This is a genomic window from Proteus alimentorum (genome assembly GCF_002607735.1).
GTDB lineage: Bacteria > Pseudomonadota > Gammaproteobacteria > Enterobacterales > Enterobacteriaceae > Proteus > Proteus alimentorum.
Window position 1 is genome coordinate 57,672 of the sequence record NZ_NBVR01000020.1, and the last position, 57,671, is coordinate 115,342.

Here is a 57,671-nt window from a genome sequence, read left to right on the forward strand (position 1 = left end):
TGAAACCATCTTCAGAAAAACGGCAAATATCACCTAGTACAGCACCGGCCTCAACAGAAGCAAGTTGGTCTTTATCACCTAAGAAAATAACATGACATTTTGATGGAAGTGCATCAATCAGGCGTGCCATCATAGGTAAATCAACCATTGAAGCTTCATCAACCACCAGAATATCAAGCTGTAATGGATTATCTTTATGGTAGCGCACTTGTTGACTTTCAGGTTGAGCACCTAATAAACGATGAATAGTTTGTGCCTGCTTTGGCATCCACTTATTTTCGTCTTCACTTAAATTAAGTTGTGCCAGAGCGTGGCCTAAAGATTCTGTTAATCTCGCAGCCGCTTTACCTGTAGGAGCCGCTAATTGAATAATCGGCTTTTCATTCGATGTGAGCATCACAAAAGCCGCTAAAATTTTAGCTACTGTTGTCGTTTTTCCCGTTCCGGGACCGCCAGAAATAATAGAGATCGGACTTGTGATAGCAACACTGGCAGCCACTTTTTGCCAATTTGTTTCTTGGCTTTCTTTCGTTGCTGGAAACAGCTGATTGAGTACCTTAATTAATTCATTTTCATCAATATCAACAATGGTATGCGCTTGCCTAAAAAATTGAGCCACTTTCTCTTCATAGCTCCACATTCTTTGTAGATAAAGAAGTTCATTATCTAAAATAATGGGGACGGAAAGATCATCACGGCTTTGATTAACGCAATGACAATGAGTCAACTCTTCGACAATTTTTTTAGCAGAAGGATTACCCATTTTTTGCCAAACTTCTTGTGCAAACTCTTTTTGCCTGCCATCAAACAGTTGATCTTTTTGAATAATATTCAATGGTAAACAAACATGACCCGCACCAGTTTGAGCACTCAAATAAGCAAATACAAACAGTAAAATAGGGTTTTCATCTTCAACCAGCATTTGTGCAAATCGAAGATCTAGCGGTCGTAATAAGTTGTGTGTAATCGCTTGTTTTAATAGTTTGATCATTTTTATTTCTCACCGACTACATCAGGTTTGCTACTTTTACCTGTAAAGAGTGAATCTAGCGCCAAAACAAAAGCTTCATCAGGCAAATGGGCATAAACGCCATTTCCGGGATGTGCTTTGTCTATACCACGTAAGAAGAGGTAATAAATTCCTCCAAAGTGGCTTTTGTAATCATAATCAGAGATGCGCTGCTGTAAAAAACGATGTAACGCTAAGGTATAGAGTTGATATTGCAAGTCGTAACGATGATCCATCATTGCATTCATCATCGCTTCTTGTGTGTAATCCTCACTCGATTCACCTAACCAATTCGATTTATAATCCACAACATAGTATTTACCTTCCCAAGAAAAGACTAAGTCAATAAAGCCTTTGAGCATCCCTTCTACTTGTTGAAATTGCAAAGCCGGACAACGTTTTGATAGAGGATCAAACTGACTAATCAATTGAGTCAGTTGAGCTGATGATATCTCTTTCTCAATAGGTAAATAGAATTGTAATTCATCAAGTTGTTGTGATTTTGGGATATCAGCAAGACACAATCCTTGAGAATTAAGCGGTGTATGAAACAGTGTTTCCATCCATGTGACTAAAAGGGGAGCCCACTTTTCATCAAAGCCTTGAGCGGTCAATTGTCCTTGTATCCAAAGTTCATCAATAGGTTGCGAAAAATCTAATACTTCCAACAAACTGTGTAAGAACGTTCCCGCTACTGCACCACGAGGGAAATGATGAATAGAATTTTCATCAATTTCACCTTGTTGCTTCTCTCCTTTAGCATCTGTATCAAGTCCCGGTGCGATAGATTGCACCAAAGCCTCAATATCACCTAAATCAAAATGATAGCTACGATTTGAATGCTGATAGGTTAATCCTGAATAGCTCGTTATACGCCAATTATCATGAATTTGACGTTTAAATATAGCCGCTTCAAGTTTTGTTTCCGTTACTAATTGAGGCTGATAACGATGTGCTGATATATTATCAAGCGTTGTTACACTGATATTATCATCTAATAAAGCGTGAATTGATTGATGCAATAATTCACTATTGCCTTCTTCGCCTTGCTGTAATAAATACCCTAAAGCATTTTTATGCAGATCGGTAAGACCTGATTTACGTTTGTTCCCTTTAACAAGAGGAGCAACACCAACATAACAGCTGAATTTAGATCGTGTTAATGCCACATAAAGTAAACGTAAATCTTCAGCTAAGCGCTCTTCATCCGCTAAGCGTAAACTTTCAGGTCGGCTAAAAATATCTAATTTTGCGTAAAATTTCTCTCTATCATGATAAAGTGCCCCTTTCTGTTCTTGGTAATTACAAGCAAAAGGTAAGCAAACAATAGGATATTCAAGACCTTTCGATTTATGGATAGTACAAATTCGCACAAGATTTCGGTCACTTTCCAAACGCATTTGTTGACTTTCAGATTGTGCATCAGGATGAGAAATCTGTTGTGCTAACCAACGAATAAGAGCGTGCTCACTATCAAGTTGTAATGATGTTTCTTGTAATAATTCACCTAGATGCATGATATCTGTAAGCCGGCGCTCACCATCAATACTTGCGAGTAAATTTTCCGCAATTTGATTGTCCATCATGATTTTACGCAACATCGGTAAAACACCACGCTTTTGCCATAGTGCGTAGTAATCAGCAAATTTCTCCACGTAACTATTCCAGCGTGGCTCACTGCCGTTCAGATCATCAATTTGCTTTGCGCTAAAACCAAATAATCGGCTGGCTAAAGATGCCCTTAATACACGTTCTTTCTCAGGTGTTACAACTGCTTGTAATAACCAAAGTAGATCTTTCGCTTCGTTGGTTTCAAATACACTTTCACGATTGGATAAAAATACAGATTGTATTGAAAGCAAATTCAGTGCATCACGGATCAGTATCGCTTCTCTACGACTACGCACCAGCACCATAATATCAGCAGACGTAACCGCTTTTTTTGTACCTTGTTCAATCAGCCAAGCCTGTTGCTGATCCCCTGCTGATAACCAGTCACGAATTTGTGCGGCACATTGCGCTGCCATGATTTGCTCATAATTTCCCGTAGAAACACTTTCACCCTCAGCAAGCCAAAAGTTAAAAGGTGGGATCGGTTTATCATGGTAAATAAAGGCCATGTCTTGGTTTTTTTCAGCCGAGGTGACTTCAATAAAAGGAATATGCTCAAATAAAAATGGCGCATTGGAACGCATAAAAAGCGAGTTAACTGCATTCACCATACCCGGCGCAGAGCGCCAGTTAGTATTTAATGTGTAGTGATGAGATGTCTGCTTTCGAGCTTGAATATAAGTAAAAATATCTGCACCACGGAAAGCATAAATTGCCTGTTTAGGATCACCGATAAACAACAATCCACTGTTTTCATACTCACCATAAATTGCATCAAAAATACGATATTGTTGGGGATCCGTATCTTGGAATTCATCGATCATTGCAACTGGGTAACGTTCACGAATCGCTTGCGCTAAAGCTTCACCACCTTCACGTTTCAATGCTCTATCTAAACGAGTTAATAAATCATCAAATCCCATTTCACCACGACGCACCTTTTCATTTTCAATGCCTTGGCGTATTTCAGGGATCGCGTTGACTAGAATGACATCACGCAGAGTCAGGCTTTGCTTTGTTAATTGTTCAATTTCAACAAAAAGAATATGCTCTGGTGCAAGACCTTTAGTGGTCTTCTCATTTAACGTTTCTTGAGAGAAACGCACTAAACAATCAGGTAATTGATAGCTTTTCGTTTCTAATGTTGACGCCCACAGCGTAATTTCTTCAATCCATTTAGGTAAGAAACGACTGCTATAACTACGTTTATCAACACCTGAAGCAGTTATCCATGCTTCAATTTCATGATGATGTTCATTCCAACGCGCTTTCACCTTGTTAATTGCTTCAATAACCGCTTTATGGCGCTCTTTGACGGATTCATTTTCACTGTCTAATGCCACACCTTCGATTTCAGGCATTTCACCTTGTAAATAAGGCTGTATCTCATAAAGCAGTTGTTCAGGGCCAGACCAAATCTGGCTTACTGCATGTGCAACATCATAAGAAAGTGGATAACAATGACGGCGCCAGAAGTCAGCACAGACCCGTTTTTTGAGCTCATATTCATCTTGGATCAAGACTTGTTCAAACAAGACTCCTGATTCAAATGCATTGTTTGCTAACATACGCTGACAAAAGCCATGAATGGTATAAATAGCCGCTTCATCCATTTGGCGTTCTGCTTCTAGCAACCACTGTGCAGCTAGCTCTTTATTAGGGATCTGTTTAAGTAACTCGAGGTAAGTATCATCGCTACTTTCAACATCATGACGGATACAGGCAAGTCTTAGTTCGTGGATATTTTTACGAATACGTGATCGTAATTCATCTGTCGCCGCATCCGTAAATGTCACAACTAAAATCTCTTCAACACTGAGAGGGCGGTAGAATGCAGACTCTCCGCCTAATCCAAGAAGCAACCGTAAATACAACAACCCTATGGTATACGTTTTCCCTGTTCCCGCTGACGCCTCAATCAGGCGTCTTTGGTACAAAGGAAGTGTATACGGGTTTAATGGCTGTGCCTGTATCACTTCACTCACTCTTTAATTTCCTCAATAGGTAAAGTTTTTTGCAATTCACTTACCGTAGCGTAACGTTTCCATTGTTTATTTTCGGCGTAATCAGCCTCTTTGCCATCTTTACCAATAATTTGAGAGACAAAAATAAATCCGTTCGGTTTTATAATTGCTTTTTCATAAAACTCAATAGCTTGTTTTAACGTTACTTTATTAAGTTCAGCTAAGAGTTTTTCACGTCCATCATATTTTACGTTATTACGATGGAAATCAGCTCGATAAAGAGAAACTTCTTCATAAAATGTTTGAGGTGGCTGTTTAACTTCGGTAATAATCGCCTGTTTATACTGATTAAAATCAGCCTCGTTCATTTTTTTCAAACGTTCGTAGGCTTGTTGATAAAATGCGTTATAGCGCTCATTTAAGTAGACAGGGGGTTTTGCATTACTTTGCAATAAGAAACCTAAGCCAGACTGTTCCCCCATAGTGCCTTGATAAGCAAATACCGCATAACCTAGTTGCTCTTCTGTTCGTAATTGATCATAGAACCAAGGTTTGATCACAGACGCTAACACAGAAGAGATAGCCTGACCTTCAAGGCGGCTATAACCGGTTGGGATATAAAGCTCACCTAATGCGTTATCTGTGCTCTTCGATTTATTTTGGAATTCAACAGCATCTAATTTATTGAATACTAATGTTTCACCGATCCAATATTCTGTGCCTTGATTACCTAATAATTCGTGTGCAGATTTAGCAATATTGCGGCTTTGCTCTGGCGTTAAGTTACCAATAATCAACGCTTGAAGTGCCGCGTTTTTAATGACTTCACGGCGATTATCAATAATATCTTGCAGTGTAATTGACTCTAATGCTTTGAGTTTGTCAGCTTCTTCATAATACGGAATAGTATTTAATCGGCGGGCTGGCAGCATAGCTGCTTCAAATGCTTTTAAGTTATGAGTCACTTCAAGTTGTTCACGATACCAAGATTTAGCTTGATCGAGTTCATCTTGAGTTGATTCAAAGCTCATATAGCTTTTCAGTGTCGCATTAACAAGTTCTGGTAAATGTTGTGTATAACCATTCATTGAAAAATCAATGCCTTGTCCTGATGTAGACGAGATATTCATTCCAGCAACAGAAGCTTGGTAAGATAATTCACTTAATGCTAAACCCGCAAGATAGTCAGTCAAAGTTTGAGTCACTTGTTGCTTAACGGTGATGTCTGATTTCTTATTGACTAAACTTAATGTCACACTGGCTTTAGGCTCATCAGAAAAATAGTGCGATGGCATATAAAACAAGCGAGCACTTTTATCTTGCCACAACAATTGTGGTTTGATGATTTTGCTGTCCGCATCAATCAGCGAAAGATTATCAGGGATATAAGGGTTAAGTGCTGGCAGTGATAATGAAATATTATCTGATAATGTTTGCCATGTTTTTAATTGCTTATCTGTGATTTTATCAACCTGATAAGGGGCATTAACAAAGTAGGCTTGTTTGTTCGAAGGTTCATTAGGGCTTATTACCCAAATGCGTGCTTTTTCTGGCGTAAGAGAATCAAGACGAGAAAGGATAGCTGAAGGTTCATAATTATCAGCAATATAGTCTGCATTTAGAATATTTTTGATCGGATAGCGTAGCATCATATCCGAAATGCCTTCTATGTAATTCATATCTCTTACAATAGAGCCATAACGAAATGAGAGATCTAATACATTCGCAATTTCATTAAAGTAACGCTGACTGATACCTTCTGTTTGAATTAAACGAATGTACGAAAAGATAGCGGAAATCACTTTGTCTTTTTGCGCCAAACCTTTATCTGTCAACGCGACATAAATCGTAAATGAACCTTGGTTACGGTCGATATAAGGCTCAGAAAATGCACTAATACTTTCAGCTAAGCCTTGATCTTGCAACCATGTTGCCAATGTACCTGCGCTACGATTACCAATTAAATAACCAATATATTCATCAGTTTTACTGCGAAAATCGGCGACGTTATTATCAATACCAAATTCAATCTGTAAGGTTTTCTGTGGTAAAGCAGGTACCAGATGGATCATTAACCCTTTTTCTTTATCGGTCATCGCAGGTACTGTGGTGACAGGCACATCTGCTTTTTTATTTGGGATACGAGCGAAAGTGTTTGCGGCTAATTTGGATAATTCATCAAGTGATTTATTACTATAAATCACCCCATTCATTAAGTTGCCAGAATAGTGTGTTTGATAGAATTTAATCAATTCATCTTGAAGTTTACTATTTGGTTTATCACTTAATGTCTCTAGATTTCCCCCCATAAAACGGGAACTTGGATGAGCTGGGTTTAAGGTTTCAGCCCTAACTTGCCAAAAACGCATGCCATCGCGCGCGCGCGCCATTGTTAACTCAGCATTAACGGCATTACGTTCACGATCAGCATTTTTAGGATCAAGTAAAGGTTCAGCTAAAGCATCAGCAAGGCGATCAACCGCTTCATTAATCGCGCTATTTTCCACTTCTAAATAGAATGCAGTACGATAAGTTGTTGTACTCGCATTATGAGAGCCGCCATTCTTTTGTAAGAATTCAGACATACTGCCTGATTGAGGATATTTCACCGATCCCATTAGCACCATATGTTCTAAATAGTGTGCAAGACCTTGCTGACTATCTGGATCTTCTAATGCGCCAACAGGTAATGCAACAGCCGTTAATGATTTTACTGCTTTTTCGTCAGAAACCAGTAATACGGTCATTTCATTAGGTAGTTTAATCGCTTGATATTGCCGAGGATCGCTCTCACTTTTTTCAATGCTATCAGGCAATACTTGCCAAAGTGGATCAGCAGCAAAACTGTTGATACTCACTAGCATCAATAGCAACATGATCCATAGTTGCGAGCAGTATTTTCTCATCTGATATGCGCTCCCTTATTTTTTCAGAAATGGAATTATTGGTTTAAATATTGTTAATGCTGTCTGTTTGACTGTTTGTAAAAAAGGCTCGTCTAATTGAGAGAAGGCACGCTGAACATACATATCACTCATTTCACCATCTCGATTATAGCTATCCGTTAAATGTTGCATCAGCACTAATTCTGCTTTTTCAAGTGTCTCTTCATCATCAAGTAAAAACGCTTGTGATTTTTTATCATAGCAAGCTTGTAACCAAGCCCAGCCACTTTTCGCAAATAGCGCTAATGGGCTATTTAACCCTTGTTTATAGTCACTGATTAGCTTGTCTAAGGTTGAATAGGCAAATTCAAGATCAACAGGTAATAAACACCACTGAGTCTCTTTTCTACCGTAAAACCGGCTCTCGCCTGTTCCCCCTTTCAAACAATAAACTAGATGCTCAATCCAAAGCTGCAATAAGTCATTAGCGGTTAAGCTGGCAGGTCGCCAACGTAATAAACCATCAGCTTGTACCTCATTTAAACGACCAATCAATGGCATTTCACTAAAACTTTGCTCTAATGTGACAGAATGTGTGACTAATCGTTCACTTTTGATCTTTTCAGCTAAAGGAAGTAACTCTTCTATTTGTTGCTCCCAATAAATTTGACCAAATGCGCTTGCGGGAAGTTGTCCTGCGGCTTTGATACGCTCAAACAAAGCTTCTGTTGAGGTTTGATCAATCAAGGCTTTTAATAACCATTGATTCAATAGATAACGTTGAAGCGCATTGATCACAAATGGCTCTTCTTCCGGTAATTCTGTTTCTTCAATAACAAAGTTTGTTTTTAATCTTTGTTGGAAGAACGCTCGAATAGGATGACGATAAAAACGTGCAAGCGCATCAACAGAGACTTTATCTATTGTGTCATCATCATTAAGTGGCTCAGTAAAACTTTGATGAGCCTCCCCTTGCCCACTGGCAGCAGGCAACCATTCAGAGGCATAAGAACGAAAGGCAGCACCTATTCGGAAATTTTCTTGAGCAAAAGGAACACGGCTATGTTGTGTTAATAAATGTTGGTTTATACGAGTTGCACTGTCATCGATATTGATTTCACTATCTTCTGGTAAACGAAAATTTTGCCCAATATAATCTTGTAACTCTTTGATTAAGACTGATGGATTACATTCTCGATCGTCACGTATCGATTTTCCGATATAACTGATATAAAGGTATTTTTCAGCTGAGCTAAGTGCTTCAAGGAATAAATAGCGGTCATCATCACGACGTTTTCTATCACCACGACGACGTTTTTCTGCCATTAAATCAAACCCTAACGGCTGAATATTACGAGGATAAATACCATCGTTCATGCCTAATAAACACACCGCTTTAAAGGGAATAGAACGCATAGGCATTAATGTACAAAAATTAATGCTACCAGCTAAAAAACGCTGACTGATTTTTTCATCATCGAACCGTACTGTTAATTCATCACGAATAAGAACTAGCGGAATTTCATTTTGATATTGCGCTTTCAATCCATTTTCAATCACTTTTTGCCATTGTTGGATAATAAGCGCTAAAACTAATTCCGTTTCCTCATCGGACTCAAAGAAGGCATCAACTAATTGTTGTCCAACTTCTAGCCATGCTTCTAATGAGCGGGTTTCGGTCAAACGTGTACGCCACTCACTTAATGTATAAAGAAAATCAGCGAGATGCCCTGCAAGCTCAGCAACTAATCCACTGGATTCATCGTAAGGAAGAACACCTTTCCAAGGGCCATTTTCACTTTCCATCGCATAACCAAGCAACATACGCAGTAAGCCGAATTCCCACGTATTTTTACCTGTGATGGGTAATAAAAATGAAGCCACATTCTCATCATCTAACCCCCAACGTATTCCTGACTCATCGACCCAACGACGTAGTAGTTTCAGCTCATTTTCAAAAATAGAAAAATGCCCTGCTAAAGCAGGAACTTCAAGCAGTGCCAGCACTTGCTCGGCGGTAAAACGACTTTGAGGAAGTTCTAACAATGTAATAAAAGCTTGTAATACAGGATGTGCTTGACGCGCTTTTCTATCTGAAATAGCAAAAGGAAGATAACGTTCTGAAAGCGCATTACCAAACACAGCTTGAATATAAGGTGTATAGCTATCAATATCCGCAACCATCACAATAATATCGCGCGGTAATAATTCAGGATCTTGTTCTAGTAAATGCAGTAATTGATCTTGTAACACTTCCACTTCACGCTGTGGGCTATGGCTGGCATGAAAAGTCAGTGAGTGATCATCTGGCGAAATCACACGTTTATTTTCGCTACACTCATAAGTTTCAAGTGTTGTACCTAATTGCGAAAAATCTTCTAAATCAAGGATATCCGCTTGCAATTGATGAAGTAAATTATCTCTTGGGATCTCAACAAATGCATCTAACACATTGGTATATTCAAGTTCAGAGAGGAAATAAAGATTATCTTTACCCAGTTTTCCCCATGACGCCAATAGCGGATTACCGATATTTTGCTCGCCCTCGTCATTAAATAACGAAGAAGCGTTTTTTTCGTCTTTAAACCAAGGCGATTCATGTAATTGCTTATAATGGCGAGGTTTTCTGCTATTAAGACGAGCCAGAAATTTAGGATCTTGAATATCTCCCCAATAGTAACGGCAAGGATTGGTAAAGAGTAAATAGATCTCGGTATGACGCCCTATCGCTTGTAATGCCTGCAAGTAAACTTGAGGTAGCGCTGAAATCCCACAAATAAAAATACGGGGTGGGAAACAGTGTTGAAGCTCTCCTTCTTTTGCATTATTTAATGTCGAAATAAATTGCTGATAAAGATTAGAGCGATGCCATTGAGGCTGATTAAGATCTTTTGTGTATTGCTGTAATGCTACCCACAATATTTTTTGCCAGCGTTGATTTTCACTCAACCCTTCGATTAACTCATCTTTTTCCCACAAAGCTAACCAATCAGAACGATACACTAAATATTGGTCAAATAAGTCAGCGACACGCCCTGCAAGCTGGTGAAGTTTACGTTTTTCTTCATCATCATCAAGGTAATGCAGTAAGGGTTTAAACTCTTCATCAGACAAAAACTCAGGAAGTAATGCCATTAATTTCCATGTCATGGCATCTTTAGAAAAAGCGCTTTCTTTAGGTATACCTGATAATACCCGAGTAAACATTTCCCAAATAAAGGTTGCTGGTAATGGGTAACGGATATTAGCAGCAATACCCAAGCTTTCGGCAAGCTGGATTTGCAACCATTGAGACATTCCGGGGCTTTGAACAAGGATCACTTCTTGTTCAAAAGGAGAAGATAGTGGTCTGGTCTGCATAAAGTGCACCATAAGTGACTTTAGTAATGACAACTGATTTGAGTGATATATATGAAACATCAGATCCTCATCTTATTAATAGCATGACCAGTAATACAGTCTTATTTCGGGTAAGACATTATTGGCAACATAACCTTCTATTTGCTGACAACCTTCAGACTGTAAAAGTGAGCGTGTCATTATTTTTGGGTTAGATGCGAAATGGTCAGGTGATTTATCAGATATTTGTTCAAATAAAATAAAAAGTTCCTGCCCTGCCTGCTGAATTTGAATTAACTGCTGAAAGTCAGCTTTTAATGATTGACTATACCCTATAATAGCGACAAAACTAATATTAAAAAACAGTAATATAAACATTGTATTAAGTAAAATAGACCCACTTTCTGATTTATTTTGAATGTTATCTATAACACACACTCCTTATAAACTAATGGGCAATAATCTAGCCATCCATTTGGATGTGCAACCATAAATTTATTTTTGTCTTTCAAAAAATCAACCCATTGATAATGATATATTTTATAGCCATTTGTACTTTTTGCTTGTCCTTGCAATAAGCCCTTTTCTAAAGAAATCAAAAATAAACAGCTTTTTATTTTTGGGTTTGCATGAAAATGACGGCATTGCCATTTATTTAACTGTGACGATAAAATTTCCCAATCCAATTTTATTCCCCACGCCAATGCTGATTCAGCAAATAAAAAAGCCTGTCGTGCTTGTAACTCTTGCACCACTATTTGTTGAGACTGCCTGTAATGATAAGCAAAACTCCCAAGCGCCGATAAGCTCACAACAATAAATCCTATCACGACAAGTAAACTTGCAAACCCTTGCTCATTTTTATTGTGAATTGTATCAATACTCATAACGTGGTCACATTCCTTAACCGAATGTCATTCTTATAATGTAATTTCACAGCAGGAAATTGTTTTAAATGAAATTTTAAAGAGACTGAAAGATAAAAAAAGGGTTTCTCTTTGATAATAGATTGCTTTGAATAAGGGCGTAAAATAAACTCAGTCACTTCAATCTCATGACTTTCAAAAAATCGTTGCCATCCTGAAGAGGTACAATTTTGCACACCTCTTAACTGTTCTAATTGCCCATTTTTAAGCCGATAACCAAAATAATCACTCTCTTTTGATGAGGGCGTATCCCATCGACCATTACCATTTACGTCATAAGCGAAAATAACGCAGCTGTTTTTTTCTTGATAAGAATACTGTCCTATTTTTAATGGTGAAGTGGGCAATACCTTTGACTGCGATCCATAGGCACAATCACCGTGACAATATCCAGTGCGCCTTAATTGTGTTTCTAGTACTAATAACCTTTCTCTTAAAAAGATATCTAACTGATATTGTCGGTAAGAATGGAGCAGTATATTCATTACTTGAGGATAAGCCCGGCTAATGCAAAGAAATAGAACGCCACTAATTGCCATGGCAAAAAGACATTCCATCAACATCATGCCAGATGAAAATGAAAATATTGATCGCTTTAACATGGCGAGAATGCCTTAATTTTCTGACTACATGCTCTTATTCTGCCTAAAGATGAAATCACAATTTTGACTTCACTCTCTGAACTTTGAAGCACAAAACTCATTGGTCTTAAGGTTTGACGAGTTCCCCCAAATGTAAAATTTGAGACTGTTGATTGTTTAAGTTGAATACCCGAGGCTAATTGAAAAATCGTTTGTTTTTCAGGTGAGTGCCGTAAAGAAAAAGGGATCGCGATGAGTTTATTACTGGGCGATAAATGAAACGCTATTTTAATTTTTATATTAAACAATAACGCTTGTTGTCGCTGATAAGAAAGAAATGCAATGGTTTCTCGTACACTGTGTATCAATTGACGTTGGTGAGTAAATTGCTGATAGGTCGTGATTGATAAGTAACTTAAAATTGAAACGATCATCATGACAATAAGTATTTCGAGTAGGCTTATTCCAAATTCGCTCTCTTGCTGATGCGCCCTACTTAGGCTTATATCCATGTTATTGTTCATTTATTCCTCCCTTTTAACCTACTGAGAGAATGCAGACAAAACATCTAACGGTAAATAAAGGAAAGTATTTTTTTCGAACAACAACGCAATAACCGTATTTTCAGAGTAAATACAAAAAAATAATCATCAACAAGGCTGAGATTAGCCTTAGTTTATTGAACTTGAACTTAAATTTAATGATAGAAAGAAAAAAGCCCCTGTTTATCACTAAACAGAGGCTTTAAAACACAAAGGAAAATCAAACCGTAAATGGATATTTTATCGCTTCATGGCATTGATAACCTTCAACAGTAAAATCATCTGTGGTTACCCATGTTTCGATATCTTCCAACGTTTTGATCTTTGGATTGATATGTAATGTTGGTAACGGCAATGGCTCTCTTTTTAACTGCACATCACGCATTAGAGGTAATTGATTTTCATAGATATGTGCATTGATTATCTTATGAAATGCTTTACCCGGCTTATGCCCTGTAATTTGAGCCACCAGCGCTAATAAAACAAAGCACTGAATTTGGTTAAAATTTAAACCTAATGGCACATCACAGCTACGTTGATAAGAGGTTAAATAAAGCGTATCACCCACTAATGAAAATGTGTGTGTATGCATACAAGGACGCAAACAACCCAGTTCCGTTTCACCCGGATTATAAAACGTGACGATCTCACCACGATCATCGATACCTTTAGTCAGGTTATCGATCACTTTACATAGTTGATCAAAATGGGAACCATCTGGGCGTTGCCATTGACGTCCTTGAACACCATAAACACGCCCCATATCGTCTTCACCTTTACGATGAGGGTTGTTTAACCATGCGTCATTTTCATTTGCATTGGCATTCCATGTATTACAACCAATTTCACGAAATTGAGCAGCATTATCATAGCCACGTAAATACCCTAACAGCTCTGCGATTGCCGCTTTATAAAAGCTCTTACGTGTCGTTATCAACGGAAATTGGTTATTCGCAACATCATATTCCAGATCAGCATTAATCACCGTTAAACAACGGGTTCCTGTCCGTTTATTATCAATCCATTGCCCTTCATCGATAATGCGTTGACACAATGCCAGATACTGCTTCATGTTGTCTCTCTTGTAATTAGCTAATAATAAAAAATTTATCTCACACTATTTGTGAGCAGGTGTTGGGTTTTGTGGTGTCTTTTTATCTTGACGATAAGCCCATACTATAAAAATAATACCCAACAAAATCATTGGAATTGAAAGTATTTGTCCCATACTCACACCACCAAATAACCCTAGTTGTGCGTCTGGTTGGCGGAAAAATTCAACAATAATACGGAATGCGCCATAACCAATGAGGAACAAGCCTGAAACACTACCTACTGGGCGACTTTTGCGTACAAAGATATTCAGAATAATAAATAATACTACGCCCTCTAACAGCATTTCATAAAGCTGTGATGGGTGACGAGGTAAAACCCCATATTCTTGAATAATTGGGAGTAGTGTTGTTGGATCTTGTGCAACAAGCTGAAGATCAGCAGAACGTGACGTTGGGAATAAGAACGCCCAAGGTGTATCGAGTGTGACGCGTCCCCATAATTCACCATTAATAAAGTTACCCACACGACCTAATCCTAAGCCAAATGGAATTAATGGTGCAACAAAGTCTGCCACTTGGAAGAATTTACGTTTAGTGCGTTTAGCAAACCAAATCATGGCACAAATTACCCCAATTAAACCGCCATGGAACGACATACCGCCATCCCACACTTTAAAGAGGTAAAGAGGATCATTTAAAAAGACAGGCAGATTATAGAATAAAACATAACCTAAACGACCACCGATAAACACACCCACAAAACCGACATAAAGTAATGTTTCAACTTCATTTTTATTCCAACCACTATTCGGTTTTGCAGCTCGACGATTTGCAAGCCATAAGGCAAAGACAAACCCAACTAAATACATCATACCGTACCAGTGTAACGACACAGGCCCGATAGAGAACATTACGGGATCAATCTCTGGAAATTTAAGGTAGCTTATACTCATTATTCCCTACTTCACTTAATAAATAATTTCTGTGCTGGTTATTTATTACCAACATAGAAAAGGCTTATACGAAGGCCGACTAAATACCTCCGCGAATTAATCCACCTAATCCTTGCCGTTCCATAAATTCGGAAGACAATTTTTTGATTTCTGTTGCCGTTTCAGCTTGCAACACCTGTTGCATGAAAGGCTGTAACATCACAGGATCAAGATGGCGTAATAAGTATTTTACCCTAGGTAAACTACGACCACTCATGCTTAACTGCCTAAAACCGAGCCCTATTAACAGCAATGCCCCTATTGGCGTACCCGCCATTTCACCACAAACACTCACTGGCAGCCGATAATATTGGCATTGTGTTGCAATCAAATTCAGTGAACGCAATAACGCAGGATGCAAATTATCATAGAGTAATGCTACATGGGTATTATTACGATCGACGGCAAGCAAGTATTGAGTCAGATCGTTTGTTCCAACGGAGATAAAATCAACCCGATTAGCTAATTGTGACAGCATAAACACCAATGAAGGCACTTCAAGCATAATCCCCAACGGAGGTGGAACACATTCACATTTTAGCTCTCGACTTACTTCATCACATGCTCGTAGCAACAATGTTCTTGCTTCATCAATTTCATCAATACTTGTCACCATCGGCAACAAAATTTTCAAATTTTTAAATTCGAGGTTTGCTTTTAGCATTGCACGTAGCTGAATAAGGAAGATTTCAGGTTGATCAAGCAATATTCTTATTCCTCTCCAACCTAAGCAGGGATTTTCCTCATTAATTGGCATATAAGGAAGTTGCTTATCAGCACCAATATCTAAAGCACGCAATACAACAGGCTTATCAGGGAAAAAAGAGAGTATTTCGCGGTAGCGATTTTTCTGTTCATCTTCAGAAGGAAAACCGCTTTGTAACATAAAAGGAATTTCTGTTCGATATAAACCAACGCCATCGATTCCCACACTAATGCGTTGTTCATACTTTATATTTAATCCCGCATTCAGTTGAACGCTAACTGCCTCACCATTTTTTAAAACCGCTTGCTGTTCAAGTTGCTCTTCTGCAATTTGGCTTAATACGCTCTCTTCATCAATAATTTGTTTGTATTCTTGAGTAATAAAAGGCTCTGGTTCAATAAATATTTCACCACGATAACCATCAAGAATAAGCATGCGATTATGTAAAAGCTCAGGTTGAATATCTGCCCCCATAATCGCAGGGATCCCCATCGCTCTAACAAGAATGGCAGAATGCGAGTGAGTGGCGCCATCACGAACAATGACACCAGCAAGTTGTTGCTCGGGTAACTCTGCCAATAAACTTGCACTTAATTCATCTGCGACCAAAATAAAACGCTCTGGCCAAATATTGGTTGAGCTTAGATCATCATCTAAATGAAATAATAAACGGCGTCCTAATGCTTTAAGATCAGAGGCTCTTTCTCGCATATAACCATCTTTTAGGCTAGAAAATTGGGCAGCCACTTTCTCAACCACCACTTTAACTGCCCATTCCGCAACATACCCCTGTGTAATGATTGCGGTCATTTTATGTTTAAGCTGTGGATCATTAAGTAAATGCGAGTAGAGATCAAATATGGCGGCACTCTCTTTTTGTGCATTCGCCATAAATCGCTTACTAAAGCGACGACATTCTGCGGTAGCATCTTCTAAAGCTACCGTAAGCCGATTTAATTCTGCTTTTATATCGAGAGCACTGGCTTTAAAGACATTTTCAAGAATAGGTTGAGAGACTTCTTGCCAGCCATAAGCCATCACCACACCCGTTGAAACCGAAAGTGCTTTAATACGACTTTGACGATATTGTCCAAAAAGCCCTTTAGTTTGTACTTGCGATAATGTGGCGCCGAGCTGTGTCGCCAGTGTCACCATAAAAGATTCTTCGCTTTCATTAAATAAGCGACGCTCTTTTTGCTGAACGACTAAGACCCCAAGGAGTTGGCGACGATAGACAATAGGAACGCCAAGAAAAGCTCGGAGATCATCTTCTTTAACTTGAGGAAGGTATTTAAAGCTAGGATGTTCGCGAATATCAGCGAGGTTGATAAGTTCAGAAAGGCGACCCACTTCACCAACAACGCCTTCATCAAATGAAAGGCTAACGGCTCTCCCTCTGGGTTTTTTTAACCCTTTGGTCGCCATAAGATAAAAACAACTACGTTGTTTATCAGCGAGGTAAATAGAACACACATCCGTGTGCATTGCCTGACACGTTTCCTTGACTAAGAGTTCAAGCGCTTCTGGAAGCCCGGCTGCCATAGCGACTTTTTCTACAATTTCTCGCAAACGTGTCAGCATAGTGTTATCTAATACCTTTTACGCCGATATCCATACGATGGACGCGGTAAAGACACTTGTTCTTGCAATGGCATGACTACTGGTGCGAACTCTTTCATTACACGTCGATAAACATCACGTTTAAAAGAGACGACTTGTCGAACAGGATACCAATAACTCACCCAACGCCAGCCATCAAATTCTGGTGTTTTGCTTTGTTGAACATTAATGTCTTTATCGTTACTTGTTAACTGCAAAAGGAACCAACGCTGTTTTTGTCCAATACAAACAGGTTTTGTGTCCCAACGCACCAAACGCTTAGGTAACTTGTAACGTAACCAGTTACGTGTGGAGGCAAGAATTTTGACATCCTTGCGACTTAACCCAACTTCTTCGAACAACTCTCGGTACATTGCCTGCTCTGGCGATTCTCCAGGGTTAATTCCTCCTTGAGGAAACTGCCATGAATGTTGCCCATAGCGACGAGCCCAAAGCACTTGCCCTTGCCGATTACAAATTACAATCCCTACATTCGGGCGGTAGCCATCATCATCAATCACTAGACTACCTCAATAACCAAATTTGAAAGATAACTCATTGTTTCATACTACCCACAAACGGTAAACCTCTATCAACAGACTTTGCACAACGCGCGTATTTATCTACAATGGGAAAGTCTCAACGGGGTGCCTTTTTAGGCTGAGAAAAACTCGTGGAACCTGATCCAGCTAATACTGGCGTAGGGATTTGAGCCAGGATGTTGCAATATTCATTGGTTTGCCATCCTCACTCCTCAGATCCTACCTGACTTTTACTGAGGAACTAAATGTGTTAACTAAATCGCTTCGCTTTACTTTCCTTCTGGGCGCACTGGGCATTGTGAGCACTTTTTCAACGCAAGCCTTCGCACAAAAACCTACGCTCACTGTTTACACCTATGATTCATTTACCGCAGATTGGGGGCCAGGGCCTGCAATAAAAAAGGCGTTTGAACAGCAATGTGATTGTGAGCTAAAACTGGTTGCTCTATCTGATGGCGTGTCTTTACTCAATCGCTTACGTATGGAAGGTGATAAAAGTAAAGCTGATATTATTTTAGGATTAGATAACAATCTGATCCATGCAGCAAAAGAAACCGGACTTTTCGCACCAAGTCATATCGATACATCCAAACTCACCTTACCTGAAAAATGGACTGACGATACCTTTGTGCCTTATGACTACGGTTACTTTGCTTTTATTTATGATAAAAACCGAGTCAAGAACCCGCCCAAAAGCATGACTGAACTGCTAAACAGCCCAGAAAAATGGAAAATCCTCTATCAAGATCCTCGCACCAGTACTCCGGGTTTAGGTTTAATGCTATGGATGCAGTCACTTTATCCTGAAAATACGGCCACTGAATGGAAAAAATTGTCAGAAAAAACGCTGACAGTGACTAAAGGTTGGAGTGAGTCTTATGGCTTATTCTTAAAAGGCGAAGGTGATTTTGTACTTAGCTACACATCATCGCCGGGTTATCACATTTTAGCGGATAAAAAAGATAACTATGCGGCTGCTATTTTTGATGAAGGGCATTATTTGCAAGTCGAGGTTGCCGCAAAACTGAAATCAAGCAAACAACCTGAATTAGCACAGCAATTTATGCAATTTATATTAACCCCAGCTTTCCAAGAAACTATACCAACGACTAATTGGATGTATCCTGTTATAGATATGCCATTACCTGACGTCTATTCATTAATGCCTAAACCCGAAAAATCATTGCAATTCGATGCAGATGTTGTCGCCAAAGAGCGCCAAACATGGACGCGTAATTGGCAATCTGCGGTTAGTCGCTAATGGGAAGATGGCTTATCCCGGGGCTATGTGCCTCGGGTTTACTGCTTATTGTAGCGTTATTATCATTTGGTGCATTGTGGTTTAACGCACCAAGTGGTGAGCTGTCTTCGATTTTTGCTGATGAATATTTATGGCATGTCGTCCGTTTTACTTTCTGGCAAGCCTTTTTATCTGCACTATTTTCGATACTACCTGCTATTTGGCTCGCCAAAGCACTCTATCGACGCCAATTTACAGGGCGAACACTGTTTTTACGCCTATGCGCCATGAGCCTTGTATTACCAGTTCTAGTGGCACTTTTTGGTATTTTAACGGTTTATGGCAGGGTGGGATGGATTGCGCAAATCTGTGATTCACTAGGGATCGACTACCAATTTACCCCTTATGGTTTACAAGGCATTTTATTAGCTCATATCTTTTTCAATATGCCATTAGCAACCCGAATGCTATTACAAGCACTTGAAAGCATCTCATCAGAGCAACGCCAGTTAGCTTCACAACTCGGCATGAATGGTTGGCAACGTTTCCGCTTTCTGGAGTTTCCCTATTTATGGCGCCAAATGCTCCCCACTGCATCGCTGATTTTTATGCTCTGCTTTGCAAGCTTTGCTACTGTGTTGGCATTAGGTGGAGGTCCCTCGGCAACAACGGTTGAACTCGCTATTTATCAAGCATTAAGTTATGACTACGATTTACATCGCGCGGCACTTTTAGCCTTGATCCAACTCTTTTGTTGTTTAGGTTTAGTGCTTATCAGCCAAAAGCTAAAAGGCACCCTTTTTGTGGGAAACAGCCAAAAGCAGCATTGGCGCGATCCCCATGATCCGATCTTTAGCAAAATAACAGATGCTCTAATTATCACTCTTGCGATCCTCTTTTTAGTGCCACCTATTTTAGCCGTGATCACCGATGGCCTTAATCACCAATTTCTACGAGTCATACAACAGCCTGTACTTTGGCAAGCTTTTACAACCTCACTGATTATTGCGGTTGGTGCGGGTGTTGTTTGCGTTGTATTAACGATGATGTTGCTATGGAGTAGCCGAGAACTTCGCTTACGCCATTTTAAAAAAGCAGGGCAAACCATGGAAATGAGTGGTTTGATCATTCTAGCGATGCCGGGCATTGTGTTGGCAACAGGCCTTTTTCTGTTATTAAACAATACGATTGGATTACCTGAATCACCGTATATTTTAGTCATTTTAACCAACGCGTTAATTGCCATTCCCTATGCCCTAAAAGTGCTTGAAAACCCGATGAATGATATCGCTTCACGTTATGGCTTTTTATGTCAGTCGCTAAATTTACAAGGAATAAACCGACTCCGTTGGATAGAACTACGTGCATTAAAAAAGCCAATCTCACAAGCCCTTGCCTTTGCTTGTGTCATTTCTATTGGTGACTTTGGGATTGTGGCGCTTTTTGGTAATGAAACCTTTAGAACATTACCTTTCTATCTTTATCAGCAAATTGGCGCTTATCACACACAAGATGGGGCGGTAACAGCCATGATCTTATTGCTACTTTGCTTCTCTCTTTTTAGCCTAATAGAACGATTGGCAGGAAAATCTTATGATTAAATTAGAGCATCTTGCTTACACTTATGAACACCAACATCTCTTATTTAATCTAACGGTGAATGCAGGAGAACGCATTGCTGTATTGGGGCCAAGTGGTGCTGGTAAAAGTACATTACTCAGTTTAATTGCTGGCTTTTTACCATCAGAAAAAGGAAGCCTGTTTCTTAATGGTCAAGATCATACAAAAACAGTGCCAGCAAAACGCCCTATTTCCATGTTATTTCAAGATAATAATCTATTCCCTCATTTAACTGTCAGGCAAAATATTGGCTTGGGGTTAAATCCTGGATTAAAACTGACTGGAGATCAAAAAGCGCTACTAGAGAATCGAGCAGAGCAAGTGGCTCTCAGTGAATATCTTGAACGTATACCTTCTCAATTATCAGGCGGTCAGCGCCAACGTGTTGCTATTGCACGTTGTCTTGTTCGTGAACAACCTATTTTATTACTTGATGAGCCTTTTTCTGCACTCGATCCCGCCTTACGCATTGAGATGTTGGCACTACTCGAGCAACTTTGCCGTGAAAAAGCGTTAACCTTATTGATGGTTTCTCATAGCTTAGAAGATGCAGCAAAAATTGCCTCAAGAGCGATTGTGATAGATAACGGTATGATTGTGTATGATGGAAATACACAATCACTAATAAATGGTGAAGTGGATCAATCACTTATTTTAGGTGTTCCGTTTAATTAATCTCGGCCAAAATTAACTGTATAAATAACCACTACATTGACTATAATAAACACATCTTTAGTGAATTATTTGTGTTTATTGGGTGCTCATGATTGGTCATACGGAACAAGGCTTTATTCTTACTCGCCACTGGAGCGACACACCAAAAGGTATTGTCGTCTCTTATTGGCTGGCTACGGATAATGGACCACGTAAAGTCACTGTTCCAATGCAACGTGCTATCGGTTTTGTTGCCCGCCAACATGAAACTGTTTTACGCTCACTCGTTAATAAAAATCCTGATATTGAAATTCGCCCTCTCGATTTAAAAGATTTCGAAAGACAACCTGTTTTTGGGGTTTATTGCAAACAATATCGCCAACTTGTTCAACTTGAGCAACAACTTAAAGAGCACCACATCCGCCTTTATGAAGCGGATATCCGCCCGCATGAACGTTATATGATGGAGCGCTTTATCACCGCACCTGTCTGGTTTCGTTATCAACAAAATAATATTGTTACATTAAAACCAGCACCAGATTATCGCCCTGCGCTTCGAACGGTCTCTTTAGATATTGAAACCAGTGAATTTGGTGAGCTTTACTCTATTGGGCTTGCTGGCTGTGGTGATAATGTGGTGTTTATGCTTACTGATGAGTTGTCCGTAGAGTGTGAAAGCCAGCAACTTCAAGGCTATCGCTTATGCTATGTCAGTAGCCGATTGCATTTAATTGAAAAACTGAATGAGTGGATACAACACTACGATCCTGATGCGATTATCGGTTGGAATTTAATTCAGTTCGATCTGCGTATTTTGTACACACATGCCCAACGGTATGGCGTCGGTTTATTATTAGGTCGTCAAAATAGCCCGTTAGAGTGGCGAGAGCATGGGTTTAAAAAAGGTCATTTTTTTGCTTCTGCTCAAGGTCGTTTAATTATCGATGGGATCGATGCTTTGAAAATGGCGACATGGAATTTCCCCTCTTTTAGCCTCGAATCCGTTGCTCAAGCACTGTTAGGTGAAGGTAAAGCCATCGATACACCTTACGCCAGAATGGATGAAATTAATCGACGCTTTAAAGAAGATAAACCGGCACTGGCTTATTATAATTGGCAAGATTGTGTCTTAGTGAACCGCATCTTTGATGCAACCTCTCTTATGGCATTCTTATTAGAGAGAGCTTGTGTTACAGGGCTTTCCGTTGATAGAAGCGGAGGATCTGTGGCGGCATTTACGCATCTCTACCTCCCTTCAATGCATCGCATTGGATATGTTGCACCTAACCAAGGTGAAAAACCTGAAGAGCATAGCCCCGGTGGCTTTGTCATGGACTCCGCTCCCGGCTTATATGACTCTGTTGTTGTACTTGATTACAAAAGCCTTTATCCCTCTATTATTCGTACTTTTTTAATCGATCCCGTAGGAATGATTGAAGGAATACACCAACCGGATGAAAAGTTTTCTATTTCTGGATTTCGCCAAGCTCGATTTTCACGAGAACTGCACTGTTTACCAGCTATTGTGTCGCAAATTTGGCATGAAAGAGATAATGCCAAACTACATAAAAATGCCCCGCTCTCTCAAGCACTCAAAATTATTATGAATGCTTTTTATGGTGTTTTAGGCTCTGTGGGCTGTCGCTTTTTTGATCCTCGTTTAGCGTCTTCCATTACGCTACGAGGCCATGAAATTATGAAAAAAACGCGAGAGTTAATTGAAGCCAAAGGCTATCAAGTTATTTATGGCGATACAGATTCAACCTTTGTTTGGCTGAAATCACTTCATACAGAACAACAAGCACAACAGATTGGGTATCAATTAGTACAAGATGTAAATCAATGGTGGAAAACACATCTCTTTGAAAACTACCAACTTGATTGCAAATTAGAACTAGAATACGAGACCCATTATCGCCGCTTTTTAATGCCCACTATCCGAGGTATGGAAACCGGTAGCAAAAAACGCTACGCCGGACTCAGCAATGATAAAATGGTGTTTAAAGGATTAGAAACTGTCAGAACAGATTGGACTCCTCTCGCTCAAAAATTTCAACAGGAGCTTTATACACGCATTTTTCATCAGCAACCTTATCAGCAGTTTATTCGTGATTATGTCGCGGATACGCTTGCGGGAAAATATGATGAGAGATTGGTGTATCGTAAACGGTTACGTCGAAAGTTATCAGAATATCAGCACCACGTTCCCCCTCATGTCAAAGCAGCGCGTAAAGCAGATGAATATAATTTATCCCAAAATAGACCTCAACAATATCAGCAAGGCGGTTGGATTAGTTATATAATTACCCTCTTGGGGCCTGAGCCGTTAGAGCACATTACCACTGCACCTGATTATGAGCACTATATCAATAAGCAGTTAATGCCTATTGCAGATGCAATCCTGCCTTTTATACAAGATGATTTTTCAACCTTGTTAAATGGACAAATGACACTCTCATTTTAAGTTGTGTCATTTTGCAGGTGACGGTTTGCTTTGCATCTATTAACATAACGCCCCTTTGGTGATAATTAGCTTTTCTTTGTTCAAGAAATAAGCAATTTTTATCCCGCAGATTTTAATGACAACACCGCAATACTGCATTCATTAATAATTCCTAAATTATATATTTGAGAGCTGAGTTTATATATATGCCTTTTACTCTTGGTCAACGTTGGATTAGCGATACTGAAAGCGAGCTTGGACTGGGTACTGTTGTGGCCGTTGATGCCCGCATGGTCACCTTACTTTTTCCTGCCTGTGGCGAAAACCGCCTTTACTCCCGTCATGATGCACCGATAACGCGGGTAATGTTCAATGCAGGAGATACCGTCACCAGTCACGAAGGTTGGAAACTCGCCATCGATAACGTTGTAGAAGATAACGGCCTACTTATCTACCATGGTGTACGTTTAGACACTGAAGAGCCTGCACAATTACGTGAAGTGTTCTTAGATAACAAACTCACTTTTAATAAGCCCCAAGATCGCCTTTTTGCCGGTCAAATCGACCGTATGGATCGCTTTGCCTTACGCTACCGCGCTCGTAAATTTATGAGCGAGCAGTTTAAGCAAGCACAAAGTGGTTTACGTGGTATTCGCGCAAGCCTTATACCCCATCAGCTTTATATTGCCAATGAAGTGGGTAAACGTCATAACCCTCGCGTATTATTAGCTGATGAAGTGGGCTTAGGTAAAACCATTGAAGCCGGGATGATTATCCACCAGCAATTAATGGATGGTCGTGCTGAGCGAGTGTTGATTATTGTGCCTGAAAGCTTACAACATCAATGGTTAGTTGAAATGTTACGTCGTTTCAACCTCCGTTTCTCACTGTTTGATGATAGCCGTTATAGTGAATCTCTATTAGATAGCGATAATCCATTTGAAACAGAACAGATGATCATCTGCTCTTTAGATTTTGTGCGTAAAAATAAGCAACGTTTTGAACACTTAGTTGAAGCAACATGGGATATGTTAGTTGTCGATGAAGCGCATCACCTTGTTTGGAGTGAAGATGCTCCAAGCCGTGAATATCAAGTGATTGAAGAGTTAGCTGAATCTATTCCTTCTGTATTGCTATTAACCGCAACCCCAGAGCAGTTAGGTCAAGAAAGCCACTTTGCCCGTTTGCGTCTGCTTGATCCAAGCCGTTTCCATGACTACAACGAATTTATTAATGAGCAACAAAAATATCGCCCTGTTGCCGATGCTGTCACTATTTTGCTATCAGAAGATGATTTAAACACTGAACAACAAAATATCATCAGTGAAATGATCAGCGAGCAAGATGTTGAGCCATTACTAAAAGCGGCAAATACCCAAGGTGAAGAACGTACTAAGTCTCGCCAAGAGCTTATCCACATGTTGATGGATAGACACGGTACAGGTCGTCTGTTATTCCGAAATACCCGTTCTGGTGTTAAAGGTTTCCCAAATCGCTTACTTCACGCGATAAAAATGCCACTGCCAACACAATATCAAACGGCGATCAAAGTAGCTGAAATTATGGCAGCGAAAAAGAGCCTCGAAGTTCGTGCAAAAGAGATGCTCTACCCTGAACGTATTTACCAAGAATTCGAAGGTGAAAACGCAACATGGTGGAACTTTGACCCTCGTGTTGAATGGCTACTGGGTTTCTTAACTGCAAATCGTAATGAAAAAGTACTGGTAATTTGTGCTCAAGCAGCAACAGCACTGCAATTAGAACAAGTTTTACGTGAGCGTGAAGGGATTCGTGCAGCAGTCTTCCACGAAGGGATGTCATTACTTGAACGCGATCGTGCAGCGGCTTATTTTGCTTCTGAAGAAGAAGGCGCACAAGTTCTGCTATGTTCAGAAATCGGCTCTGAAGGACGTAACTTCCAGTTTGCTAATCAACTGGTTATGTTTGATCTGCCATTTAACCCTGATTTACTAGAACAACGTATTGGTCGTCTCGATCGTATTGGTCAAAATCGCGACATTGATATTCGTATTCCTTATCTTGAAGGTACGGCCCAATCGGTATTATTACGTTGGTATCACGAAGGCTTAGATGCCTTTGAGCATACTTGTCCAACAGGTCGTACTATTTATGACAGCAAATATGATGCTCTCGTCAATTACCTTGCACAACCTAATGAATTAGCTGATTTTGATGAGTTTATTGTCGCTTGTCGTAAACAGCATGATGAAATGAAGCTCAAACTTGAGCAAGGCCGCGACCGCCTATTAGAAATGCATTCTAACGGTGGTGAAGTGGGCGTTGAATTAGCGGGTGAAATTGCGGCTCAAGATAACGATCCTGAGTTAGTAAACTTTGCACTGAACTTGTTTGATATCGTCGGTATTAATCAAGAAGATCGCAGTGATAGCCTAATTATTTTAACCCCATCCGATCATATGTTGGTGCCTGATTTCCCAGGATTACCGCAAGATGGTTGCACTATCACATTTGATAGAGAGCAAGCGTTATCTCGTGAAGATACCCAATTTATCAGTTGGGAACACCCCATTATCCGTAATGGCTTAGATTTGATTTTATCTGGCGATACAGGAAGTTGTGCCGTTTCTTTATTAAAAAATAAAGCCTTGCCAGTGGGAACGCTGTTAGTTGAACTGATTTATGTCGTAGAAGCACAAGCGCCTAAACATCTTCATTTAAGCCGTTTCTTACCAGCAACACCGGTTCGCTTATTACTTGATCTAAAAGGTAATAACCTTGCATCTCAAGTTGAGTTTGAAAGCTTTAACCGCCAATTAAATGCGGTTAATCGCCATACTTCGAGCAAACTGGTCAATGCGGTACAAAGTGAAGTTCACCATGTACTTAAAGCCTCTGAACCGTTAATGGAAGTCGAAGCGAAAGGACTTATCCAAAAAGCGAAAGAAGAAGCCGATCGCGTGCTGACTCATGAATTATCGCGCTTAGACGCTCTACGTGCAGTCAACCCAAATATTCGTGATGATGAAGTCGAAGCAATTGAAAATGAACGTGCTCATATTCTTAACCATTTAGATGAAGCAACGTGGCGTTTAGATTCAATTCGCCTCATCGTTGTTACCCACCAATAATTACCGTTAAAGCGGGGAGTTTTTACTCCCCGTTGTTTTGATGAGATATCCACCATGATGGAAGTGTATACCCCGCCGACTGATCCTTGGTTACATGTTTTATATCAAGATGAGCATATTATTGCCGTCAATAAACCCAGCGGATTACTCTCAGTACCGGGCAAAGCGCCAGAGCATAACGACAGTATTATGTCGCGCATTAAAGCAGAATTTCCTAATGCTGAGTGTGTGCATCGCCTTGATATGGCAACCAGTGGCGTTATCGTTGTTGCACTGAATAAAGAAGCAGAGCGTGAACTAAAGCGTCAGTTTCGTGAGCGTGAACCCAAAAAAACCTATATCGCACGCGTTTGGGGACATGTCGAAAAAGAAGAAGGATTGGTTGATTTACCTTTGATTTGTGATTGGCCTAATCGACCAAAACAAAAAGTCTGTCATGAAACAGGAAAAGCGGCGCAAACTTTTTATGAAGTGTTGGAATATGAAGAGAATGCAACCAGAGTGAAACTCTCACCCATTACTGGGCGTTCACATCAATTGCGGGTACATATGTTAGCGTTGGGGCATCCTATTTTAGGGGATCGCTTTTATGCACACCCGCAGGCAAGAGCAATGGCACCTCGCCTGCAGTTACATGCTCAGGAGTTATTTATTACGCATCCTGCTTTTCGATCCCCGATACATTTTGAATGCCTTGCCGATTTTTAGTGCCTTATGACACTAAAACAGTCACTGAACTCAATGAAGCAAGGAGCAGGCAAAGCACTAATCCCATAACCCCAACAAGAACACGGACGTTTGACATGGATAGAGTTCCTTTTTTAAGAGAAGAGAGAATGAAATAATTAAATTTCACTTATATTTTACCGTGATAAATAATAAACTCAACTCAGTCTAAGTTATCTCTATCACGGAATAATTCTCTCTTTTCTCATCTTTTTTTACAAGATGTTAACGAAATCCTTTTTCTTTTTTAATCAAATCGTAAGCAACTTGTATAGACTGTGCTTTTTGTTTTGCAATTTCCATCATTTCTGGCGGTAAACCTTTTGCTACAAGTTTATCCGGATGATGTTCTCCCATTAATTTTCTATAAGCTCTTTTTATGGTTTTAACATCATCATTCTCATCGACGCCAAGTACCTTACACGCATCAGAGAGCGTTGGGCCTTGAGGTTGGGGCTGATAACCCTGTCCATTTTGATAATGAAAATTCTGACCAGCCTGCATCATTGCTAATATATGTTCAAAATGCGCACGAGAAAAACCGAGCTCATCAATAATAATAAACAGCATTTTTCTTTCATTCGGATGCAGTTGACCGTCTGCAAAAGCAGCTTGTAATTGGATTTCCAGAAACATCTGAAGTAAGTCACGGCGCCCAACACAAATTTGTCGAACACGTTGCAATGTGGCTCTTAATGGAAAATCAGGTGATTTCCCTTCTCTAAAAGCTTGTTGCGCGGCTTGGCGACCCACACCATGCAAGTTCATACGATCCATTAATTCGCTGGCAAGAGAGATATCCGTTTGAGTCACTCGCCCTTTTGATTTTGTCAGGTGGCCTAAAACTTGAAAGGTTGCAGCAAAGAAAAAAGCTTGTCTATCACGCGTATAGCGCCCACCACTTCCTAATTTACTTCGTTGCATGTCATAGAGGTGCCCAAGAAAAACACCAATAACAATACCCCAAAAGCCTATTCCTGCAAAACTACCAATGGTAAGGCCTAATAATTTTCCCCAATAGCGCATAGACTCCTCAAATCTTCAATGCTCTGACTGCAATTTTGCATTATCATACTATTCATTTGCTTGCACACCTAACACCAAGCAACCTCTAAATAGACTTTTTCTTAAAATGAAGAGATTTACTGTTTCTCTTTGGACAGAGGTAATGCTGTTTTCGTTTGAATTGTGTTAAAGTAAAATGAGTGACCAAACGAATAACTTTAGCGTTGTTACACAGCACGAAATACCGCATCAGCGCGGTGTTTTTTTGTTTCTAATAAGGCTATAACTCTATTTCAACACAGAAACATCGAAAAAATGAGGCTTATGCCTATTTTTCGGTTACCGTTAGAACAATGTTCAGAACGTTGGGCTGGTGTCGCATAACTCCCTGCGTTAGTTTCTCGCTGTTTATCAGCACGAAGCCACTGATGACGGAAGCACATAAATACTTATGAAAAAAAGTTATCCCACACTGCTGGCCACCCTAGTTTGGGCCACAATATACGGTCAGCCTGCTTATGCTGATCTTGCCTCCCAATGTTTACTGGGAGTTCCTGTTTATAACAAACCATTAGTACAAGGCGATCCTAACAGCTTGCCCGTCACTATCACTGCAAATGATATGCAAGGTGAATATCCTCGCATGGTTAAATATAAAGGTGATGTTGATATTAAACAGGGAAACCAAACCTTAAGTGCCGACAGTGTTGAACTGACACAGACAGAGGGAGAAACACCATTAAGAATGGTCACAGCAACGGGAAATGTGTCTTATGATGATCCTCAAATCATCTTAAAAGGCCCTCGCGCTTGGTCTAATCTTAATAATAAAGATACGGATATCGAGCAAGGGGATTACCAAATGGTTGGCCGTCAAGGCCGCGGTTACGCTGATAAAATGCAAATGCGTGGTGAAAACCGCTATACCATTATGGATAAAGGCATGTTCACGTCTTGTTTACCGGGAGATGATAGCTGGAGCGTTGTCGGCTCTGAGGTTATTTTAGACCGTGAAGAACAAGTTGCTGAAATTTGGAATGCACGTTTTCGTGTCGCCAATGTGCCTATCTTTTATAGCCCTTACCTTCAATTACCGATTGGTGATAAACGCCGTTCTGGTTTCTTAATTCCTAACGGAAGCTATTCCCGTAGTTCAGGCTTTGATTTCTTACTGCCTTATTACTGGAACATTGCCCCTAATTATGATGCGACCATTACGACTAACTATATCAGCCGTCGAGGTTTAAAATTAGATAATGAATTCCGTTATTTAACCACTCCAGGTCGCGGCACGATTGCCGTTGATTGGATTAATCACGATAGCCAATACAATAAAGATAAAGCAGAAAATAAATCAGGTTATCTTCCTCGTGATACAGCAAATCGTTGGTTATTCTATTGGGGACATAGTGGTGTCATGAACGATGTGTGGCGATTTAACATCGATTACACCAAAGTCAGTGATAATAGATACTTTACTGATTTCACCTCTCAATATGGTAATACCACTGATGGCTATGCGACTCAGAAATTTAGTACGGGTTATGCACAACAGAACTGGAATGCCACATTAACAACCAAACAGTTCCAAATTTTCTCAGATAATAAAGATGCAAAAGCTTATCGTGCAGAGCCACAGCTTGATCTCAATTATTATAAGAATGATATAGGACCGTTTGATTTCCGTACTTACGCCCAATTTGTGCGTTTTACCAGTGTGGGAGATAACACCCCAGAAGCAAATCGTTTCCATATTGAGCCAACGATTTCACTCCCTGCATCAACGGGTTGGGCAAGCTTTAATAATGAATTGAAGATAATGGCAACCCATTACGATCAAGACATTCCTGAGGCTTATGAGAAAAAAAATCCTAACCAATTAGATGACAGTGTTAATCGTGTATTGCCACAGTTTAAGTCTGATATGAAAGTGGTTTTCGAGCGCCAATATCAAACCAATGATATTACACAAACCCTTGAGCCTCGAATGCAATATCTTTATGTTCCTTATAAAGACCAATCTAACATCAACAACTTTGACTCTGCATTACTACAGTCAAACTATGGCGGATTATTCCGCGATAGAATGTACGGTGGCCTAGACCGTATTGCCTCTGCAAACCAATTAACCACGGGTGTCACTTCGCGTTTTTATGATAGCGAATTAGTTGAACGTTTTAACGTTTCTGTAGGTCAAATCTACTTCTTTGAGCGTCCAAGAACTGGTCCTTCTTCTAAAAATGATAGTTTGCTAAATAGTAAAGATGAAATCGGCTCTATGGTATGGGCGGGTGATGCCTACTGGCGGATCACTGATACCGTAGGTATGCGTGGTGGTTTACAGTATGACCGTCGTTTAGGTAGCGTCTCAATGGGTGATGCGATTATGGAATATCGCGCAGATAGTGATCACCTTCTACAGTTAAGCTATCGTTATGTGGATCGTGACTATATCCAAGCAACTCGAATTCGAACATTAGAAGATAAGAATAATGGGTGGCTTAAAGACTACCAAAAAGGTATTTCACAAGTCGGAGTCGTAGGCAGTTGGCCATTAGCAGAACGTTGGGGACTTGTGGGTGCTTATTACTTTGATACCAAAGAATCAGAGCCTGTTAGCCAAATGGTTGGTCTACAATATAACACCTGTTGCTGGGCTGTGAATGTGGGTTATGAACGGAAAATTGTTGGCTGGAAAGTTGACCACAGCGATATTGATAATAAATGGTCTGTCAATGTGGAACTCAGAGGCCTAAGTAACAATCATAGTTTGGGTAGCCAGAAAATGCTTGAACGCGGTATCTTACCTTATCAAAGAGCATTCTGATTTAATCAGACTACGGAATTGGCTGAATAAATATGTCACCCCGCAATAAGATGCGGAAAATACATAATGGGAAACTTATGAAAAATTGGAAAACGCTGTTTATCGGCTTAATGATCACGGTCGGTGCAGCCACCAGCTCAACAACATTTGCTGCTCAAGAATTAAACCGTGTATCGGCTATCGTCAATAACGGTGTCGTTCTAGAAAGTGACGTCAATAGAATGTTACAGACAGTCAAAATGAACGCTAAAAATGCGGGTCAAGAGATGCCTGATGAGCAAGTTCTTCGCCAACAAATTCTAGAACGTTTGGTGATGGATAACATCATTTTGCAAATGGCACAGCAAATGCAAATTGATATTCCAGATGCCGCAGTAGAATCGACAATTCAAGGTATTGCTGCTGAAAATAAACTTTCTCTTGAGCAACTGAAAAAACGCCTTGCTGCCGATGGTATTTCTTATAACGAATATCGCCAAGATATCCGTAAAGAGATGATGTTAGCTGAAGTACGCAATAATGAGGTGCGTCGCCGTATTACTATTTTACCTCAAGAAGTTGATTCTCTTGCTAAGCAAATTGAAGGCCAAGCAAGCCAAAGTATTGATCTAAACCTAAGCCATATCTTAATTCCATTATCAGAAAATCCTGCACCAGCAGAAATGGAAAAAGCAAAACAAGTCATTACGCGCATTATGAATCAGCTTAAAAATGGTGCAGATTTTGGTAAATTAGCTGCAACTTATTCTGCTGATCCACAAGCTTTAAATGGCGGTAATATGGGTTGGGCATCTATTGATGAATTACCAACACTATTTGCAAAAGAGTTAACAAATGCGCAAAAAGGCCAAATTGTAGGGCCTATTCACTCGGGTGTTGGCTTACACATTATCAAAGTAAACGATATTCGTGGTGGTTCTAATACTCTTTCTGTTACAGAAGTTAAAAGCCGTCATATTCTGCTAAAAAGCTCGCCAATCATGAATGATGAGCAAGCCTATGCTAAGTTACAGCAGATCTCTGCCGATATTCGCAGTGGTAAAATGACCTTTGCTGATGCAGCAAAAGAGTACTCTGAAGATCCAGGTTCAGCATTGCGTGGCGGTGAGTTAGGATGGTCAATGCCTGATGTTTACGATCCAGCATTCCGTGATGCGTTAATGCGCTTAAATAAAAACGAATTAAGCCAACCTGTTCGCTCAAACTTTGGCTGGCATTTAATTGAATTAGAAGACACACGTAGTGTTGATAAAACAGATGCCGCGAATAAAGAACAAGCATACCGTTTACTCTTCAATCGTAAATTTAATGAAGAGGTACAAAACTGGATGCAAGAGCTACGAGTAGGGGCTTATGTGAAAATAATGAACGAGAATAATGCAAACTAAGCAAATAAAACCACTTGTTATCACCCCCGGCGAGCCAGCCGGGGTTGGTCCTGACCTTATTATCTCATTAGCACAAATGAGTTGGGATTTACCTTGGGTTGTTTGTGCTGATCCTCAGTTACTTAAAACAAGAGCAGAATTGTTAAAACTGCCTCTTTCATTAGTTGAATACGATCCTGCCTCGCCACCTCAAACACATACACCCAGTCAAATTTGTGTACTCCCAATCGCTCTACACACTAATGCCATTCCAAGTACATTAGATTCGCGCAATGGATTATACGTTGTAGAAACATTAGCGCGCGCTTGTGATGGCTGCCTAAAGGGTGAATTTTCAGCACTTGTGACTGGGCCAGTTCATAAAGGTATCATCAATGATGCAGGTGTGCATTTTACAGGACACACCGAATTTTTTGCTGATCGTAGCCACTGTGAACGTGTTGTCATGATGCTGGCGACAGAGACATTAAGAGTCGCATTAGCAACCACACATTTACCATTACGAGATGTGGCGGATGCGATTACAGGCGAACTTCTGCATGAAATTATTACCATTTTAAACCACGATTTAAAAACCAAATTTGGTATAGCAGAACCTCAAATTTACGTTTGTGGCCTTAATCCTCATGCAGGAGAAAGTGGTCATATGGGACGTGAAGAAATTGATATTATTGAACCTGCATTAACACAATTACGTCATCAAGGCATTCATCTTCATGGGCCTTATCCTGCTGATACCTTATTCCAACCTAAATATTTAACACATGCTGATGCGGTACTTGCGATGTATCACGATCAGGGATTACCTGTGCTAAAATATGAAGGTTTCGGTCGCGCCGTGAATATAACTCTCGGTCTTCCTTTTATCCGTACTTCTGTTGATCATGGCACCGCCCTTGAGCTTGCAGGTACGAAAAGCGCAGATGCTGGCAGTTTTTGCACCGCATTAAATTTAGCCATTAATATGATACAAAATTGTAATGAATAATAGAGTCCATCAGGGGCACTTTGCCCGCAAACGCTTCGGGCAGAACTTTTTAACAGACAGCTATATTATTGAAAGTATTGTTGAATCCATTTATCCTCAACCAGGTGAAGCCATCGTTGAGATTGGCCCTGGTTTAGGTGCAATTACAGAGCCTGTAGGCGCAAGAATGGATAAGATGACGGTTGTAGAAATTGACCGTGATTTAGCCGCTCGTTTAGAAGTTCATCCAACATTAAAAGACAAGCTGACCATTATTCAGCAAGATGCTATGACGATCGATTTTGCACAATTAGCAAAAGAGCGCCAGCAACCTCTGCGTGTTTTTGGTAACTTGCCTTATAACATTTCTACACCACTTATGTTCCACTTATTCAGTTTTGCTGACGCAATTTCTGATATGACATTTATGTTGCAAAAAGAAGTGGTTAATCGCCTTGTTGCTGGTCACGGTAGCAAAACTTATGGTCGCTTAAGTGTGATGGCGCAATATTATTGCCAAATCATCCCTGTACTTGAAGTTCCACCCACTTCATTTAAACCGGCACCTAAAGTTGATTCAGCGGTTGTTCGCTTGATCCCTTACAAAGAAAAACCATACCCAGTAACGGATATTGCAATGCTAAGCCGTATTACCGCTCAAGCATTCAATCAACGCCGTAAAACACTACGTAATAGCTTAGGTGGATTACTCACAGCAGAAGATATGATAGCTCTTGATATCGATCCAACTGCACGAGCAGAAAATATTTCTGTTGAGCAATACTGCAAAGTGGCAAACTGGTTATCGCAAAAGCAAGACTCACAAGCATAAGATAAAGCCAGAGACAGGAGGCACTATGTTTACCTCATCAAAAGTGGCGATACAGGTACAAAGCGTTTACATTGAAAGCCAATCTTCCCCTGAAGATGAGCGATATGTTTTTGCTTATACCATATCAATTCATAATTTGAATAAATGTGCAATTCGCCTCCTGCGCCGCTATTGGTTGATCACCAATGCACAAGGTAATACCACTGAAGTTCGAGGTGAAGGTGTTGTCGGCGAGCAGCCACTTATAGAGCCTGGCACACAATACCGCTATACCAGTGGTGCCGTTCTTGAAACACCAATGGGAACAATGGAAGGTCATTATGAAATGATTGACACTGATGGTCGATTATTTCAAATAGAGATCCCTGTTTTCCGCCTTGCACTTCCAACATTGATAAACTAACTATGGCAACTTATTTAATTGGTGATATTCATGGCTGTTACCATGAACTGCGCCACCTTCTTGATAAAGTCAGTTTCGATCCTGCACAAGACACCTTGTGGTTAACGGGTGATCTTGTTGCTCGAGGCCCTGACTCACTTGAAGTACTGCGCTTTGTAAAAAGCTTAGGCGCGTCACTTAAACTCGTCTTGGGCAATCATGATCTTCATCTTTTAGGTGTATTTGCAAAAATTAGCCGCAATAAACCAAGAGATAAGTTAAATGATTTACTTAATGCGCCAGATGCAGATGAATTGATTAATTGGTTAAGACGCCAACCTGTATTGCAAGTTGATGAAGACAGAAAAATCATTATGGCTCACGCAGGGATCACACCACAATGGGATTTAGAAACAGCAAAAATGTGCGCTCGTGAAGTCGAAGCGATTTTAAGTAGTGACAGCTACCCTTTGTTTATTAACTCCATGTATGGCGATTTACCAAACAACTGGTCACCAGAACTTTCGGGATTAGCTCGATTACGCTTTAGCACTAATGCACTCACACGTATGCGTTACTGTTTTCCTAATGGCCAGCTTGATATGATTTGCAAAGATAAACCACAAGATGCACCTACCCCCTTAAAACCTTGGTTCGATTTGCCAAGCCAATTACCTGAAGGTTATAGCATTATATTTGGACATTGGGCCTCTCTTGAAGGAAAGGGCACTCCTGATAATGTTTACGCTTTAGACACGGGATGTTGCTGGGGTGGAAATCTCACTTGTTTACGTTGGGAAGACAAGCAGTATTTCACTCAATCTAGCCTATCTGCTCCCAAATAACTCACGTCTTATCCCCTTCTCTCTTGAAGCGCAAAAATGGCTACATTGCCTTTTGCGCTATGCAGACTTTATCCTCACATATTACCTAAATGACTCTTTTTATTCTAAAGAGAACATTTTGCATACAAAAACGAACACTCAAAAATAAACTAAAAAATATTCATTAATAATCAATGCGTTATTTTTTTTCATTGAAAAATAAGTGAGGTAAAACACGATATTAAGAATAATAAAAACTCTATATCGATTAATATCTCATAGATTATTCTATTAAAACGAGTTTATTGAATTATAAATAATGGTTATTTTAGAATAACGCTCTATTTTAAATATACATAATTAAATAGATAAATGAATCTTATTTAGCATTATTTCTATATTAATAAAATATGAATAATAAAAAGGAAGATATTTAATCTCCCTTTTTATTTAATTCTTGTTATTTTCTTCTTTTTAATATTTCGAAGCAGTAGTTATGTGAGTTATTTTCATCTGCTTCATGGTATTCCATAAAAGTAGAATCCCACTCATCAGGCTCATAATCTGGGAAGGTTGTATCACCGATAACTTCAGCATCGATGTGAGTTAGATAGAGTGTATTTGCCATAGGCAGAAATTGCTCATATACTTTACCGCCACCTATAACCATAATTTCATCATGATTTTCAGCAGCTTGTAAAGCTTCTTCTACCGATTTAACCCAAACAACATCGCTATCTGTTCCTGGCTGGCTACTTAAAACAATATTAAGACGATTCGGTAAAGGACGTCCAATAGACTCATAAGTCACCCGCCCCATAATAACGGGTTTATTTAACGTATTCTTTTTAAACCATGCGAGGTCACCCGGTAATGTCCAAGGCATTGCCTTTTCCATACCAATAATGCGATCCATCGCTAATGCTGCGATTAAACTAATATTCATTTACACACCTACGGGTAAAGATGGGAAAAAACTGTTCACACTATACGTAAAGCTAAAACCTGAGTCGATACAAATTATGCTTCCTTGATAATAAATAATTGCTTTATACTCGAAGTGTTAACTTAATCATATAAGATTCAATCATTATAATATTGTTATATACAAGGCGCTATTATGCTTGAAACTTCTTTAGTTGTTTTTACAATTGCTTTACTCGGTATGATCTCACCAGGTCCTGACTTTTTTCTCGTTGTAAAAAATGCGGCACGTTATCAACGATCTGCAGCAATGATGACCGCAATGGGAATTGTGGCAGCATTACTTGTGCATATGTCATATTGTGTTGCAGGTATTGCCGTTCTTATCACCACAACACCTTGGCTCTTTTCTATTTTGAAATATGCAGGTGCTGTTTATTTGCTATGGATTGGTTTTCAGAGTTTGCTCTCAAAGTCTAATCATTCGATTGATGAAAAAACAGCACAACATTCACAAATCAGTTTTCACAGAGCCTTTATGCAAGGCTTTTTATGTAATTTACTCAATCCTAAAGCCACTTTATTCTTTCTTGCCGTTTTCACTCAAGTATTAAGTATCGATTCCAGTATCGGTGAGAAATTGTGGTATGCCTTTATTATCTGGGGTTTGGCGGTGGTTTACTGGCCTTTGCTCGTTTTATTAATTCAAAGTGCACCCGTGAGAAAAATGCTCAATAAAATCCAAAAAAGCATCGATAAAGTACTGGGTATTGTACTGATTGGGTTAGGTATTAAAGTGGCATTGAGTTAAAAAATAAAATATCATACAGCCATAAGCTATATGATATTTTTATTTCAAATAAAGTAATAAATCATTTAATGCATTTTTATTAAACTGTAGATAGTTATTAATATTAGCATCATTAAGCTCTAACTCATTGATAACATTTTTAATGTATGATGTTTTTTGTCTATTCTTCACTTTGTATTCATCAAAAATTAATTTTATTTTATCTTTATATATATCATTACTGTTATCAAAAGTTTCATACACCTCAAAATCAAAATTAATTGATTTATTATCGTTCATCATCGCTTCTTGTATATAGGATGGCAATAACGTTTTTAAATTATCACCAACAATCCGTATCCTTTTATTATTTTCAAAGCTATTAAGATTCATCTTTATCTGTTTTAAGGTATTTTCTAATTTTAATAGAAATATTTCACTCCTCATTTCTTTTTCTTTTAAATCATGAATAAATTTAATTAGATTGTTAATATAATCTTCTTTATTTGTTTTATTTATTTTTTTTAAATCATTTATATTTTTTATTTTTCTAACTTTATTCTCTTTACTCTCCCCATCGCCATAAATAAAGTCGAGCAACTTAAAAATACTCTCTTTATAAAAAAGATCATTTTTTGATATAAATTTAAAACATTCCTCACTATCAGTTTGTTTTAATATGCTTTCATTCTTTTTATTTTCTATTGAATACATCAACTTATTTAAAATTGAATATAACAATAAGAAATCACCCTTTGTTTTTACATTATTATTCAAATAGATATTAATATACTTACTTTCACTTTCATCTATATCATTGTTCATCCTTCGTTGTAAAAACGAGGAAATTTCATTATTAAGATTACAATAATCTATTGTGATCCTATCAGAATTAATAACTTTTTTATTTCTCAATGAGTTTAAAAAGTAGAAGCTATTTACTCTTTCATAATTATTATGATTCAAAATAAAATCACAACTTATTTTAACATTTATTATTTCTTTTATAAAATCAAAAACCCTTTGGAAAAAACCACTCTTCTTATATGATAAAATAAAACTCCTATTTATATTATCAATTTTATCAATTAAATTTCTCACACCATAATCACCATTACTCACGCCTCCTTTATAATGAACAATATATTTTATATCTCTTAAAGTAGTATCATTAATAGCAATCATAACATCCCCTTTATTGTCATTTTAAAATAAAATACTAATATTAATTGTAATACAAAAAAAAGCCCTTATTACTAAGGACTTTAAATATCAAAAAAACAACAAATAAGATTTAGAAATTAATTTTTAGTGTTGCATTGATACCACTTGAGCTTACATCACTATTATATTGACCTTGGTAAGACAGCCCGAAGGTAGTTGATTTACTTAATTGCGCATCAACACCTAAGCCAACACCAAATAGATTATCTAATTTGCCACCACGTAATGTTGCATCACCAGAATTAGATAAGAAAAGACGTGATTCAGGACGGTTATCACCAAATAAATGACTTGCAGAAATATCGCCTTTTAATGCCATATTAACGTTACCAGCCATAAATGGATATCCACCACGTAAACCAATAGTAGCGACTTGAATATCTTGTGAATCTGTCTTAGTGGTAAATTTCATATTACCGACATTTTCATTGATATCATCAGTTGATACACGTAACCAGCTAAATCCTGCATATGGCTCAATAGAGTACTGATTAGTATTAAATTGAGTATAAGCACCCTCTAAGAAAATTTGAGTGATTTTTGCATCATAACTTGTCGAGTTATAGCCTGCATTTTGTCCTACCCAAAGTGTTCTTTTTGCATCTCTATCTTGGTTTGTATGGGTGAAACCATAGTTTAATGAAGCCACATCATACAAATTAGACACACCGTAAGCACCAATATGAATGTCGTTGCTGTCTATTTTACCGTGCTCATTCCCTTTATATTTAGTTGAACCCGCACCAAAGAACAGACCCGCTTTGGTATTTTCGGTCACATCAATTTCTGCGCCTAATAAGCCAACGTAGAAATCAACATCCATATTGCTATGACCATAATCAGCATTGCCCCATTGACCAATGCCAGTCATCCAAATACGTGCGTTGCTGTTATCCAATTTAGCATAACGCCCTTGACCAATACCCATGGCTTGATCTTTCACAGTACGTGTTAACCCTAAAACATTTACGACACTCGCACTGTTGGCATTTAAATACATATCACTACCTAATGATCCGTAGGTCTTATTCAGATCTCGTTTATTCATAGGAAGTACAGCATTAAATAAATCACCGCTGCCAGTGATATCTAATGTATTAGCAATAGAACGACCATTTTCATTATTTGCAAAAGTCACTAAAGAGGTATTTTCTTTCTTACTTAATGTGCCTGTAATAGTGTTGTCTTTTACAGAAACATTTTTATCAAATAATGCATAATCACTATTTGAAGCCACATTGTTATTCGCTAACATTTTTGTTTTGGTGCGATTATCAACTAAATTGTCTGCATTAACAGTACCTGCCACGACAGTGTTGTTAAGGTAAATATCTTTTAATTGCCCTTCACTATCAGCACCAACATCTAAACTTGCTCCTTTATTTAATGCCATATCACCGACATTAACATCATGTCCAACGGTAACTAAATAAGTTCCTTTATCGTTGATATTAATATTGGCTTTATGACTTTCATTTGATGCCAATTGGCCTTGTTGTGTGAAAGTGTCGTTATAGCGATCGATAACACTGAATTTACCGCCATTCACATTAACTGCTTCTGTGCCAAAAGACTCAGTAAAGCCATATAAAGTACCTTGTTCAACTGTTGTACCACCACGATAAGTATTATCGCCAGTCATCACCAATGTACCTTCACCTTTCTTAACTAACGCTCCATCATATAAGCCAGTGTCAATTTTCGCTTGAATAGCCTCAGCGCGTTTTTGGTAATACTCTTTACGCCATTTTTCAGCCTCTTCTTTATTCACAATATGCGAGGTTGGATCTGGATTACCATCATTGATAACAAAATCCGTTCCCAAAACATAATCACCACCTGCTGCAATACCTTTTTCTGTGTATTCCTTCAGCCAAGCAAGATCTTCTTGTTCACGTAAATCTAAAGCGGCTTGTGAAATATCATTTGTCCAAACATCAAGCGGTGTCATGCTTAGGTTATATTCAAATTTACCTAAGAATTGGCCCGGACCGTACATGCCTTTATCTAAATCAGGTGTACCCCAACCATAACGTACATCAGGTGTGCCTTCTGCGGCTGTCCAACTATCGTATAAAGAACCGTCTGGATTACGGTGATTGGCTGTTGTGAACAGCACATCACGTACTTGCATCGCATTCATTGATCCGTAACGTGACATCAATACACCCATAGCACCTGTAACGTGAGGCGCTGCCATTGATGTACCACTAAAGGTATCCCAACCAGCATTGCCCTCTTCATCCACAACAGAAGAATAAATGTAACGACCAGGTGCAACAACGGTCCACCATTTCGCATTACCCGCTTCATTGAAGATTTTTTCTAATTCATAACCTGATTGGTCTGCATTTTGTTTAAGACCCGCGACTGCAATCCAATGTTTTTCAGCTTCAGGATTAAAGTAAGGATAAAGAGGACGATAATATGGCTGCGCAAAGTCGCGGTTACCTGTTGTAAAGACTTGAACAACATTAGTGCCTTTGACTGCATCATAAGCAGCATCAACAAAGGAAGGTTTATCACCATAAACTTTATTGAAGTAAAAATATTCATATTCCGTTTGTGCTGTGGTATCAACTGGCAAATGCACTGTTGTCTTACCGCCATCAGGCCCCAATGTTTCATTGGCATTAATAATACGCGGGTTGGTACCCCAACTATTATTAATGACTTGAGCTCCCGCATCGACCATGGCTTTCCAGCCTGTATAGAAATAGGTGTAATCCTGATAAGGCCCGTAGTTATTGCTGTCTGTTGCGCCAGTGTTTCCTAAGTAAACATCAGCACCCCATGCAACCCCGTGCATACCATTACCATCACGATTTGCACCAACTGTACCAGTGACGTGTGTACCGTGTGTGTCATTTACACCTTTGATCCAGCCTCCATCAACATCAAAAGCTTGACCTATCTCGTAGTGCCCCCCTATTTCGTGAGGATAACGCATTCCCGTAGAGCCATGCACTCCTTTAGCTTTTACAGCATGAAAACGAGTGCTACTTAAATCCGAATGCGATAACAATGCACCAGAATCCATTACCCCAATTTTGGCACCTTGACCATGAAAACCAAGAGCATAAGCACTAGAGGCATTCATAGCCGCTAGCCCCCAGTCTTTTTGGTATTCTTGGCTTTCCCAACTTTTGGTATCACCTAATTGTCCTGCTTCTGAATATGCAACAGAATATCCCGAAAAAAACAAGGCAGACGCAACAAGGGAAAGTTTAAATATATTATTATTTATTTTATTTTTTTTATTCATTTTATGATGATGACTTAAAGCTATTTCTTTGTTCATTCTGTACCTTCAGTTATATTAAAATTTAATAACATTAATTAAGGATCAAAAATAAAAGACGCGGAGATTCTCTAGCTTCTAGGGAAACAATTACTTGAAGGTCATCTCAAAAATATGATTGTTTATTATAAAAATAGATAGATTGACTACCAAATCACAAATTACTAGATAAAATAAACAAACTTAGATCAATCCTAGATATTATACAAACAAGAAAAATTAACTTTATTTAGTGTTGCACTTATTTATTTCAATATGAAAATAAATTTAATAAAAATTAGATAAATAAAAAAACAACCTCACCAAATTAATTAACAAATTAGTAAATAAAATTTTTTCTCTATTTAAGCTTAGTATAAAAAATAAATTTCACTTTATTTAATGTGCAAAAAAAACAGTATTTTAATTTTAAAAATACTGTTTTTATTTTAATTTCTTAACGTACCATTGCTTAGTCACTATTCCGAAGGCGTTATTTCCATTTGCCCTACCATACCTTTATCTGCATTTTCTAATAACTGGCTATAATACAGGAAAGGGAAATGCGAATAAGAAGGCTGTTTTAATTCCACCAGCAATTCACTTTGATCCTCAATCCAAACGGTATCTTTCCAGCCAAAATCTGCTGGTGCAGGTTTCTGACCATTATGGTTAATCACTTTAAAACGAGCACCTTCAATATGGAAGGATTGTGGTGTCGGCACTGTTACAAGCCAACGTTCCCACCCATTTTGCTTACCGACTAAATCAATTCTTGAAAGCTCCCAACGAGCATTATTTATTCCTGGAGGGCTGTTATGCAGTTGAATGGTTCTAGGCTGAATAGAGGTGGTAATTTGTGTGTCATCTACCGCTAATTGTGCAGGTGCTTTGTCTGTCACTAATGACATTAATCCTGTTGGCCTAATGGTGAGTATATTGGCATTACGTAGTAAATTAGAGGGTTCAAAAATACCACGGAGCCTATCCATAAAGCCGGCACTTTGCCCTGCGGTAATGGTGACTTCACCACCTTCAGACATATCAACCAATATTTCACGTCGCTCGCCCGGAGCCATTGGAATTGATTTCAACTCAACGGGGGATGTTAATAAACCCTGATCAGAAGCAATAAGGTAAAGTGAACGACCATCATTTGCAGTTAGTTCATAACGACGAGCATTAGATGCATTGACTAAACGCAAGCGGATCCAACCTCTAGAGACTTCAATATAAGGATCTTCACGTCCATTGACTAGCAATGTATCGCCATAGAAACCCTCACTAGCAGCTTCTTTGTCGTATTGCGGGGTGCCAAAATTATCAATCCGCTTATCTTGAATAATGATTGGAAAGTCATTCACTCCATAATGTTTTGGTAAAGGTAGGGATTTGCTCTCTTCATCTTCCACAATCCACATTCCCACCAACCCATTATAAACATGAGGTGCCATTTTAAAGGGAGTATTGGCGTGATACCAACATGTTGCTGCTTTCTGACGAATAGGCAATACTGGCGACCAATAAGCACCGGGCGACATTAATCGTGCCGCACCACCGACTTGAGTACCCGGAACTAATAAGCCGCTTACTGTCATTGATACCGCTTCATTAAGACGGTTACTATAAATAAGTTTTATATCATCGCCACTTTTGACTTTGATTGTCGGTCCCGGCGTTGAGCCATTGATCCCCCAAACTTCCGCTTTCTGCGTCCCATTAAACGCCCAGTGTACATTCTGCAAAGTCAAAAATAGCGGCTGACCACGACGAGATTCCAACAATGGCGGTATAGGTAATTGTTTATCATTGACTGATTCAGCACGAACAGAAGAAGATATAGAGCCCAGACATACCGCTAAGCCTGAAGCCTGAATAAACTGGCGACGACTAAATGACATACTTTCTCCGCAACAAAATACAAAAATTCCTATCGCGTAATCTAAATGCTATGACAGGAAAAAAGCTGCTGTGATTTAAAGACAAAAGGACTTAAATGAAATTACGGGAGCATAATAGCGCGGATATGACATAAATCCTAAAAATAGTTGATAACCAGCACTCTAAATAATTCAAAATACAACTAGGCGACAAGTGAATGAGTCGCTAGGAACATGCATAAGTATGTGACGAGTGCGAATGAGCGTAGTCAACAACGCTGCACCTTGAATTATTTAGAGTATAACAATATAAGCCTGAAGATCAGGCTTATATTCGTACAAACAAAGAAACTAAATAAGTATTAATTTAATTTACCGGGAAAATCACGCTTATTCATTTCTTCAACTTCTTTATCTAGCTCTTCGATTTTCGCTTTCATAATTTGACGACAATCTTCTGCTAATTCTCGAACTTGATCTTTGGTGTATTTTGAAACATCAATGGGGGGCAACATTTCAACAATAACGTAACCATTATTCCAACGGTTTAGCTTAATTTTATCCTGCGTTGTGGAAACACAAACAGGAATAATAGGCACACCGGCTTGAATAGCGGCATGGAACGCCCCCGTTTTAAACGGTAAAAGGCCACGGCCACGGCTACGAGTTCCTTCAGGAAACATCCAAACAGAAATCTTCTTCGATTTAATTTGATCAGCAACTTGTGAAATAGTGCTGTGTGCTTTAGAGCGGTTTGCTCTATCAATCAAAATATTACCGGTTATCCAATACAACTGACCAAAGAAAGGAATAAAAATTAAGCTTTTTTTACCCACTGTTACGGTATTAGGTTGTACCGCATTTGACATCGTCACCATGTCAAAATTATTTTGATGGTTTCCGATATAAATACTTGGGCCATAGCTTTCCGCTTCTTTTGGAAAACGCTCAACAAGCTTAATTCCAAAAACACGAGATAACTTGCCAAATGCTCGTCCGTAAGTCATTACATGTTTTGGATTTCTAGGTGAAAACATGCAATAAATCATTCCAAACGTCACCACAATAATGGTGTAAAGAATGACAATAATGCCTCGAATAATGGCTAACATAAGTTTTAGCGTCCTAAATAGAAGTGGGTCAACAGACCCACTCAATATCAATTAAGTATTAGATTTAATTTGTTTCAATATCAATATGATCGATAACTTGAGCACCGCGAGGTAAAGAGGTTCCTCGACGCCCACGTTTTGCTTTAAAGCTAACTAACTCATTCATCGACATTGTCATTTTACGTTTACCAAAATGCAAGGTAACAGAGGCATTTTCAGGTAATACTCGTAACCAAGCGACGTTATCCTCACCACTTGCTGCTTGTGAAGCGGGAATAGAAACCATCTGATTTCCCTTTCCTTTTACCATAGTTGGTAATTCTGCAGCTTCAAAAATCAGCATTCTACCGCCTTTAGTAATGATCATAATGAGGTCGGTGACCTCATTATTCAAACGTTGTGGCGGTAATGGTAATGCATTTTCAGGTAAAGTTAGTAGTGATTTACCTGCTTTATTTTTAGAAGTTAAATCATCAATCTGACAGATGAAACCATAACCTGCATCAGATGCCATTAAGATTTTATCGGTATTTTCGCCCATAACAACATGGCGTAATTGCGCACCTTTCTGAACTTTTAATCGTTCAGTTAGCGCATCACCTTTGCTACGACCAGAAGGTAATGCATCAACATCAACGGTATAGCTTTGACCTGTGGTATCAATTAAGTGTACCGGTTGATTACTCATACCCTCAACGGCATCAAAATAATCATCACCCGATTTAAAACCCGCCGATTTAGCATCAATATTATGACCTTTTTGGCAACGAATAAGCCCTTTTTCAGACATAATGACGGTAACAGGTTCAGGATGTAGATGTTTTAACGGAATAGGTTCATCACCCGCATTACCACTAAAATAGTTGATCTCTTCTGCTTTAAGTACTTCTTGCTGACCATCAACAGTAAAGATTAATGCTTCATCTTTAGGTGCAAACAGCATTTGTTCAATCACATCACCTTGCTCTTTCCCTAAAGCAACAAGACGTGTACCACGCCCTTTTTTATTCATTTCATTCAGTTGTTCTGCTGAAATGGCTAAAATACGTGTTTTGTCAGTGATGATAATAAACCAGTGTTGCTCATTTTTCTTTTGAGGATCAACTAAGAATGGTGCTAATAATTCAGTCTCTTCAGAAACTGTTAGTAGCCCTTTACCTGTCTTATTCTTCGTTTCCATCTCATCGTAAGAGAGAACCGAGCCATAACCTTCTTTTGTTGCCAGTAAATATTCTTGTCCAGCACTTCCCGCTAACATGTATTTCACGCTGGCATCAGGTGGGAAAGTTAACTTACCGGTTAATGGTTCGCCTTGGCTACGTCCAGAAGGCATATCATTTGGGCTTAAGGTATAGCTTCGGCCGGTAGAATCAAGGAACAGAACAGGCTGATTACTCATACCTCGTACTGCACTATGATAACTATCCCCTGCGCGATAACTCATGCCACTAGGATCAATATCATGCCCTTTTGCATTACGCACCCAACCCATTTCAGAAAGCACAATGGTGACAGGCTCTGATGGCAACATATCTTGCTCATTCACCACTTTCGCCTCTTCTTGAGGACGGATCGGTGAACGACGATCATCACCAAATTCTTTCGCGTCGGCTTCAATTTCTTTTTTCAGTAAAGTATTTAAACGACGTGGTGAACTTAACAATTTCTCAATGCTGTCGCGTTCTTTTTCAAGCTCATCACTTTCGCCTTTTAGTTTTATCTCTTCAAGTTTGGCTAAATGACGTAAACGTAACTCTAAAATCGCTTCAGCTTGAATATCGGATAACGCAAAGCGACGCATTAATTCTGCTTTTGGCTCATCTTCGTGACGAATAATTTCAATCACTTCATCAATATTGAGATAAGCAATTAATAAACCTTTGAGAATTTCTAAGCGGCGTAAAACTTTTTCTAAACGATGATTTAAGCGGTTTGTCACTGTTTGGCGACGATAAACTAACCATTCGTTTAAAATCGTCAGTAATCCTTTTACTGCTGGACGATTATCTAACCCAATCATATTTAGGTTAACGCGATAACTTTTCTCCAAATCAGTATTCACAAACAAGTAGTACATCACTTGTTCTAAATCGACACGATTACTACGAGGAACAATAACAAGTCTAGTCGGATTTTCATGATCAGATTCATCACGTAAATCTTCAACTAAAGGCAGTTTTTTTGCTCGCATCAATGCTGCAATTTGCTCAAGTACTTTGGCACCAGAAACTTGATGAGGCAATGCCGTGATCACCGCACACCCTTCTTCTTTCTGCCACACAGCCCTCATTCTGACAGAGCCACGTCCTGTTTTATAAATCTTTTTGATATCGTCTTGAGCCGTAATAATTTCAGCTTCAGTCGGATAATCAGGGCCTTGAACATATTGCATCACGTCAGATAATCCGGCATCAGGATTATCTAGAAGCATAATTAAAGCTTGCCCTATTTCACGCGCATTGTGCGGTGGAATGTCTGTTGCCATCCCCACAGCAATACCGGTCGTGCCATTAAGCACGATATTAGGTAAGCGTGCAGGCAACATTTTCGGCTCTTGCATCGTGCCGTCAAAGTTAGGGATCCAATCTACCGTACCATGTCCTAATTCACTCAATAATGTTTGTGAATATTTAGAAAGACGTGATTCGGTATAACGCATCGCGGCGAAAGACTTGGGATCATCCGGCGCCCCCCAGTTACCTTGTCCATCAATTAACGGATAACGGTAAGAGAACGGCTGAGCCATTAAGACCATTGCTTCATAGCAGGCACTATCACCATGCGGGTGATATTTACCTAATACGTCACCCACAGTACGGGCTGACTTTTTAAATTTTGCACTATTACTTAAACCCAGCTCTGACATCGCATAGACGATACGACGTTGTACGGGTTTTAGCCCATCACCAATGAAAGGCAATGCACGATCCATAATGACGTACATGGAGTAGTTGAGATAGGCATTCTCTGTAAATAAGTGGAGCGGTTGGCGCTCTACACCATCATGAGTCAATTCACTCATTCAATTTTTTCCTCAGACTCTTGTGGTATCCATTACACTTCGATGTCAACTTCATCGCCTTTTTCTTGCAACCAATTGCGGCGATCTTCAGAGCGTTTTTTTGCTAACAGCATATCCATCATGCCAAGTGTTTCTTGAAAATTTTCATCATCAATCACCAACTGCACTAAACGGCGCGTATTAGGATCAAGCGTTGTTTCACGCAATTGAAGAGGATTCATCTCACCCAATCCTTTAAAGCGCTGTACGTTTGGTTTACCTTTTTTGCGACTTAGGCGCTGTAAAATGGCATTTTTTTCTGATTCATCAAGGGCATAATGGACTTCTTTACCTAAGTCGATACGATAAAGTGGTGGCATCGCCATATACACATGCCCTTCTTTAACTAATGCAGAGAAATGGCGCACAAATAAAGCACACAATAAGGTTGCGATATGTAAACCATCTGAGTCCGCATCCGCAAGAATACACACTTTACCGTAACGTAATTGGCTTAAATCATCACTATCAGGATCCATACCAATTGCGACCGAAATATCATGGACTTCTTGTGACGCGAGCACTTCATCTGAAGAGACTTCCCATGTATTTAGGATCTTACCGCGCAGAGGCATAATCGCTTGATATTCACGATCTCGCGCTTGTTTAGCAGAGCCTCCTGCCGAGTCCCCTTCAACCAAAAACAGTTCGGTGTAACGTAAATCTTGAGAAGTACAATCAGCCAATTTCCCCGGCAATGCTGGCCCGGAAGTGAGTTTTTTTCTCACCACTTTTTTAGCCGCCCGCATACGACGTTGAGCACTGCTAATCGCCATTTCAGCAAGTAATTCGCCGACTTGAACATTCTGATTTAGCCATAAGCTAAACGCATTTTTTACTGCATTGGCAACAAATGCACTGGTTTGTCTTGAGGAGAGTCGCTCTTTGGTTTGTCCTGCAAATTGAGGATCTTGCATTTTCACTGATAAGACATAAGCACAACGCTCCCATGTATCATCAGCAGTTAATTTAAGGCCTCTTGGCAGTAAATTACGGAATTCACAAAATTCACGCATTGCATCTAACACACCTTGGCGTAAACCATTTACGTGTGTACCACCTTGAACCGTTGGTATTAAGTTAACATAGCTTTCAGTGAGTAGATCGCCACCTTCAGGCAGCCATAACATAGACCATTCAACGGCTTCATTATCACCTTCAAATTTACCTGTAAAAGGCTCTTCAGGAAGGCGAACAAATTCAGCAACAGCTTCACTTAAATAATCGGTTAAACCATCAGCGTAGCACCAGTTTTCTTGGGTATTGTTTACTTTATCTACAAAAGAAACATTAACGCCTGGGCACAGTACCGCTTTGGCTTTTAATACATGAGATAAGCTTTTAGAAGAAAAGCGAGGAACATCAAAATAGGACCCATCAGGCCAAAAATGTACACTCGTTCCAGTGTCTCGTTTTGCACAGGTGCCAATCTCATGTAACTCTTCAACTTTATCGCCATTTTCAAAGGCAATTTGGTAAATTTTACCATCACGACGAACAGTTACTTCAATACGCTTTGAGAGGGCGTTAACAACCGAGATCCCCACACCATGCAACCCGCCAGAAAATTGATAGTTTTTATTAGAGAATTTTCCTCCGGCGTGGAGGTGAGCAAGGATTAACTCGATAGCAGAAACGTTAAGTTCAGGGTGAATATCGACAGGCATTCCTCGCCCATTATCGATAACTTCGATAGATTGGTCTGCATATAAAATGACATCGACCTTTGATGCGTGTCCCGCAAGCGCCTCGTCCACGCTATTATCTATCACTTCCTGTGCCAAATGGTTCGGTCTTGTTGTATCTGTATACATCCCCGGACGGCGACGAACAGGCTCTAGACCATTAAGAACCTCAATATCCTTTGCGTTATAACTTGATTGAGTCATTGTTTTAATCTGCGGTTCGCTGTTAGAAAAATACTGTTTATAATAACAGGTGTTGGCGGCAATATGATATTAATTTTCGGATGGATACATCAACCTACGTTTTACAGGTTAATCGACCGAAAGGCTAAATTATCTTTAAAAATTGAATAATTTTTGGAAAAAAACGTTCAAAACCCACAAAAGCATGGTTCCCATCCGATTCTATGGTTTGCCTACACGCGCCAAGATATGAGACAGCTTGACGATAATCAAGTATTTCATCTCCAGTTTGTTGAAGCAACCAAATAAGTTCCGGTGATGTGATTGTGGGAATACGCAAAGCAAGCAACTCATCCATATGATGAGGCTCTAACTTATATTTTTGATGTGTATAAGGATTTTCGTTCTCCCCCAAGAAATCTTGCAAAAGATCGAAAGGACGTATCGCAGGATTAACAACAACAGCGGGTAAATGAAAACGTTGAGATAGCCAGATAGATAAATAGCCACCTAATGATGAGCCAATTAATCCAAGTTTGTCATCTGTATTCTCTTTAACTAACGTTTCAATTAGCTGAGCGGCTTCTTGAGGATAAGGTGGTAATTGAGGTACTAACAATTCAATTTCAGGATGTGTTGCTTCAAGCCATTGGCGAAAAGCCTGTGCCTTTGCTGATTTAGGAGAGCTATTAAAGCCATGTAAGTAAAGAATACGAGGCATAACTTAATAGCCATCCGCATCAAGATCAGGGCAAAATTCAGTACCGGCTAAACGGTAAACTTGTGTTTCGATTTTGCCCTTTTCATCCGATGAAAGTGACATTTCCAAATAGCGCCACCCTGGAGAAACAGTATCTAATGTAAAATTTGTACAATGAGGACGAAACTGAATGCACGTAGAAGGCGTCGCCAACAAACGAATACCATTCCACATTTCATCCATTTCTTGGTGAATATGGCCACAAAGCATCATTTTTACTTGAGAGTGATCGCTTAAACGCTCCGCCAATTCTTGAGAATTTCTTAAACTGTGTTGATCTAACCATGTACACCCTGAAGGCATAGGATGATGATGCAACAAGATAATCGTATCTCTGTGCTTTTGACTTTCAAGACAGCGTGTTAGCCAATCTAACTGACAATCTGATAACTCACCATGAGGAACGCCTTGAATTTGGCTATCTAATAACAGCATTTGCCAATTATCACCAATCAACACTTGTTTAGCTGACAAAATTCCTGCCTGATTTAACGCATCAATCATCGCAGGTTGATAGTCATGATTACCCGGCAACCAAACACAAGGTGGTGTTAGCGTCGCAATACCATCAGCAAAATGCTGATAAGCTTCAAAGGTTTGATCTTGAACTAAATCACCTGTCGCAACAATCAAGTCAACATCAAGACCCTGCTCTCTAATCGCATTTAATACCGCATGGTAGCTACGATAGGTATTTATGCCCAGCAGAGTGTCTTCCACCTTAGCAAAGAGGTGGGTGTCTGTGATTTGTAATATTCTTACGGTGTTTTTATGTTTCACCGATAATTCAAGCTGGCTTTCCAAAAGGTTTCCTTGTTTCACTCTCATTAGCCGTTATGTTAACGTATTTTCGTAGTAAAGATCTGCCAACCAATACACATTTCAAAAGATTAGTGAGAAATATTCTCGCTTTCAATCACGTTTTTTTCACTTCATTTTACAATTTAATTCATTTGATATCGTACACTTAGAGAGACTTACTCTACTTGATAATATTATTAAAAACATCCTTTAAAGATTGATTAATGTATTAAATTACCGACCAACGCTTTCTTAACGCAACATGATGAAGTTGTAGCCATTGAAGCGCGATAACGGATGCAGCATTGTCAATAACCCCCTCTTCAACCCAAAGATAAGCTTGTTCTCTGCTGACAACATGAACACGAATATCTTCATTCTCACACGCTAATCCATGAATACCTTTTGCTGTTGTTGCATCAACTTCACCAACGTAAACATGCATTCTTTCGCTCGTACCGCCAGGACTTGAAAGATAACTCACAATAGGTTCGCATCGCCCAACAATAACCCCCGCTTCTTCTTGGGCTTCACGTCTAACAACATCTTCCGGACTTTCTCCTTGTTCGACCATGCCCGCAACCACTTCAAGCAACCAAGGTGTCTCGCTGGTTTCATACGCAGGAATACGAATTTGCTCAATTAAGACCACTTCATCACGTTTGGGATCGTAAGCAAGCAAAACACCCGCATTGCCTCGTTCAAAAACCTCACGTTTAACCTCTTCACTCCATCCACCTTCAAAAAGGCGATGTTTAAAGCGATATTCGGTCATGCGAAAAAAGCCTTTGTATAAATCTCTTTGATTGAGCAATTTCACATCTTCACGACCGTATAAAAATGGTGTATTTTCCCTTTTCTTCATACAATGTTCCTTAAGTTACATTTAAGAGTCTTTTTATTGCTTACGTTTAATACAGATTTAAAGAAATTTGCCAACAATTCATGTAAAGTTAATCTAAAATAAAAGGATATGGCACAAATGGCTACCCCTACTTAGGGAAACAATCTGCTAGAATTATCCCCAATCAAGATTAACAGAGGCAACTCAGCGAAACTGTTGCAACAAGGAATTAAAATGAAAAAACTGCTCTCTCTTTTGGTCACGATGAGTTTGGCAGGATTCAGCACTGCAAGCCAGGCTGAGGATCTGCTTCAAGTTTATCAAAAAGCAAAGGACAGTAACCCTGAGTTACGCAAGTCATTAGCTGAACGAAATCAAGCTTTTGAAAAAATTAATGAAGCTCGTGGCTCATTATTACCCCAATTAGGATTAGGTGCGTCTGCTGATTATAAAAGCGGCTACCGTGATAATAACAACACCGAATCCAATTCTATTGGTGCAAATTTAACGCTGACTCAAAGTGTGTTTAACATGGCTTTATGGCGCCAATTAAACATTCAAGAAAAAACAGCGGGCATGAGCGATGTGACTTACCAAACAAGTCAACAAAAGCTGATTTTAGACACCGCGACCGCTTACTTTGATGTTTTACGTGCTATCGATTCATTATCATTTATTGAAGCGCAAAAAGAACAAGTTTACCGTCAGTTAGATCAAACAACTCAACGTTTTAACGTAGGTTTAGTGGCGATTACTGACGTACAAAATGCGCGTGCAAATTACGATAGCGTACTGGCACAAGAAGTGGCAGGTCGTAACCAATTAGATAATGCATTAGAAAAACTACGCCAAGTCAGTGGTATCTATTACATTAATCTGGCATCACTCAATATCAGCCGTTTTTCAACAACATCACCAGACTCTATTGATAAACTGCTAAAAGATGCAGAAGAACGTAATTTAAGTTTATTAAGTGCACGTTTAGGTCAAGATTTAGCACGCGAAAATATTCGTTTAGCGCAATCAGGCCACTTACCAACTGTCGATTTAAATGCCTCAACGGGTGTTTCAAATAGCCACAGTCATGGTAGTGCCTTACCGCCATCAAATATTAGCGATCGCAACAACTATAGTGGCCAGAATAGTATTGGCCTGTCTGTTAGCATCCCTCTGTATACGGGTGGCAGAACTAGCTCTCAAGTAGAACAAGCACAATATGGCTTTACGAGTGCAAGCGAACAATTAGAATCGGTTTATCGTTCTATTGTCCAAATCGCGCGTTCTTCTTATAACAATATTTCTGCGTCAATCAGTAGCATTAAAGCGTATCAACAAGTCGTTGTTTCTGCGCAAAGTTCATTAGATGCAACTGAAGCGGGTTATCAAGTGGGTACTCGTACTATTGTCGATGTGTTGAATGCTACAACAACGCTTTATGATGCAAAACAGAAATTATCCAACGCGCGTTATGACTATTTAATTAACCAATTAAATATTGAATATGCTCGTGGCACATTAAATGAAAATGACTTAATTCAGTTAAATAATGCACTGGGTGCAGAAATTTCCACTTCACCAGATAGCATTATTCGCGCGTTAACAAGCCCTGCTCTTAACGTGACGCCTTGATCGTGAATTAAGAATTTAGTCACTGATAAAAAACCGCTTTCAGCAATAAACTGATAAGCGGTTTTTTTTATGCTTCCTCTTCACATAAAATATTGTGTTATGGCTTAAATTAAGATCTCAACAATATCTATATTCTTGTATTAACAAATGCCTTAATTACAATTAGGTTAAAAAGAGAGGATTTACCTAATTTTATTCCCTTAACCTTATAAAGATCACAAATTTCTGGTTATCCCTGATGATTAGGCGTTTCTTATTTATTTTCTAGACTATTTAACCTATCCTAGCTTTTATTTTGAACGTTTTACCTTTTATGGATCTTATCAATATGCCAATGAAACGTACCAAATCGATTAATCGTGATGCTTTCCGTAAAGCATTTCGTCCTTATCGTCTGGCGCCTGTTGCAATCGCCATCACTGCTGTATTCGCGCTTTCAGGATGTGAAGAGAGCGATGAGACAGTTTCACTGTATATGAATGCACAAGAATGTGCTCAAGCGAATCCTTCACAAGCGGCACAGTGTGAAGATTCTTATCGCACAGCGATGCAAGAAGCACAGCGTACAGCACCTAAATATGCAACATTAGAAGACTGCGTAGCTGAATTTGGTGATGCACAATGCACACAAACAGCATCTATTGATGGACAGCCTGTTAGTACTGAAAATGCCAATAACTTAAGCCCTGACAGCTCACAAATGGCTCAAGCTAACTCTGGTGGTAGCTTCTTTATGCCATTAATGGCGGGTTATATGATGGGTCGTCTAATGGGTGGCGGTGCACCAGCACAACCTCTGTTTAGTTCGCGTAATCCAACAAGCCCTGCAAATGGTAAATTTGTGGATGCAACAGGCCGTAACTATGGTCCTGCAGTGGGTGGTCGTCAAATGAACGTACCCAAAACAGCCATGACACCAAAACCATCAACAACGTCGACAGTAACTCGTGGCGGCTTTGGTAATACAGTTTCAAGACAAGCAGCGGCTCAACGTACCAGTGCAACAAATAATAACCGTAGCTCTACGGGTTCATCTTCTTACCGTTCAGGTGGTTAATTAAAACCATGAAACGTGAAAATATCATTGAACGCCCGGATTGGCGTGAAAAAGCAACCGAATTTGGCTTTAACTTTCATACAATGTATGGCGAGCCTTACTGGTCTGAAGATGCTTACTATCAATTTTCAATGGAAGAAGTTGAAACGTTAGAAGAAACGACGGAAGAGTTGCATCAGATGTGCTTACAAGTCGCGGATAAAGTGGCGAATAGTGAAGCGTTGCTGACGCGTTTTCAAATCCCTCGTCACTGTTGGGATTTCGTCCGTGATTCATGGAAATCGTCTCAGCCTTCGCTCTATTCACGTCTTGACTTAGCCTATGACGGTAAAAGTCCGGCAAAACTATTAGAAAATAATGCAGATACGCCAACTTCGCTGTATGAATCTGCTTTTTTCCAATGGATCTGGCTTGAAGATCAAGTCAATGCAGGCCATTTACCCCAAAATGCCGATCAATTTAATAGCATTCAAGAAAAATTAATTGATCGTTTTGCAGAGCTTCGTGATCAATATGGAATGCGTTATCTGCATATGTCCTGTTGCCAAGATACTGAAGAAGATCGTGGTACGGTTCAATATTTACAAGATTGTGCTGAAGAAGCAGAAATAACAACTGACTTTGTCTTTATTGAAGATCTGGGGTTAGGTGAACGTGGTGAGTTAACTGATCTGCAAGATCAGATAATCAGCAATATGTTCAAACTTTACCCTTGGGAATTTATGTTCCGCGAAGACTTCTCAACTAAACTCGCTGATGCGGGTATTCGTTGGTTGGAGCCATCTTGGAAGAGCATTATTTCGAATAAAGCATTACTGCCAATGCTTTGGGAAATGTTCCCTAATCACCCAAATCTGCTACCTGCTTATTTTTATGATGGCAAAGCGCCTGATTCATTATCACGTTATGTTATCAAGCCACTGTTTTCACGCGAAGGTGCAAATATTCGTATTGTTGAAAATGGCAAAGATATTGCTGTTGCAGATGGTCCTTACGGTGAAGAAGGCTTTATTGTTCAAGGTTTCCACCCACTACCAAAATTCGGTGATAGCTATACATTAATTGGTAGTTGGCTGGTTAACGACCAATCGGCAGGTATTTGCATTAGAGAAGATAGAGAGCTTATCACTCAAGATCTCTCCCGCTTCTATCCACATATTATTTTAGATTAATAGAAATCTTAAAATTATATTGAGCACCTTATTGTTTATAAGCAGTAAGGTGTTTTTTATTGCAAAAACCTTCTCATTTTATGATTTCAATATATGGCTATATTCCAGAAATAATCATATCCATAGCAGATACAATCGCGGTATGGATCTCAGGTTTAACACACACGATATCAACTGTTCTTAACTTATTCTTTGCTACAACGGTTATAGATTTCGTCATAACAACATATTTCTGATTATCTATTTCAATAACGGGTGTCAATATTTCTACTTGAGAATTCTTATATGATAACTGAGTAATCGGTATAATAACCCGAGAATCAAGATCACTTAATAGCTCATTTTGAATATCAATAAAATAAGGGTATTGTTCTTTCGATTTGAGGGATTTGTTACGATATACCGTATATTGAGACATTAAATAACCCCATATTCATCGTCATCAGTAAACAACCCCATTTCTTGTTCAAATTCATTAAGAGCTTGGATGCCATTTTTGTTTTCCGCTTTCCACTGTTCTCGCTTTTTTTCACGAATTGCATCAGATAACATTTGATCGAGTGTTGCTGATAAATTAATTCCAAGCGCTCGCGCTTCATCCACCAATTTTGCGGTTAGATACACATTAACTCCTCGTTTATCTTTTTTACTCATTGCTAATGTTTTCATTATAAGCTCCATTTATGCGCATCATTTATGTGCATAAGTGTAGAGCAGATAATTATCAACATCAAACTAGAAGATATTCAAAAAAACATAATCGATTTATTTAATGAAATATAAAAAGTATTCATTGAATAGTAATGAAGCTTATCAGAGATTTATTCAAATAAAAATAAAATCAATATAAACAATAGGTTAAAAGTATTTATTATATCAATATAGAAAATTGGAAAGATCAACAGTGAGGGAAATATAATGAGTCGATACATTATATTTAATATAAAAAAGGTCAAATTCCACAAAAGTGAATTTGACCTTTAGATATTATAAATTAGTTTTTATTAAACAATCTTATCCAATTTGAAATGTCATCATGCTTAATGATTTATTCACAATATCATTGTTCAGCAACATCACTTTTTCACCATCTTGTTTTAAACCTAATAGGTATAACGCGGGTAAAAAATGCTCTGCTGTTGGATGGGATAATCGCCCTTCTTCCGTTGATAAAATTGTAAAGAGGTCAGTTGGCTCTTTGTCACTTTGCAAACTACTTTCTATTGCTTCACTAAACGAAAGTGCCCACGGATAAGGCATTGCATCACTGTTTTGCCAATCCATCATTCTTAAATTGTGAACAATATTACCGCTACCAATAATTAAGACGCCTTCTTTGCGTAATTCAACCAGTTTTTGCCCCAATTCAAAGTGCCATTGCGCTGATTGACGTGCATCAATGCTTAATTGAACAACTGGGATATTGGCATTTGGGTACATCTTTTCAAGTATCCCCCAACTCCCATGATCTAATCCCCATTGATCCATATCGAGTTTTAA

Annotated in this window: 41 protein-coding genes, 1 pseudogene and 1 riboswitch (2 of these 43 cut by a window edge); of the genes and pseudogenes, 16 read left to right on the plus strand and 26 right to left on the minus strand. The window is 39.1% G+C overall.

What is annotated here, in order from left to right; genetic code table 11:
• The 11 genes from recD to rppH form a co-directional block, all read right to left on the minus strand.
• On the minus strand, positions 1–991 hold the 5' portion of the coding sequence (gene recD / locus B6258_RS05535) for an exodeoxyribonuclease V subunit alpha (protein WP_099074430.1). 920 nt of this gene lie to the left of the window's left edge; 991 of the gene's 1,911 nt are visible here — the first part of the coding sequence; it begins with the start codon at positions 989–991; the stop codon falls past the left edge of the window.
• A gap of 2 nt (positions 992–993) precedes the next feature.
• Positions 994–4,605 (minus strand): exodeoxyribonuclease V subunit beta, encoded by a 3,612-nt coding sequence (gene recB / locus B6258_RS05540; protein ID WP_099074431.1) that lies wholly within the window; start codon positions 4,603–4,605, stop codon positions 994–996.
• A complete protein-coding gene (gene ptrA, locus B6258_RS05545; protein WP_099074432.1) occupies positions 4,602–7,490 on the minus strand; it encodes a pitrilysin in 2,889 nt (962 codons plus the stop codon). The genes recB and ptrA overlap by 4 nt, the downstream gene beginning before the upstream one ends.
• 15 nt (positions 7,491–7,505) lie before the next feature.
• Positions 7,506–10,889 (minus strand): exodeoxyribonuclease V subunit gamma, encoded by a 3,384-nt coding sequence (gene recC / locus B6258_RS05550; protein WP_099074433.1) that lies wholly within the window; start codon positions 10,887–10,889, stop codon positions 7,506–7,508.
• Between the two features lie 344 nt (positions 10,890–11,233).
• Positions 11,234–11,695 carry a DUF2509 family protein gene (locus tag B6258_RS05560; protein WP_099074434.1) on the minus strand — a complete coding sequence of 154 codons (462 nt, stop codon included), beginning with the start codon at positions 11,693–11,695 and terminating at the stop codon, positions 11,234–11,236.
• Complete coding sequence (locus B6258_RS05565; RefSeq protein WP_164996139.1) at positions 11,692–12,336, minus strand: prepilin peptidase-dependent protein; 645 nt, start codon at positions 12,334–12,336, stop codon at positions 11,692–11,694. Before B6258_RS05565 ends, B6258_RS05560 begins: the two co-directional genes overlap by 4 nt.
• Positions 12,330–12,839 (minus strand): potassium:proton antiporter, encoded by a 510-nt coding sequence (locus tag B6258_RS05570; RefSeq protein WP_240531526.1) that lies wholly within the window; start codon positions 12,837–12,839, stop codon positions 12,330–12,332. Before B6258_RS05570 ends, B6258_RS05565 begins: the two co-directional genes overlap by 7 nt.
• A 238-nt stretch (positions 12,840–13,077) precedes the next feature.
• Entirely contained in the window at positions 13,078–13,929 is an 852-nt protein-coding gene (locus B6258_RS05575; protein ID WP_099074435.1) for a thymidylate synthase, read from the minus strand.
• A 45-nt stretch (positions 13,930–13,974) separates the two neighbouring features.
• Positions 13,975–14,865, minus strand: coding sequence for a prolipoprotein diacylglyceryl transferase (gene lgt / locus B6258_RS05580; RefSeq protein ID WP_099074436.1), 891 nt, complete (start codon positions 14,863–14,865; stop codon positions 13,975–13,977).
• A gap of 79 nt (positions 14,866–14,944) precedes the next feature.
• Positions 14,945–17,191: a phosphoenolpyruvate--protein phosphotransferase gene (gene ptsP / locus B6258_RS05585; protein WP_099074437.1), complete on the minus strand. Its 2,247-nt coding sequence runs from the start codon at positions 17,189–17,191 to the stop codon at positions 14,945–14,947.
• An 8-nt stretch (positions 17,192–17,199) separates the two neighbouring features.
• Positions 17,200–17,730, minus strand: coding sequence for an RNA pyrophosphohydrolase (rppH, locus tag B6258_RS05590; RefSeq protein ID WP_036934096.1), 531 nt, complete (start codon positions 17,728–17,730; stop codon positions 17,200–17,202).
• A 112-nt stretch (positions 17,731–17,842) separates the two neighbouring features.
• A riboswitch (TPP riboswitch) is annotated at positions 17,843–17,934 on the plus strand.
• A gap of 64 nt (positions 17,935–17,998) precedes the next feature.
• Here rppH and thiB point away from each other — a divergent pair.
• From thiB to rluA, 6 genes are all read left to right on the plus strand, one after another.
• Positions 17,999–19,012: a thiamine ABC transporter substrate binding subunit gene (gene thiB / locus B6258_RS05595; protein WP_099074438.1), complete on the plus strand. Its 1,014-nt coding sequence runs from the start codon at positions 17,999–18,001 to the stop codon at positions 19,010–19,012.
• A complete protein-coding gene (thiP, locus tag B6258_RS05600; RefSeq protein ID WP_099074439.1) occupies positions 19,012–20,592 on the plus strand; it encodes a thiamine/thiamine pyrophosphate ABC transporter permease ThiP in 1,581 nt (526 codons plus the stop codon). The genes thiB and thiP overlap by 1 nt, the downstream gene beginning before the upstream one ends.
• A complete protein-coding gene (gene thiQ, locus B6258_RS05605) occupies positions 20,585–21,286 on the plus strand; it encodes a thiamine ABC transporter ATP-binding protein ThiQ (RefSeq protein WP_099074440.1) in 702 nt (233 codons plus the stop codon). The genes thiP and thiQ overlap by 8 nt, the downstream gene beginning before the upstream one ends.
• 88 nt (positions 21,287–21,374) lie before the next feature.
• Entirely contained in the window at positions 21,375–23,729 is a 2,355-nt protein-coding gene (locus B6258_RS05610) for a DNA polymerase II (RefSeq protein ID WP_099074441.1), read from the plus strand.
• Positions 23,730–23,914: 185 nt separating this feature from the next.
• Complete coding sequence (gene rapA / locus B6258_RS05615; RefSeq protein ID WP_099074442.1) at positions 23,915–26,818, plus strand: RNA polymerase-associated protein RapA; 2,904 nt, start codon at positions 23,915–23,917, stop codon at positions 26,816–26,818.
• Between the two features lie 54 nt (positions 26,819–26,872).
• On the plus strand, positions 26,873–27,526 hold the full coding sequence (gene rluA / locus B6258_RS05620; RefSeq protein ID WP_099074443.1) for a bifunctional tRNA pseudouridine(32) synthase/23S rRNA pseudouridine(746) synthase RluA: 654 nt from the start codon (positions 26,873–26,875) through the stop codon (positions 27,524–27,526).
• 243 nt (positions 27,527–27,769) lie between these two features.
• Here the strand turns inward: rluA and djlA are convergent, their stop codons facing one another.
• The gene (gene djlA, locus B6258_RS05625; protein ID WP_023582748.1) at positions 27,770–28,570 is read right to left on the minus strand and encodes a co-chaperone DjlA; all 801 of its coding nucleotides are present in this window, start codon (positions 28,568–28,570) and stop codon (positions 27,770–27,772) included.
• Between the two features lie 430 nt (positions 28,571–29,000).
• On the opposite strand from djlA, the gene lptD reads away from it, so the two are divergent.
• The 6 genes from lptD to apaH are packed head-to-tail and all read left to right on the plus strand — an operon-like array spanning position 29,001 to position 35,790.
• Positions 29,001–31,376 (plus strand): LPS assembly protein LptD, encoded by a 2,376-nt coding sequence (lptD, locus tag B6258_RS05630; RefSeq protein WP_099074444.1) that lies wholly within the window; start codon positions 29,001–29,003, stop codon positions 31,374–31,376.
• A 50-nt stretch (positions 31,377–31,426) separates the two neighbouring features.
• Entirely contained in the window at positions 31,427–32,764 is a 1,338-nt protein-coding gene (surA, locus tag B6258_RS05635) for a peptidylprolyl isomerase SurA (protein ID WP_099074445.1), read from the plus strand.
• On the plus strand, positions 32,754–33,752 hold the full coding sequence (pdxA, locus tag B6258_RS05640) for a 4-hydroxythreonine-4-phosphate dehydrogenase PdxA (RefSeq protein WP_099074446.1): 999 nt from the start codon (positions 32,754–32,756) through the stop codon (positions 33,750–33,752). The genes surA and pdxA overlap by 11 nt, the downstream gene beginning before the upstream one ends.
• Entirely contained in the window at positions 33,745–34,563 is an 819-nt protein-coding gene (gene rsmA, locus B6258_RS05645; RefSeq protein WP_088494662.1) for a 16S rRNA (adenine(1518)-N(6)/adenine(1519)-N(6))-dimethyltransferase RsmA, read from the plus strand. Before pdxA ends, rsmA begins: the two co-directional genes overlap by 8 nt.
• A gap of 25 nt (positions 34,564–34,588) precedes the next feature.
• Positions 34,589–34,966 carry a Co2+/Mg2+ efflux protein ApaG gene (apaG, locus tag B6258_RS05650; RefSeq protein WP_006535978.1) on the plus strand — a complete coding sequence of 126 codons (378 nt, stop codon included), beginning with the start codon at positions 34,589–34,591 and terminating at the stop codon, positions 34,964–34,966.
• A gap of 2 nt (positions 34,967–34,968) precedes the next feature.
• Complete coding sequence (apaH, locus tag B6258_RS05655; RefSeq protein ID WP_099074447.1) at positions 34,969–35,790, plus strand: bis(5'-nucleosyl)-tetraphosphatase (symmetrical) ApaH; 822 nt, start codon at positions 34,969–34,971, stop codon at positions 35,788–35,790.
• A gap of 439 nt (positions 35,791–36,229) precedes the next feature.
• Here apaH and folA read toward each other — a convergent pair whose 3' ends face one another.
• On the minus strand, positions 36,230–36,715 hold the full coding sequence (gene folA / locus B6258_RS05660; RefSeq protein WP_099074448.1) for a type 3 dihydrofolate reductase: 486 nt from the start codon (positions 36,713–36,715) through the stop codon (positions 36,230–36,232).
• A 174-nt stretch (positions 36,716–36,889) separates the two neighbouring features.
• Here folA and B6258_RS05665 point away from each other — a divergent pair, with 174 nt between their 5' ends.
• Positions 36,890–37,504 (plus strand): LysE family translocator, encoded by a 615-nt coding sequence (locus B6258_RS05665; protein ID WP_099074449.1) that lies wholly within the window; start codon positions 36,890–36,892, stop codon positions 37,502–37,504.
• Between the two features lie 39 nt (positions 37,505–37,543).
• Here the strand turns inward: B6258_RS05665 and B6258_RS05670 are convergent, their stop codons facing one another.
• The 10 genes and pseudogenes from B6258_RS05670 to nudF form a co-directional block, all read right to left on the minus strand.
• Positions 37,544–38,668 (minus strand): hypothetical protein, encoded by a 1,125-nt coding sequence (locus tag B6258_RS05670; RefSeq protein ID WP_099074450.1) that lies wholly within the window; start codon positions 38,666–38,668, stop codon positions 37,544–37,546.
• 109 nt (positions 38,669–38,777) lie between these two features.
• Positions 38,778–42,008 carry an autotransporter Pta gene (gene pta, locus B6258_RS05675; RefSeq protein WP_099074451.1) on the minus strand — a complete coding sequence of 1,077 codons (3,231 nt, stop codon included), beginning with the start codon at positions 42,006–42,008 and terminating at the stop codon, positions 38,778–38,780.
• 458 nt (positions 42,009–42,466) lie between these two features.
• Positions 42,467–43,888, minus strand: coding sequence for a cell division protein FtsP (gene ftsP / locus B6258_RS05680; protein ID WP_099074452.1), 1,422 nt, complete (start codon positions 43,886–43,888; stop codon positions 42,467–42,469).
• Positions 43,889–44,229: 341 nt separating this feature from the next.
• The gene (locus tag B6258_RS05685) at positions 44,230–44,979 is read right to left on the minus strand and encodes a 1-acylglycerol-3-phosphate O-acyltransferase (RefSeq protein ID WP_099074453.1); all 750 of its coding nucleotides are present in this window, start codon (positions 44,977–44,979) and stop codon (positions 44,230–44,232) included.
• Positions 44,980–45,043: 64 nt separating this feature from the next.
• The gene (locus B6258_RS18535; RefSeq protein WP_420820577.1) at positions 45,044–45,769 is read right to left on the minus strand and encodes a DNA gyrase C-terminal beta-propeller domain-containing protein; all 726 of its coding nucleotides are present in this window, start codon (positions 45,767–45,769) and stop codon (positions 45,044–45,046) included.
• A gap of 51 nt (positions 45,770–45,820) precedes the next feature.
• Positions 45,821–48,001: pseudogene (gene parC / locus B6258_RS05690) on the minus strand (DNA topoisomerase IV subunit A); the annotation flags it as partial.
• A gap of 32 nt (positions 48,002–48,033) precedes the next feature.
• Positions 48,034–49,929 carry a DNA topoisomerase IV subunit B gene (parE, locus tag B6258_RS05695; protein ID WP_099074455.1) on the minus strand — a complete coding sequence of 632 codons (1,896 nt, stop codon included), beginning with the start codon at positions 49,927–49,929 and terminating at the stop codon, positions 48,034–48,036.
• Positions 49,930–50,053: 124 nt separating this feature from the next.
• Positions 50,054–50,629, minus strand: a complete 576-nt coding sequence (yqiA, locus tag B6258_RS05700; RefSeq protein ID WP_099074456.1) for an esterase YqiA — start codon at positions 50,627–50,629, stop codon at positions 50,054–50,056.
• A gap of 3 nt (positions 50,630–50,632) precedes the next feature.
• Positions 50,633–51,472 carry a 3',5'-cyclic-AMP phosphodiesterase gene (gene cpdA, locus B6258_RS05705; RefSeq protein ID WP_099074457.1) on the minus strand — a complete coding sequence of 280 codons (840 nt, stop codon included), beginning with the start codon at positions 51,470–51,472 and terminating at the stop codon, positions 50,633–50,635.
• A gap of 226 nt (positions 51,473–51,698) precedes the next feature.
• Positions 51,699–52,334: an ADP-ribose diphosphatase gene (gene nudF / locus B6258_RS05710; protein ID WP_099074458.1), complete on the minus strand. Its 636-nt coding sequence runs from the start codon at positions 52,332–52,334 to the stop codon at positions 51,699–51,701.
• A gap of 213 nt (positions 52,335–52,547) precedes the next feature.
• Here nudF and tolC point away from each other — a divergent pair, with 213 nt between their 5' ends.
• From tolC to B6258_RS05725, 3 genes are all read left to right on the plus strand, one after another.
• Complete coding sequence (gene tolC / locus B6258_RS05715; RefSeq protein ID WP_099074459.1) at positions 52,548–53,942, plus strand: outer membrane channel protein TolC; 1,395 nt, start codon at positions 52,548–52,550, stop codon at positions 53,940–53,942.
• Positions 53,943–54,270: 328 nt separating this feature from the next.
• Complete coding sequence (locus B6258_RS05720; protein ID WP_099074460.1) at positions 54,271–54,999, plus strand: DUF1190 family protein; 729 nt, start codon at positions 54,271–54,273, stop codon at positions 54,997–54,999.
• Positions 55,000–55,007: 8 nt separating this feature from the next.
• Positions 55,008–56,171 (plus strand): glutathionylspermidine synthase family protein, encoded by a 1,164-nt coding sequence (locus tag B6258_RS05725; RefSeq protein ID WP_099074461.1) that lies wholly within the window; start codon positions 55,008–55,010, stop codon positions 56,169–56,171.
• Positions 56,172–56,268: 97 nt separating this feature from the next.
• Here the strand turns inward: B6258_RS05725 and B6258_RS05730 are convergent, their stop codons facing one another.
• The 3 genes from B6258_RS05730 to ygiD all read right to left on the minus strand — a co-directional run.
• Positions 56,269–56,589 (minus strand): CcdB family protein, encoded by a 321-nt coding sequence (locus B6258_RS05730; protein ID WP_099074462.1) that lies wholly within the window; start codon positions 56,587–56,589, stop codon positions 56,269–56,271.
• Positions 56,589–56,840 (minus strand): type II toxin-antitoxin system CcdA family antitoxin, encoded by a 252-nt coding sequence (locus B6258_RS05735; RefSeq protein ID WP_099074463.1) that lies wholly within the window; start codon positions 56,838–56,840, stop codon positions 56,589–56,591. The genes B6258_RS05730 and B6258_RS05735 overlap by 1 nt, the downstream gene beginning before the upstream one ends.
• 345 nt (positions 56,841–57,185) lie before the next feature.
• Positions 57,186–57,671 carry the 3' portion of a 4,5-DOPA-extradiol-dioxygenase gene (gene ygiD, locus B6258_RS05740; RefSeq protein ID WP_099074464.1) on the minus strand. It continues 300 nt past the right edge of the window, so 486 of the gene's 786 nt are visible here — the last part of the coding sequence; its start codon lies off the right edge, out of view; it ends in the stop codon at positions 57,186–57,188.

Excerpts from the sequence above, each read along its gene's own strand:
- ptrA (WP_099074432.1), bottom strand. The coding sequence starts at position 7,490 with ATGAGAAAATACTGCTCGCAACTATGGATCATGTTGCTATTGATGCTA.
- recC (WP_099074433.1), bottom strand. The coding sequence starts at position 10,889 with ATGTTTCATATATATCACTCAAATCAGTTGTCATTACTAAAGTCACTT.
- B6258_RS05560 (WP_099074434.1), bottom strand. The coding sequence starts at position 11,695 with ATGAGTATTGATACAATTCACAATAAAAATGAGCAAGGGTTTGCAAGT.
- B6258_RS05565 (WP_164996139.1), bottom strand. The coding sequence starts at position 12,336 with ATGTTAAAGCGATCAATATTTTCATTTTCATCTGGCATGATGTTGATG.
- B6258_RS05570 (WP_240531526.1), bottom strand. The coding sequence starts at position 12,839 with ATGAACAATAACATGGATATAAGCCTAAGTAGGGCGCATCAGCAAGAG.
- B6258_RS05575 (WP_099074435.1), bottom strand. The coding sequence starts at position 13,929 with ATGAAGCAGTATCTGGCATTGTGTCAACGCATTATCGATGAAGGGCAA.
- lgt (WP_099074436.1), bottom strand. The coding sequence starts at position 14,865 with ATGAGTATAAGCTACCTTAAATTTCCAGAGATTGATCCCGTAATGTTC.
- ptsP (WP_099074437.1), bottom strand. The coding sequence starts at position 17,191 with ATGCTGACACGTTTGCGAGAAATTGTAGAAAAAGTCGCTATGGCAGCC.
- thiP (WP_099074439.1), top strand. The coding sequence starts at position 19,012 with ATGGGAAGATGGCTTATCCCGGGGCTATGTGCCTCGGGTTTACTGCTT.
- thiQ (WP_099074440.1), top strand. The coding sequence starts at position 20,585 with ATGATTAAATTAGAGCATCTTGCTTACACTTATGAACACCAACATCTC.
- B6258_RS05610 (WP_099074441.1), top strand. The coding sequence starts at position 21,375 with ATGATTGGTCATACGGAACAAGGCTTTATTCTTACTCGCCACTGGAGC.
- rapA (WP_099074442.1), top strand. The coding sequence starts at position 23,915 with ATGCCTTTTACTCTTGGTCAACGTTGGATTAGCGATACTGAAAGCGAG.
- rluA (WP_099074443.1), top strand. The coding sequence starts at position 26,873 with ATGATGGAAGTGTATACCCCGCCGACTGATCCTTGGTTACATGTTTTA.
- djlA (WP_023582748.1), bottom strand. The coding sequence starts at position 28,570 with ATGCGCTATTGGGGAAAATTATTAGGCCTTACCATTGGTAGTTTTGCA.
- lptD (WP_099074444.1), top strand. The coding sequence starts at position 29,001 with ATGAAAAAAAGTTATCCCACACTGCTGGCCACCCTAGTTTGGGCCACA.
- surA (WP_099074445.1), top strand. The coding sequence starts at position 31,427 with ATGCGGAAAATACATAATGGGAAACTTATGAAAAATTGGAAAACGCTG.
- pdxA (WP_099074446.1), top strand. The coding sequence starts at position 32,754 with ATGCAAACTAAGCAAATAAAACCACTTGTTATCACCCCCGGCGAGCCA.
- rsmA (WP_088494662.1), top strand. The coding sequence starts at position 33,745 with ATGAATAATAGAGTCCATCAGGGGCACTTTGCCCGCAAACGCTTCGGG.
- apaG (WP_006535978.1), top strand. The coding sequence starts at position 34,589 with ATGTTTACCTCATCAAAAGTGGCGATACAGGTACAAAGCGTTTACATT.
- apaH (WP_099074447.1), top strand. The coding sequence starts at position 34,969 with ATGGCAACTTATTTAATTGGTGATATTCATGGCTGTTACCATGAACTG.
- folA (WP_099074448.1), bottom strand. The coding sequence starts at position 36,715 with ATGAATATTAGTTTAATCGCAGCATTAGCGATGGATCGCATTATTGGT.
- B6258_RS05665 (WP_099074449.1), top strand. The coding sequence starts at position 36,890 with ATGCTTGAAACTTCTTTAGTTGTTTTTACAATTGCTTTACTCGGTATG.
- B6258_RS05670 (WP_099074450.1), bottom strand. The coding sequence starts at position 38,668 with ATGATTGCTATTAATGATACTACTTTAAGAGATATAAAATATATTGTT.
- pta (WP_099074451.1), bottom strand. The coding sequence starts at position 42,008 with ATGAACAAAGAAATAGCTTTAAGTCATCATCATAAAATGAATAAAAAA.
- ftsP (WP_099074452.1), bottom strand. The coding sequence starts at position 43,888 with ATGTCATTTAGTCGTCGCCAGTTTATTCAGGCTTCAGGCTTAGCGGTA.
- B6258_RS05685 (WP_099074453.1), bottom strand. The coding sequence starts at position 44,979 with ATGTTAGCCATTATTCGAGGCATTATTGTCATTCTTTACACCATTATT.
- B6258_RS18535 (WP_420820577.1), bottom strand. The coding sequence starts at position 45,769 with ATGTCTGAAAAAGGGCTTATTCGTTGCCAAAAAGGTCATAATATTGAT.
- parE (WP_099074455.1), bottom strand. The coding sequence starts at position 49,929 with ATGACTCAATCAAGTTATAACGCAAAGGATATTGAGGTTCTTAATGGT.
- yqiA (WP_099074456.1), bottom strand. The coding sequence starts at position 50,629 with ATGCCTCGTATTCTTTACTTACATGGCTTTAATAGCTCTCCTAAATCA.
- nudF (WP_099074458.1), bottom strand. The coding sequence starts at position 52,334 with ATGAAGAAAAGGGAAAATACACCATTTTTATACGGTCGTGAAGATGTG.
- tolC (WP_099074459.1), top strand. The coding sequence starts at position 52,548 with ATGAAAAAACTGCTCTCTCTTTTGGTCACGATGAGTTTGGCAGGATTC.
- B6258_RS05720 (WP_099074460.1), top strand. The coding sequence starts at position 54,271 with ATGCCAATGAAACGTACCAAATCGATTAATCGTGATGCTTTCCGTAAA.
- B6258_RS05725 (WP_099074461.1), top strand. The coding sequence starts at position 55,008 with ATGAAACGTGAAAATATCATTGAACGCCCGGATTGGCGTGAAAAAGCA.
- B6258_RS05730 (WP_099074462.1), bottom strand. The coding sequence starts at position 56,589 with ATGTCTCAATATACGGTATATCGTAACAAATCCCTCAAATCGAAAGAA.
- B6258_RS05735 (WP_099074463.1), bottom strand. The coding sequence starts at position 56,840 with ATGAAAACATTAGCAATGAGTAAAAAAGATAAACGAGGAGTTAATGTG.